The sequence below is a fragment of the Paenibacillus sp. J31R30 genome, assembly GCF_059692115.1.
In genome coordinates, this window is the sequence record NZ_JCAUAV010000007.1 from 57672 (window position 1) to 115342 (window position 57671).

A 57671-nucleotide genomic window follows, 5' to 3' on the forward strand; every position below is an offset into this window, starting at 1 on the left:
CTGCATTTCAGGGATACATTGATAGGGCTTCATTTCTAGAAGCATCTTCCCTTGAAGTTGTAGAACTTGTAACTGCAAATCAACTATCTCTACTTAATGATTTACGTAAATCTTGCTCTGAAACAGAGTGGGAGCATAGCTCCTTAGAAATCAATAGACAACCAATACTAGCAAGGATATCTGATGAAAGAATTGTAGCAGCAGGCTCTTGGAGAGTAGAGGAATCTGGTTTTCTTAGCGTAGGTATTTTAAGTCACCCAGATTATCGAGGTAAAGGGCACGCCAAAGCAGTTGTAAGTGCTTTAACTAGGAAAGGGTTAGAAGATGGTTTCACGATGCATTATCAAACTTTAATGTCCAATAGTTCGTCAGTAGCTATTGCTAAATCGCTGGGATTTGAAAAATTAGCTTGTACTTTGGCTATAAGGATTCTTGAGTAATTCTTGGATTGGTTTTAGTTGGTAATTAGTATTATTAATCAATTTATCTGTTTATCAGTTCGTAGGGTAGATAAACAAGGTAATTGAAAGGAGTTTGATGATGCAAATAACCGAAGTTCGAGAATATATCCCTCAGTTGCGGAAAGCGACAGCTGTTTCAAGGATAAATAAGGGCTTCTCCTATGACGGCAAATACCTGGTTTACGAAAGTAATGACAATCCGACATATGTGCTCCGTACAGCGCCTTTCAACCAAAACGAAAGTAAACGCCGGGAGTTTGAGGCGGTAGAACTTATACATCGGCTTGGTGTCAGAACCTCTGAGCCTGTTGTTTTCGGTTCGCTCGAAGCGCTCGATTTATGTTACATGGTTTTGCGTTTTGTCGAGGGTGAGGACGCTTCCGAAAGGCTGCCATTTATGACGGCAGATGAACAATACAACGTGGGGTTAGAAGCCGGGCGGGAATTATTTATGATGCACAATGTGGAAGCGCCAGGGAACATGGAAGAGTGGTCAATTCGAAGGATTGCGAAGCACAATCGCCATTTGGCGGAATATTTCCGCTGTGGGGTAAAGCTGCCAGAGGAAGATGCCATTATTACTTTTATCAAAAGGCATTTGCCGCTTATTGAAGGCCGCCCGAACCGGTTTCAGCACGACGACTTTCATCCCGGCAATCTACTCGTTCATAGCGGTGCTTATGCAGCGGCAATCGACTTCAATCGTTATGACTGGGGAGACCCGTATCATGATTTTCTTAAAATCGCCTATTTCAGCCGCGAGATTAGCATTCCGTTCTCGATCGGGCAAATTGACGGGTACTTTAATGGGGAAATTCCCGAAGACTTTTGGAACCTGTATGCGCTATATACGGCACTGACTATGTTCGGAACTATCACTTGGACGCTCAAAGTCGTGCCAGAGCAAATTGATTCAATGATGGATCGTATTCGTACGGTATTAGTCGATCACCGGAATTTCGAGACCGCGATTCCGATTTGGTACAAACACTGACAGAGCAAAACACTTAAGAATTGGACAGAGTTGATCGTTCAACTAACGGATAACGTTAGTTCAATAAATACAACATGAAGGCAGCCGTTTAAATATTCGCTTACCTTTTCTCAGCTTTAAAAGAATGTCTTTACCGGGCAGGAAATTTCCGACAGCAGGTACCATAGTCGCAACAATTTAATCACCAGATCGTCTAAATAATGGAAATGATTTTATTCCATCGGAGGAATGGAAATGGGACGATTGGGTTGGTTGCGGACGTTCCTGACTCTTGCCATGCCAGCTTTGATTCTGGCTGCTTGTTTTCAAGAACAATCCACATTACAGAAGGAGAAGCATTTAAATGATCCGTTGGAGGACAGGATAAGCGGCATTATTACCTATGACGATACGACCCGTACCATACCGGTAGACAGCAGCTCATCGAGGACTGATAACCGGAAGGAGATTTCCAATTATAGGAATCTTTATGTCATTCCAGATCCAATCAAAGAGCGTGTTGAGTATGAGATCGAAACTCCCGGTGGGGTGGAGATGTTTTTCTACGATAAAGGCAAAACCTATGTCTTAATGAAAAGTCCAGATGGAAAATCAGAAGTAAACGTCGTAGCCTTACAACAGGAAGGCGATCAAGTTAGGCTCGACTATTTCATCGGCAGTTCCCGTACACAGGGAAGCAGCGAGTTCTACGCACTGGGAGTATTCGAGGATGAAGTGAGGGTTGTTTTCCATCCAACTGACTTTACTGCCCAGGCCGCTTCAAGAACGTTCCTAAGTTCAGATGAAGCCATTCGGTTTGCAAAAAGATATGATCAGAATCCTGAAACGAGCTGGACAGCAAGCTTGATCGAGGATACAAAGGTAGAAATAAACAATAGGGACATAACATACTCACTTTGGGTAATCGAAGCGGTTTACCCTGCAGGCAATAAATTAACTGTTTACCTTGACGCGGTGACCGGAAGAGAAATAGCTATGGCGGAAACGGAATCGCCAAGACTATCTTATGAGAATCAGAAATACCGTTTCAGTCTGGATCTTCCGAGAAGCTGGAAAGGCAAATACTTAATCGAGGAGAATGATCAAGAAGCTGAGTCGGGAAACACTGTTGATTTTTACAATATTGCCAATAAAGAAAAACATGGAGGACTACTCTTCACTATTAATGTCTGGCCAACAAATAAGTGGCAAACAGAGGGGTCACAGTTGCAGGAGCTGATAGGAAACCATGTGTCAAAGATTGGAGATATTGGCGCTAATGTTGTCTTAATAATCACTCCGACGGATGTGCAGTTCAGCCAAGATGATAAAAATCTGGCAGATGATTACCACAATATGTTTCATGATATTGAATATATAAAATCTACTTTTGGGATTGATAAATAGAGTTCGGTTGAATCGAACCAAACAAAGCGAGAGTCGACAATTGGTTGGATCGGTTCTTCCCTGAGAACATACAAGTTTTCAAGGTTTGGGAAGTTTAGTTTGATCAGTGAAGGAACCGCCAATATTTTACTGATTTTTGATCCTGTCCATGTTATTATGAATCCAGTTAATATTTGAAAGGGAAGTGATCCCATGACAGACGACGAATTGAAACAACTTGAAAATTATGAACCTGATCCGTTTGAATATAATCCGATCAATGATCTGTTTGATAAATATGTTAATAATCGTTTTGCAGGAGATATTGAGGAACGGAGCTTTATGGAGGCTTTAATCGCTGTTCAGTCTGAAATGCTGAAAAAGTATGCGAAGGAAGAAGAAAAGGTCAAATGGCTGTTTAAGATGTTGGGCAATAAGAATTTAAAGCCTAATCTCGAAATGGAATATGCTAAACAGTTACCTAAGAAAATACGGAGTATGCACTAGACAAGAGCTTTAAAACACAGGCGCCGCTCCCGGGCGTCCTTTTTGCGTTGTCTTAACAGGGAAAGCAGGAGCATAGCGCTACACGTCGATCTCCATAACGTCTTCATGATTAATCTATATTTGATACGCAAAGCCCGATCATCCCTCAGGAGTTTAACTAGATAAAATGAGTTAACAGCTTCAATAAACCAAAACAGGCTACCCTTTATGTTTGTTCAAAGCAAGAATAACCCCTCCGAACAGATTGGAGGGGATTGTGCTATCTATATTCATCCGTTATTCCAAGCCCTTATTCTGACCAAGCAACCACTTGGGGACAGTTCGGACAAGTTATATAGGAAATTACCATTGGGGATACTGATTTATAAGTTTGAAATAGCCTCCTGTGTCGTCCAAGTAGCACTGGCAAATGCTTTATAATTGGTAACGGCAGCTTGAAAATCCTCTTCACTAATTGTTGCGGTGGCATCGTATACAACAGCTGTTTCAAAACCTGTTTCGATTAGATGCCTCATATGTGACTCTACACAAACGTTGGAAAGCACCCCTGCAATAATTATCTTCTCTTTTCTATGTTGTCGTAACTGATATTCCAAGTCATTTGTTTGTGGGCTGGCAACCTTGTGAGGAGTTGCAATGACGGTTCTTCTATCAAAAATATAAGGTTTGAAAGAATGAACAAAATCAGCTCCAAATGACGGTGGTGTGTACGCATTTGCCACTTGATACATTCTAAGTCCTAAGAGCATTTTTTGTTCATTTCCTGTAAATTGCCAGCCATAATCATGAGGGTATAAATAATGGGGCGATATGAAAAGTTGGTATCCCTTATTTATGGCAGTTCTCATTAATAGTTCTAGGTTTTGTATAGTATTGTTTCGTTCAATAGTTGCTTTAGTCAGATGATAGCCTCTTCCCCCAGGACTCATAAAGTCATTTTGTGGGTCTGTGATTACAATAGCAGTATTATTGGGATGTGGTTTAAAAGGCAAATTACTTACCTCCCTCGCAGCATAAGCTTTCGGAAATGTTGGCATCCTGTTCAGGGAAGATAGATAAGTTGTTTTCTAAAAAAGTTCAGCATTGACACGACAGCTGCACCGAACAAGTACTTAGTCATTAAAAACTCTATAGGCATCTATATGTATTTGTAGTTTGTTTGATTCCCTTTGTTATAGAAAAGTGTGCAACTTTGACGAATTGTTTCCAGAGTGTATGCTAATGGGTAACATGTGCGCAGGAGCTGCTCTAACGCGGCTCTTTATTGCTCATTGAAGTAACGGGCAGCATAGTTAAGTGGTCGTTTTAATGATTTCATTATGGGAGCTCCCTTCACAGGGCATTTTCTAAGGGGTCAGTATATATCTCGCCAAGTATGGCTGGACGTACTGGCCCCAGTGACCTTATGATTTCGTTGCCCTATGTATAATGCCGGATTAACCATTCCACGAGTTTACCTCCTACATAAACACCCATCACACCCATTACAGCTGAAAATACAGGTGGTGCTGGCAACGGAAGGCGAAACAACTTGAAGATAACACCAACTATCGCTCCTGCCAGAAAGGCGAGAAAAACTTCTTTCATTTATTTCTCCTTCTTTTTTTCTTTTTTATAGGATTTGTTAATATTTCCTGTTGTATTCGTACGCAATAAACTGCGAATCTACCGAAAGGCTTGCTGCGTGGTAGCCCTTCTTCGCTCAACAAACTGGCAGTAATGTTTTAAAAGGGATTTTTTGGATTAGCGAATCGAGGCGGAGCTGAAGATCGATCATTGAGTGAAATCAGACAGCTATCTACGTTTTTTTCATTTTTGGCGAGAAATGGATACGTTGTTATTGCCACTCAATACAGAGGCAACGATGGAGGGGAAGGCAAAATCAGTGGGGCGGCGACGATATTCACGATGTGATGATTCTCGTCGAAGTAGCAAAGGAATTGCCTTATGTAGATATGGATCGGAAAGTCATGCTCGGTCTCTTTTGAGGAGGATTAATGACGTATGCGGATCATTCCGCTAACGGGAAACGATAGTTCAATATCAAAAGGGCTGCCGTGTTGCAGCCCTTTTCTCAACTAACAGGCAGTATAATGCAATAAACAAATGAAAGGACTCCTGCGTAGTCGATTATAGAATTTGATCACCGAAGAAGGAACTGATAAGGCTTACCGCTAACTCGGAGGTTTTGTTGCTATTGTCGAGTAACGGATTCACTTCAACAAATTCAGCAGAAGTCACAATACCTGCTTCATGCAGCATTTCGACGGCGAGATGAGCTTCGCGGAATTGAAGTCCACCTTTGACGGCAGTCCCTGTGCCAGGTGCCTCAATAGGATCCACAGAATCAACATCATAGCTGAGATGAACGCCATCCGTTCTTAATTTAATATAATCAATTGCTTCTTGCATCACATGTGCCATGCCCTTTCGGTCAATATCGTACATGGTAAAGCATTTTATACCAAGGGAGCGAATTAGTTTCTTCTCACCCTCATCCAGAGATCGAGCTCCGATAAGCACTATATTTTCTGGTTTCACCTTCGGATTTATACCTTTCATGTTGGTCAATAAGGGATGCCCGATGCCAAGGCTGACCGCAAGCGACATGCCGTGTATGTTTCCAGACGGGCTTGTATCTGCTGAATTTAAGTCGGAGTGTGCATCAATCCAAATGACCCCTAACTGCTTATAATGATTAGATAATCCCGCAATTGTGCCAATGGCAATACTATGATCTCCGCCGATAATGAGTGGGAAATAATCTTGGCTAACGACTTTAGAAATCTGTTCAGCTAGTTGGGTATTGATCTCAATAACCTCAGCGAAATGTTTCAAATTCGATGTTTCCACTTGAGCATCTAAGGGAATTGCTGGTTCATTATCCAGACGCAGATCAGCAACGTGATCAACGGTATAATCCATTTGGTGTAACGATTGAAGTAACCCTGCTTCAAAAATGGCATTAGGTCCATGACTTGCGCCCCGGCGGTCTGCTCCAAGATCAAAGTTAACACTGATAGCAGCTATTTTAGGTTTGATACGCATCGGATCCACTCCTTTTGATTGAATGATTAGATGATAACTCCTTAGGCTCCGCATCTTTGACTAACATTCCCAATCTACATGTAACCATCCTTCTTTACTATGAGCGGACAGAAAATTCCCCATAAATGACATTCAAGCCGCTCAAACTGTTAATGAGATGCATTCCTTAGAGAGCTCGCCAATGTAATCTTGGAACGATTGAAACGGCAGCATTATGGGTGAAATCGCGTAAAAGAAAGAAAGGCGCTGAGACTCGACTAGGAATGGGATAATTGAATAAGAGATTAGTGATATCACAGGTCTCAACATACATTGGGTAGCTAGCCCGAAGCGAGTATCTGAGAGCGATTCTTTAAACACAGATTTATCATTATGCGGTTTGCCTTACTCCAAAAGGCCTCTTTTGACGATGTTTATGGTGATTTTGGGTTCGATGGACATTTCGGGATAGACCTTGTCCCATTGAATTGTTTTCCAATAACGATAATGATGCGCTTTTACTTCCAACCCAATACCTAAGGCATCGCAATTGGCTTGTTGTAGCTCCTTAATGACTTCCTTCGCCCTTTCGTTCAACTTTTGCTCCAATTGCGAGCCGAGCTTCTTCAGCATTTCATCATCGACGTGAATAGTATCGGGCACTTCTACTAGGTCACAAGTGAAGTCGGCACTTATAACCGCCCTGACGGAGCCATTGTCGTTTGTGACGGCAATTTTACGGTCGCCGTCTCGGTTCATGAACAGCGAAACATACATGTTGGAAGAAATGTCCTTCTCGGTTATGGTAAAGTAATCAGGTTTGGATTTCGAGAGCATGATGAAGAGCACGGATGCTTTGCTGTCAAGCTCGCCAGTCATCTGCTTGTTGTGGAATAGCGCGAGTCCTGTTATTTTAGCCCGATCTGCGCCCTTTGGATTGACGATCGGAATCGTAGCGTCGGTACCGTGATTCGTTAACATCGAATAAATTAAATATGGAGAGGATTTCGGAATCAGACCGTTATCTTCGCCGCTCTGTAGCAATTCGTAAAGATACTCACTGACCATCAAACGATCCTCCGCTTTCAACTGCAGCAACTTGCTTGCGGAATCATCCACGATGGCCATTTTGACATTGATCGGACTATGGGCTTCACGGTAATATGACTCCAGCGCGGGATACAAGCTTTTTCGTGCCAATCGTTTGTTGATGAGTATGATGCGCGCTTTCCCGAAATCCAGATTTTGGGAGGTAATTTTCTTAATTTCCATGTAAGCCTCGTTGATCGTCCTCCCTTCAGCGCCGATGATTGGCACAATGACTTCGGATTGGGCTTGTTTCTTTAACTTAATGGTCGGAAGGGATATAGAAAACAGAATCTTATCGTTTTCGAGCAAGTCGAAGGCTTCTGCATCCTCGATCCGCATTTCCTTCAATTCACGTTGGTCCCAGCACCCGGTCAACCCTGGAAGGAGGAGAACCAAGAGCAAGCGTACTACGTACGGCTTCATGTTCGAACTTTCCCCCCTGATAGCCATCTTTTAAGGTAGATCATCATCAACATCATTGCCGGGATCCCGATTGCCGCTGCCGGCCCATAAAGGGAGACGAAGCTTTGGAAGCGGGATAATTGCGAGACATCCAGCTCCCGTTGGCCAAGCACGATCAAGACAAGCGCGCTCACGAGAAGCGCCGGAAGTTTGATTCCCTTTTTGGGACTTGCGATGGCAGTCACCGAGGTCACAAACAGTAACAGATAACTAGATAATGTAGTAATAATAAACAGGATCCAAACAGCCAGCACGATGATATCTGTTCGCTCGATGAGCTTAAACGATATCGTTTTGAACTGAAACAGCAGCGGATGTCGGATGAAACTGATTATTTCGGAATTGAAGATGACCGTCGAAGAGAACACGCAGAGCATATAGATGGCCGTGATTGTGATATTGCAGAGAATTGCAGTACGCAAGACGGATTTAGACGGCATCTGGAAACAAGGCGAAAGAACCATAAGAATTTCTAAGCCTATAAACGACATCATACTTTGCCAAGTGCTGTAGCCGATTTTTACTAAGCCCGAAGAAAATAGAGGCATCACAAAGTGCAAATCAGCATCCTTGAGCGTATAGCAGATCAGCGCGATGAACAATGGAACGATCGCCGTGGCGAACACGGCGAAGCGGGCGAAAACACGTGGCGGATTGGAAACGAGATAGGTGCATCCGCCTATGAGCAGCAGCGCCATCATCCAAGCTGGAGTATTCTCGTAAGCCCATAAATGCGTTATAAAAATCCAACTCGCAAGGGCTTCATAGCATATCGTAAACGAATAGACGGAAAAACCCAGAATGAATAAGCGTCCTAAGTACGGGCCGAGTCGCTGTAATAGCATTTGGAACACGGTTTTGCTCCTGTCTTGCTCGCTAAGCATCCAGACAAGAATCAATAGAATGGTATTCAACAGGCCGCCGAACAGGCAGGCAATCCAGCCGTCAGGCCCGGCCTCGGCGTTAACCGCATGCGGAAGAGATAAGACCCCAAGACCGAATTGCGTTTGGAACAGCAGGCAGAACAACTGAATGGGACCGATGGGCATATTCACAGTCTTCATCGTTTGATGCTCCTGACCGGCAAGCAGTACGGGACGCCGTATGGTTCCAGGGCAAGGAAGTGAATGAGGATGATGACAAACACGAACATCATACCGTAAAAGCCTAAGATTGTTGCCCCGATAATAATCGCGAACTGCATTATCGTCGTTGAGGAGCGCAACTCCGTCGATGGAACCACAAACTTCCCAATCGTCGTAAGCGCGATGATAACAATGAGGATGTTGGACACGAAACCAATTTGGACGAGTGACTCACTGATGGTGATACCGCCGACGATACCCGTCATCTGGGCAAGCGTCGAGGGCAGACGGAGAGTGGCCTCAGCAATGAGTTGGAAAATTATAATCATGAGTAAGACTTCAAATAGCGGGGGGTAGGGTACGTTTTCCAGGGAGCCCTTGATGGTGCTAACCATGGAGAACGGAAGGACTTCATAATTGAAGCCGACAATCGTGATATAAAGACTAGGCAGAATTAGGCCGAACAGCAACCCAACTACTCTGACCATCCTCATCAATAACGAGGGCAAAGTGCCTTGTATAAGGTCGTCCGCCGTCAACATGAACGTATAAAAAGAAACAGGCAGAATAAGGCATGTACTGCTTCGGTCGCAGAGCACGCAGATTCTTCCGCGGGCCAGCAAAGCGGCCGCAAAATCGACGCGTTCCGTGCTGAGGGTTTGCGGAAAGATGGAATACTTGCTTTCACGCAGATTCTTCCGAATTAGGCCGGGGTGCAAGTCGTGTGATGATGACATTGATGATATACGGTTAGTTGCAATATTTACAATCCCCGTATCGGCTGTTCCATCCAACCATACCATAGCGACTAGACGCTTGGCGTTCGTGCCCAGCTTGAAATAACGCACTCTGAGTTCACCAGTGGACAGATGTTTACGAACCAGATTCAGATTTGTCTGCAAATGCTCAACGAAACCGTCTCGATTGCCCGCTAAGGAGCGCTCATTTACTGGCTCCTCTGGAGAGCGGCTGTTTTGCTGACTGACATCGAAGCTGTAGCAGAGACCGACTGCTTCGCTGCAGATTATGGCACTGCCTTCAAGCAGAGCGTCAACAGCATCTTGCTCCGAGAGGCAGGGCTTTACTTTGGTGGCGGTCAGCAGTTCTTCCATGCGCATCGCTACTTGCCCATCATTGGACTCACGCTGTAACTGCTTAAGAAGGCTAAGTTCAATTTTTGCCTTGTCGCACATCGTTTCCAAATACAGAAGCACGGCTTTGTCTTCGCCCATATTCAGTTCTCGAATGATAAAATCGTCGGTATGACAGAGGGCTTCTTGAATCGAAGCGATATCAACGGTTGGCAATATTTCCCCCTCCTTCATGGCTTATAATGACCAGAATTTAGGAATTCATTCACTGGGAAGATATACGCTACAAAAACGGAAAAAATCTAGACCATCATAAGGCAACTGAAGAACGGGCGCATTTAGTTTAAATGGTTGTTATAGACAATGTATTTGACTTGTAAAAAAGGAAACAGTCTAGATTGTACCCCTAACTGCAGCTCATTGCTGCAAAATCTAGCGCAAGGCCATGAATCGTTGAAGTCCGGCGACACAAACATATGCGCATAATGCGCTATGATAGTAAAGGTTAGGTTTGTAATGGATTATTAATTTTGTCATTAAGCTAGAGGGCAGTTATGCAAGCAACAGCACTTAACCCTGCACAACGTATCCTAAGTGTATGTATAGGGCATTATATGAGGCATTATATGAGCATGTTTCGTGTATGGGGTGAATGATGATGATGATTGGAATATATGCAGCCCTTGTTATGTTCATCATATTCGTTACTATCGGGTATTTGATGTATAGGGAGATCAAGTATATTGATCGTGAAAATGTATCAGGCTTAGCCTTCAATCAGATCAAGGCTGCAAAGCAGGTGGAGGAGGTAGCCAAGGACGTAGGTGAAAGCCTAGAAGAACTTAGAAAGATCCATGCTGATATGGTCCAAAGGCAAGATGAAGAGAAAGTAAAGACGAAGGAACCAAACAATCATTAAGCGAACGGATAACATTAGTTCAGACAAACAAGAGAGCAGATCGCCGCTTCAACTACTCTTTTTGTTATTAAGGTATGGGGTAGTTTAGTGTAACATTAATTTATATTTATACGTCTATTTTATCAAGTCATCAATTTTGCCAAAGCGAATGACGAGAATCCTTCGCACAACAAAACCAGCAATGTTGAAATGGTAATAGGAAAAGAGATATGAGGTGCATCATGAACAAGAAAGCGTTAAGCATCATTTTCCTTGTCATTGGCGGCCTTGCGCTGCTGCCCTATCCTTTCTTGATGATTGGGAACATCATGCAGATTGCTGGGGTTCGATCGGGTGGCGAGAGCGCCTTGATATTATTCGTCGTATTCGCTTTCGTGATCGTGTCTAGCTTGTATTTGATTACGTATTTGGTGTGTTTGATTCTCGCTATCGTCAAGCGGAAGCAAGGAATCTTACTGATTTCGGCGATTCCACTTTTTCACCTTCTCTTGGTTTTTGCGTTGCTTTTGGTTTGGTTCTTATTTGGATAGGAAAATCAGAAAGAGTGTAAAAAGGATGGCTACTTCATGGAGTTGCAGAGGTGGGTAGTATGTCCAAATGTGTAGGTAACGGAGCATCAGAAGTTCTCAGAACCCATTAATTTCAGCTTGCGGTACGTGCTGGGGGATTGACCGAATGCTTTCTTAATTAGTTTGGACAAGTACGGAAACGGTGATTGGTCAGTTAAGGAAATATGGATCAAGGAGCTGTATTAATCTCATTTCCGACCATGTTGAGCATAATAGTGAGGCTACCCAATATAGGAATCGACAATGATGTAATATTTACAATGGGTTCAGGGAAACGGCAATTTACAGTTGAAAAATATCTAAAGATATTTATTGACCACCACAATCATCACCTCAAACAAAAAAGTCGCTATTTTGGCGGCTTTTTTGCGTTATTGGGCAGATTCGTGTCATCCCAGTAATTCCCTAATTTTATCATTCGGGGAAACCGGAACCTAAGCACCTGATCTACGAACCGCATACCTTACAATTGTAGTTGATTTCCGATGAGCAGGAAGAGTGGAAGTAAAATTGTGATTGAGAAGGCGCATATTGGCACTAGTATGCATTCTAACTCTCGTTGGACTTTTATTTGGATGTTCAAATTCAAATCAGAATGGAGTTGGGGGTCAAATGGGAACGGGATACGGATCCAAATCGGAGAAAGTTGAACCATTTGTCGTAAAAGGCAGAGCAATCGATTCCTCAGGAAAACCTTTGGCAGGGATCAAAGTGTATGCCGAAAATCAATTTAATTATCTTAGCTATGTAAGTGCTGTGACAAATGTAGATGGTTATTATCGTATTGAGCTTCCGGAAGTAAAGGCTACTTGGAAAACGTATAGCGTATCTTCGCTTAATTTAAATGGCAGTCAATATAGCATCAATTTAACATCACAGATTGTTGATCCGTTCGGAACAAGTGCAGGAGCCATTCGCAACTTTGTTTATGATCTCTCTAAGGGAGTCGTTCAAGTCGGCTTAGAGATTGGGGTAATAAGTAATTTTGACCTGAATAGTGTCGTACTGACGCTTACACCACTTGGCCCATCCCAACTTGGAGGAAGCGGGGGTACTCCCATTAGTTCTCTTGTATCGCCCCTTCAATCAGGGGTAGGGCTAACAGGGGTAGGGCTAGAGCGTCTTCCCCTTGGCAAATATAAGGCGACTGCCCAGTACTTTGTAAATAACAAACTAAGTCCGTTACTTATACGCCAAAGAAACACGGGGCAATACGCGGAGACAGTTAATTTTGATTTCCTGCCTGACGGCCCAAACTTGCTTATTGTTAAGCTCCAAGTTATTCCTCCGAATGGCATTAGAAGGTGAAAATTTGTAATCGATTTCGGTAAGACAGGGTACCTTGCAGAAGATGAAAATGTGGAAAGAACCCGTCCTGTTAATTGTCGGATGACAATAACAATGTTCGAATCATTCAACTAGAAGATCTGTTAGCTCAATCTGGTGTTGGGCTAGAAGGAATGACACTCCTAATCGGGCCGCAGCTGCAATTGTAGACCCTTAGCTCGTTGCTTAGGGTCTCTTTTTGCTACTAAACTATTGGTAGTTTAAGTAATTTTAAGCCATACTTGCCAGAAGCTCCTCAAGACGATCCATGGTCTGTTCGGCACCTGGGACGGCATATGGGATAATCTACGCCATCAGGACCATGCATGATAAACTGCCATGTACCGCCTGGTTTCATTTCAAACTTCTGAAAAGTCGTCGTAAACCCTTGAGGTCCCCACCTTTTTTTACCGATATCTTGAGTATAAAACATTACGTAACGTAAGCTTCAAGCGCTTTATAAAATTACCTGCGCCACTGCGAGGGTGATAGACCCATATACTTTTTGAATACAGTGGCAAAATGTTGGCTGGTTTTATAACCTAGATCCATTGCAACTGTTGTTACGCTGACTTCTTTCTGAAGAAGTATCTGACAAGCAAGTTCTATTCGCAGCCGATCTATATAGTTGGCAGGTGACTGTCCATGCATAAGATGGAACAATCGGTAGAAATGAGATTCACTTACGCCGACCTGATCAGCTAGGTCTTTATTCGTCCATCTCTTTTCTGGCGCTGCGCGAATGGCTTCAGTCAATGTAGTCATGGCCATCTGGAGATCAAATGAGATTGTCCGATTAGAGGACGGGCTCAGCATTTGCAAAATAATATCGAGTACATAATGACGAACTCGGCAGGCGGCGAGTGGCTCGTGATGTTCAATGATGTCCCTTAGCTTGGAGAAAGGTTCACGAACACGACTATCTACGGTTAAGATCCTCGGAAGCCGCTGCAGTTGGTTATGAATCTCCTTACGGTCTTCATCTTGTAAATTTAACCAGCCGGCATGCTTGGAGGGATCCGATAGAATCATCCACCAAATTTTGCAGGGCTCGATGAAGTTAAGACGTGCGCGATGCCATTCTCCAGGCCGGGTATGGAAGACCTGTCCAGTGTGGGAAGTGAATAATTGACTGTCTACCTCCCAAGTGACTTTTCCGCTGTCCACGAATACAAATTCGTAGGAGCGTTCATGCTGGTGGATGATGAGAGGGGAGGCTTCTTGAAAGTGGTCATAGCCCAGCATAATGAATTCGGGTATATGGGATAGCTGAACTGACACAGGAAACTCGTACACCCAACGTGCTGTTTCCGACTTTATTTTCATGAAAGTTACGCTCCTCCGCGTTTCTAATGATCTCATATGTTTCCAATCCTATTTGATAGGTTTTGGAAAGTCAATGCTCATCTTGTGGTCTACAATAAAGGTAGTAAGTCACATTGACCAAGAAAAGATGAGGTGTTCATCATGGGAGTTATTTCTTATAACATCACAGCAGCGGATAAAGAAAGGTTTGATCAAGACGGTTATTGGATCAGCCCGAAATTACTGGATGACGAGACGATCGAGCGTCTTCGCGGCGCGCATGAGCGCATATGGAAGAAAGATTATGATGGAGCTGGCATGCCTCTGCATGTGTTCAAACTATCGGAGAATCCACATGCTCTTCGTAAATTCGATAATGGCTGGTGGATTAACGATGAAGTTCGAAGTGTCGTCACGGATCCGAATTTAGGAGAGATGGCTGCGAAGCTGCTGGGCGAGGATGAGATTCGCCTATGGCATGATCAAGTGATCTACAAGCCGGGTACTTCAGGGCAAGAAACAACAGCTGGGAATGTGGGCTGGCATCAAGATTACGGTTATTGGCGATCAAGCAGCACAACGAATATGGTAACCGTTTGGATTGCTTTGCAGGACACTGATCTGAATAATGGCGGCATGATGACGATCTTGGGTTCACATAAGTGGGGCGCAGTCGAGGGAAGTGATACGTTCTTCGAACAGGATATGACGAAGCTGAAGCAACGTTTTGCAACGCGCGATTGGATTGAGGAACCTTGTATACTAAAAGCTGGTCAAGCGAGCTTCCACCATGCCCTTACATTCCATGGGTCGTCAACGAATTTCACAGACCAGCCTCGGTTGTCTGTTGTCGCTCATCTCATGCCTGGTGATACGCGCTACAAAGAGGGCAGAGCTCGGCATGATAATGTTCGATTGCTCGGGCCTCGTCCGCAATTTGGTCAGAGGTTCGATAATGAATTTTTCCCGTTACTGTATAAATCCAGATAGCGCAACAACAAAAGGCTGCCGAAATCATCGGCAGCCTTTTCGGTTAGCGGGCAATGAAGCCATCGTCTAACACCTTACATGTTTGCGTTTGAAACCAAGATGCCCTCTATCTAGACCCTTTTGAATATTTAAGGAAGCTTGTAGGAAACTGCTTTTTTTCGTATCCTTTTTGACTTCTACTGGGCCAACTGCCATTGCGGTCTCGACGGCTTTAAAATGTAGCGGCTTATAGGATATCCCTACTGTGGAAATAAAATTACTCATCGCGTACTTCGTTCTTTCCGGTGAATCGTGAATGGTATTTCTCACAACTTCGAGCATATTGTCAATTTTACTTTGGGAAAATTCACTGTCCGGACGGTTCCCCAAAAGCCAGCAGTAACAACTCCAACCTGCTGACATTCTCAATTCTTCTCCGCTTGCGATCCATTTATCGGCAACTTCCTGAGCTATATTGGCTTCTGCCAAGGTTACTGCAACTACATAATCGGACAGCATATAAAAATAAGCCGTATCCATCCACCGATCATAATCGGCCACAGTCATTGCATTGGGATCTGCTATAATGCCAGCAAAGTACATGGCGTCGTAGTTCCCAGTGGCGTAAAGCTCTTCAGCCAAAGGTTGATTTATTTTAGTTTTTTTGAAGATGGGCTTCATTTCGCCTGTCGCTACGCCAAAAAGCGGTTCGTGTGCGCCATTGGACATGTAGATCTTCTTGGTTCGTTCCTTGCCGAGCGCTTCAAGCTCTTGCATAACCATGTCTAAGTTCATTATTTAACACAACCTTCTAATTGGAAGTTTTTCCTTAAGGTTTACGCTATCTACTAAGATTATATCAGATTTTGTAAGTATTTCTAATCCTGAAAGGGTTCATAGAAAAACCACCCCTTCAAGTCGAAGAGGTGGTTCTCTGCATAGCTTACTTTTTAATATCTAAACGAACATCGCGGCCGTCATCTTGCACGGATACTTCTTTCCCGGCAGCTTTCAAGGTATTCACATAGCTAACCCATGCATCAAGCATGATTGCTCCATCTTTCCAGTCCTTCACTTCACCGAAAACAGTGAACCCGTCACCTTTTCCAGTTGCCATGAAATCGTTGGTTGTTACTTTGAATGTACGACTAGTATTGAATTTACCATCTACATAAATCGGAGTTCCATCGACTAAGGTAATCTTAGTAAAACGATCGCCATCCTTGCGTGTGTTATCCCATTCTACCTTAACACCAGAGAATTGAAGGGCAGGAAGCTTCGTGTACTTATCCAATACTTCAAAAGCAGACTTAATCTGTTCAGCCGTCATGGTTCCAGTTACATTATAGTTCCCGAATGGAAGGACTTGGAACATTTCGCTGTAGGTCAATTCACCTTTGTCAACATCAGCTCGTACCCCGCCGATATTTGTGAATGCGATATCTGACTTCTCGGAAGTACGCATCGCGTCTGTGATGATGTTGCCGAGAGGTGTAGCGCCATCACGGTCTTGATTCCCGTTCATGTCGAAACGGAATGACTTGCGGCCAAGACTTTCCGTAACTAGCGCTTCAACTTCGCCAGCTTTCGCAGAGATTTTGGATTTATAGCCATCAACAATATTTTTTACATCTGCGTCTGCAGTGGTTAGATTCGTATAAGTTTCCAGAAGACTAGCATTGGAGGAAACAACCTTCTTCGTCGTTTTATCTAAGTAAAGTTGAATGTGACCTACCGCATACAACCAACTTTGTGCTTCAACAACTGGAATTCCGTTAACAATGCCAGCAACGCGCATGTGAGAATGACCACCAACGAGAGCATCTAGTGTGCCGTTCCCCGTGCCATTAGCAAGATCAGCGAGCTCACTAATAATTTGCTTAGATTTGACATCCTGTTCACCTGGCAGGTGGGAGGTAACCATGATGACATCACAGCCCTTTGCACGAAGCTCTTCAGAAAGCTCCTTCGCGATAGGTGCTGGGTTAGCGAAGCTTAAGCCTTCAATATTGGTAGATTTGGTAGTCGTTGTTGTTTGCGGAGTTGCAAACCCGATAATACCGATCTTAAGCCCGCCGCGTTCGATGATAACATAAGGCTCAGCCCAATCTACGCGTTTACCTGTTTGATCATCAATAATGTTAGCGCCCATGATTGGGAACTTGGCTTTCTTGATGTTAGCGATTAAAGTATCTCTTCCAAAATCGAATTCGTGGTTACCGATGGCAGCAGCATCGTATTCGACCTCAGCCATGGAATCTAGCACGGATTGACCATTTGTCGTATTAGAGATCAGCGTTCCTTGCCAAGCATCGCCACCGTCAACTACAACAGTTCCGGAAGGATTAACAGCACGGAAATCGTTCACAATACCAGCAAGAGTTTCGATTCCACCTTGCGCTTGATTGCGCTTTTTATCAAAACCTACTTCAATTTGTCCGTGAATATCATTCGTTGTAAGAATATCAACTAGTTTGAAAAGTACCGGTTTAAGAGCTGTAGCAGTCTCATCACGCGTAACTTCAGCAGTAGGGTTAAAGTTGCCATCAAGAGCAGGGTTGAAAATACCTGAAATAACAGCATAAGCTACGTAGGGGCGTGCCCAGGTTGCAATAGAAGCACTATCTTTAAAGTAATTCAATACTTGTTCATTTACTTTAGGGGCTTGTCCGCCTGTTAGTGTCTTCACGATGAGAACAGCTAACTCTTGACGATTCATTTTCGCGTTGGGATGAAAAGTACCGTCCTCAAATCCATCTACTAGATTAGCAGCAACCGCATTCGCAACGGCTTGCTTTTGCCAAGTAACCAGATCACTAAAGGTCGCTTTTCCAAGATCGGCTTGCGCCAATTTGGCTGCACGGCTAAGCATCGTCACAACTTCAGCGCGAGTAGCTAATTGTTCTCCGCGGTAGTTGGAGTCGCCATAACCTTCAATGGCACCGTTTTCAACAGCAAGCTGCATATCCGTTTTCGCGGTTACGGCACTAATCGGCATAACGCTTACGTTGTCTGCTGCTAAAGCAAAGCTTCCTGTAAGTGAGCTGACCAAGGCTGCTACTACGACAGATGAGGCAAGTCTAGTTTTCAATACTCTTTTCATAATTTCCTCCTAAAATAACTAAATCTATCAAATAATAGTAAACCTATCCTAGTATAAGAAAATAATTTACCATTGGCTAGTAAATTTTTTGTAAGCATAAAAAAAACTCTCACATCAAAGTGAGAGGATCGTTGGAACAAAAAAGAGAACCGGCACAAAAATGCCAGTTCCCCTATATAAAAAAACATATTTACATGTAAAGAAGCTTTATGGTAGAATCGAAAAGATACTATCTCTTCAATAAAAATAGTCATAGTTATAACATTTTATCTATACTTAAATTTTAGCATGTGGATTTGCAGTTTGTCAACTTTTATTTTGCTTTTTTTCACACAAGGCATAAAAGGAGTGTTTCGTGAAGATGGTAAACCATAAGGAATTGCAGCAGGAACAGGAACGGTTGGAGCTGGTAACGGAAAAATTGCAAGCTTCAATTACCGAATTGGAACCAGAGGTAGATGGACTGCGTGATCAGGTAACCGACATTCGGAAGCGGTTTTGGGAGGAAGTGACGATCAGCACAAGCTCCGCAGAAGATTTCGAAGAGGCATTTTACAGTATGAAGCAACAAGAAGCCGTTTTGTCCGAACGAGAGCGTAGTCACAGACAACGAATTCAACGATTAAAGAGCATGAAGCGGCTGCTGCCGTCTCCTTATTTCGGACGCATCGATTTTCAAGAAGATGGCACAAGTTTCAGTGAGCAAATTTATATTGGTGTATCCTCTTTCGTTGACGCAGACGGAGTAAACTTTCTAGTTTATGACTGGCGAACACCAATTGCAAGTATGTACTACGATTATTCACCTGGTGCCTCTGCCTATGAAACACCTGGCGGTCGCGTGGAGGGTAAGATGCTGCTGAAGAGGCAATATCAGATCCGGGATGGTCAGCTGCACAATATATTCGACACAAGCGTTACAATTGGAGATGAATTGCTTCAGCAGGTGCTTGGCAAAGGCGCAGATACACAAATGAAGAGCATTGTGGCGACCATCCAAAAGGAGCAAAATGATATCATTCGCAACGATAATAGCCCTATGCTCATCGTGCAAGGGGCGGCGGGCAGCGGAAAGACGTCTGCGGCACTGCAACGGGCAGCCTATCTGTTGTATAAGCATCGCGACAAGCTTAAAGCGGACCAAATTGTACTTTTTTCACCTAATCCGATGTTTAACAGTTATGTATCCACGGTGCTTCCTGAACTGGGTGAGGAGAATATGCAACAGACGACCATGCAGGAATATCTTGCGTATTGGCTTGGAAGCACAATGCGTCTAGATACCCCGTTTGAACAGATCGAATATGTACTGACGTCGGTCTTATCGATTGGATACGAAGCGCGAATGAGCGGGATTCAATATAAAGCATCTGAAGATTTTCTACATGCGCTCCAGAACTATGCAAGTTGGCTGGGAAAGGAAGGCATGCTATTCTGCAGCATCCACTTCCGGGATCGCGAGTTAATTACCGCGGAGCAAATGGCCATGCAATTTTACAGCTACGACAGCGGTATCCGCCTGGCTAATCGCGTTGCACTCTTGCAGGATTGGATCCTGCAAAAGCTGACTTCACTAGAGCGTAAAGAGCGGAAAGCGGTATGGGTGCAAGATGAACTCGATTATCTTGAGACCGAGCAATATGCCGAAGCCTATAGGGAGATCCTTAAGAAGTACAGGCAAGAAGAGCCTGTGTTTAATTTTAACGAACAGTATATCGAAGCGCATGAACTGTCTCCTGAGAAGCAGCAGGAAGTCAATGACTTTGACTTTGCCGTGCAGGAAGAGGAAGAACTGCTGCGCAGGATGATCGTCAAAGAGCATTTTAAACAACTGAGACAGGACGCGAAACGATTAAAATTTATAGATATCATCGGGCTGTATGATCGGTTATTTACGGATGACGCAGCCTATCGGAGCATGACGAATGAAGTTAATGTGCCCGAGAAGTGGGAGGAACTATGTGCGCAAACGAAGGAGAAGCTGAGTCGATTTGAATTGTTTTATGAGGATGCGGCGCCGTTCTTATACTTAAAGGAACTTATCGAGGGTACGCGGAGGAATACGGAGATACGGCATCTCTTTGTCGACGAGGGTCAAGACTACTCGCCATTTCAATTCTACTTCCTCAAGCAGCTGTTTCCTCGTGCCCGCATGACTGTTCTAGGGGATTTCGGCCAAGCGATCTTCCCTCAGGCAACGAATCTGCATGAAGTGAATTCGCCATTGATCAGGCTTTATGGGGAAGAGGAAACAAGACTGATTCGCCTTGTTCGAAGCTATCGCTCCACACGCGAGATTGTGACGTTTACGAAGTCGCTTCTGCCTCTGGAAGAGATCGTGCCTTTTGAGCGGAGCGGCAGGAAGCCGTGCCTCGTCGAGGCCAGCAGCAGCGACATGAGGGCTGTGCGAATCATAGAGGACCTCGCAGCACTAAGAGCTGAAGGCTTCGACTCCATCGCCGTTATCACCAAGACAGCAGCCGAGAGTCGTGAGGCTTATGAAGTATTGACGTCACAGGGGAGTGAAGCGCTGCGGCTTATTACGAAGGAGACGACCACCTTTGAGAAGGGCGTGATGGTGATTCCTGCCTATCTCGCGAAGGGTGTTGAGTTCGACGCGGTGCTGATCTACGATGCTTCTTCACAGGTATACGAGCGGGAAAGCGAACGCAAGCTCTTCTATACAGCCTGCACGCGCGCGATGCACAGGCTTTTGCTTTACACAACGCGGGGATGGACATCATTCATCCATACCGTGGATCCATCTTTGTATGAGATGGAGGTCTGATAGAAAAAAGCTGAAGCCTGTAAGAAAGGCTTCAGCTTTTTATCATATCGCTTTTTGTGCAAGGCTCATTTCCACACACATGAGAATAAAGGCGCCAGCGCCGTGCAAATCGTTCTCACTGGTAGGCCTTGCAATATAGTGGGCATAGTCTCCGATCCCTGTACCGATGCAGATCTTCCCGATAATAACGTTGCCGTTCTCATCAAACTTCAGCGTATCAATGACACCTTGATAGCCCTTCCAAGCGTAAGTGAGATACTTGGCGTCCAAGTAGCCAAAACGCACGGCTTTGGCAATGGCATGCACATACAAGGCCGTACAAGAATTTTCCAACCAATTATCCGGTTGGTCAGCTTTATCGACAACCTGATACCAGAGGCCAGTATCGGCATCCTGGTAATTCGTCAGGGCGATGAGCAGGTCTTGAAGAATACTTGTCAGTTTATCTTTATCCTTATGGTCCTCGGGAAGGTATTCGAACATTTCCAGCAAGGCGACAGGGTACCAGCCGATTGCACGCCCCCAGAATTCCGGAGCTAAGCCAGTAGCGGGATCAGCCCAAGTTACTGCTTTGGTTTCATCCCAGCCATGGTAGAGCAAGCCTGTAATAGGGTCCTTGGTATGTTTTTCCATCAAAATCGCTTGGAAAGTTATCATGTCAAAATAGTCGCTTTCACCGAATGTCCTACCGAACTGGGTGGCAATCGGCCCAGCCATATATAACCCGTCCAGCCACATTTGATTCGGGTAACGCCCCTTATGCCAGAAACCGCCCGATGGATTGGTTGGCCATGACTTTAAATGGGAGACAAGCGTGTATAAGGCTTTTTTATACCGATCGTCGCCTGTTTGCTTATAAAGGTTAAATAGAAGCACACCTGGCTGAATATCATCAAGCTCATCCGGGTTGTACTTTTTGATACTGCCATCCGCAAGGATCTGGCTGTCCACCCAACGCCTGATATACATATAGTATTCATCCTTCTGTGTTTCCTGCCAGCATTTTTCCATCCCTGATAGAAAGACACCCTGATGATAGTGAAATCGGTCCGGCGGCAGCAGTTCCGGCTCAAATTTGAACATTAACGCCTCACAAGCCTTCTCAGCCCATTGAATGGGAGTTAATTCCTCTTGTGATTGTACCTTGATATTGGTCGTTGGTTCTGAAGAATTCATCTTGTTAACTCCTCCTTCTTGTTCGTTAAGCCTATTTTAGCAGAGGAAAATGTACATTTTTTGCGAGAATCACCTATTTCTTCTTATATCTTGCGGTAAACGAGGATGCGCGTATAATAAATAGCAAATCGCATGAAAGGCGGAGCATTGCATGGGAGATTTTCAATACGATAACGGTGAGGGGACCCTCTCGGTATCTCATCGGAAGGCGTTAAGTCACCATATGCCGACGAGCCATTTTCATAGTACGTACGAAATCTTCTATTTGATGTCGGGCAAACGGGCATTTTTTATTAAAGACAGGACGACGATCATCAACGAGGGAGATATTATCATCATTTCTCCGAATATTCTGCATCGGACGGCCAATACAGAAATGCCTAAGCATGAGCGACTCATTGTTAATATTCATGAGAACTATATGGCCTCGGTGAATGATTCCTATCGGGATATTTTGCAACCGCTCTTTGAGAATGAGTACATCATCGTAAAATGTCCACTACACGACAGGCTCTCCATCGAGGCGCTTGCCCAGAGCATCATGCAGGAGATTCAGGAGAAGAAGCCTGGCTTCGAGATGTACGCGCAGACGTTGGTGCTGCAGCTGCTTATTATTTGCTGCCGACATGTGAAGCAGAACAGCATGGAGCCGATGGAGTCACCAAGCCCGATGCACGAAAGAATCTCGGAGGTTGTTCGTTATATGAATACCCATTACATGCAGGAGCTGGGATTGCATCTATTGGCGGAGAAATTCTATGTGAGTCCGTATTATTTAAGCCGTTTTTTTAAGGAAGCGACGGGGTTTACGTTCGTGGAATATTTGAACAGCGTCAGGATTAAGGAAGCGAAGAAGCTTCTCGAGCAAACGACGATGAAAGTCAGTCTAATTGCCAAAAAGGTCGGCTTCGGCAGTGTGACACATTTTGGCAGAGTATTTAAATTAGTGACGGGACATGCACCTTTATATTATAGAAGGGACAAGTAAATCTTGTTCTTCGTTAGGCGATACTATCTTTGAATCTACGATGTGAAGCATCGGACCCCTCTGCATTTTAAACAAAATTAACGGTATTTTGGATTAACCTTTCCCTCTTCAAGCGAGATAATAGACATGTAAAGTACACGATTGCAAATTGGGGAGGATATACAGATGAAAAAGGTCATGATCACTGTTCTATCAGCTGCACTCTTTCTAACAGCATGCGGAAGCACAGGTACGAAGAGCGGCACGGATAACAGTGCGAGCCCAGCGGCAAGTGCAGCGCCAACGGCTCAAGCGAAGAAAGATCCGGTTACACTTCGTGTTGCTTGGTGGGGCGGACAAGCACGCCACGATTATACGCTGAAAGTCATCGAGCTTTATCAGCAGAAAAATCCGCATGTCAAGATTGAATCGGAATACGCAGCATTTGATGATTATTGGAAGAAGCTTGCACCTCAGGCGGCTGCGAATGGTTTGCCGGATGTATTCCAAATGGATATTTCGTATTTGACGCAATATGGCGGCAGAGGTCAGCTGGAAGACTTCGACACTTACACGAAGAATGGTGTTCTCAATGTGAAAGACATCAGCGAAAACAATCTTTCCGGTGGTAAAGTAGACGGCAAGCTTGTTGCCATTAACGCAGGCTCGAATGCTCTTCAGGCAACTGTAGACCCGCAAATGCTCAAAGATGCTGGCATTACTGTGAAACAAGATTGGACATTAGCAGATTGGGATGCAATGGGCGCACAGTTGAAAGCGAAAGGGAAAATGCTTGCTTCTGAACTTCGTCATGATGTCTACTTCCCGTTCTTCCTAAGAGGTAAAGGTCAGAAAATGTACGCAGCCGATGGCGCTTCTCTTGGCTATACGGATGATAAAATATTTGTTGAATACTATACGATGTACAAAAAATGGTATGACTCCGGTTACCTGCTTCCTTTGGAGAAAGTGGCTCAGAAGAAAGGTACGCCAGAAGACGATGAAGTTGTACTTAACAATGCTGTATCGTCCAATGGCTGGTCCAACCAATTCATTCTTGTGAATGCAGCTGCGAAACGTCCGCTTGACATCCTCCCAGTACCAGGCTGGAACCAGAACAAAGCGTTGTTCTTGAAGCCAAGTATGTATTGGACAGTTGCCAAGTCTTCTAAAGTGAAGGAAGAAGCCGTTCGATTCGTTGACTTCCTCATTAATGATATCGATGCGAACAAAATCATCAAAGGCGAGCGTGGTGTTCCTGTTTCCTCCAAAGTGAAGGAAGCGTTAATGCCGGATCTGACACCTGAACAAAAGAAAGTATTTGAATATGTAGCTTGGGCAGAGAAAAACAGCTCTCAAATGGATCCTCCAAACCCAGTAGGCGCAGTTGAAGTTGATAAATTGCTCAAAGATACAGCAGAACAAATCCTGTACAAAAAGCTGACAGTTGAAGAAGGCGCAGCAAAATTCCGTAAGGATGCAACGGCCATCTTAGCGAAAAATAAGAAATAATTAGAGTGAGCTCCCGCATGATATCTGTCATGTGGGGAGCTTTTTTAAGATAGATGTGAAGTAGTGACAATGAACGTCTTGCCGATTATTTCGGTCAAATTGTCAATTAAACAGGGTTGTCCGCCAAGCAGTATCAACGACTTGGCGGACTGCTCTTCTACTTGTTTCTACCTGTTTTCTGCCTGCGAAAGGCCTGATATCAATACCTGTTTTTTAAACAAACATGTCGCTTTTTTTAGGTCACGTGGCCACAGTTATATTATATACTGGGCACATCGTCTTTTTGAAAGCGCATCCACACCGGCTGGTTGTTATCGTTTTTGAAAAGAGTATTTCACGATGCTGGCACTAACATTCATAACTAGGAGGGACGAAATGTACAAAATGACACATCACAAGATTCGTAGTTTGACATCGAGAATCACTCTGATTTTTCTTGCACTGGCAATCATTCTGCCTATGCTGCCTAAGGCTGTCTTTGCAGCAGATACGGTGCTGGTCAACGATGATTTTGACAGTTATCCGGCAGGTCCATTAACACTTGGATCCGGAAACAAGTGGACAAAGGAAGGGGCCGTTCCTAACTTCAACGTTGTGCAAGATACGGTAGCTAACCGCACTTATGGTGCAATCAGCCATGACCTGACTGGCTCACTGTATGTTGGACAAAGGTTCGCCGCCCAGAACGGCGGGGTCATACTGGAATTTGACGTGAATATCCCGACCAACAAAGGGGGGACCTTATGGGTCTTGGATGGCAAGGTTAACGATACTTCGAAGGCAGCATTGCGTTACTCCTTGGATGCCGGAGTCATTAAGCGACATAACAGTACGAATCAAATCAATTACAATACCAATCATTGGTACCGATTTAACATTGTATTTAATGTCCCGCAAAGCAAGTTCACGACTACGATCGTTGATTTGAATACAGGCGAGACTGTAACTTGGCCCGACGCGTTCTACAGCGCACGGCCACAGATTAGCAGCTTCGGCTTCTTCGTAAATGCCAGTGGCGGCAAATTTAATATCGACAACGTAAAGGTTACTGCACTGGATTTGGCATTGAACAAATTGAATGTCAATACCGGGACATTGTTTCCGGATCTGAATCCTGTCTTTGATCCCAAGGTGGGAAGCTATACAGTAGACGTGCCGTATAGCGTCAACGCATTGAATGTGCAGCCGGAGGCAAGCAATCCGGATGCGGTCAGCATGAAGGTCAACAATACCAATGTAGATCAGGGGAGTTTAGCCTCCGTTCCTCTTACAGGCGATACTACGAGCTTCGGTGTACAAGTCGTGTCAAACGTATATACCGATGTATATAGGACGTATAACGTGACGGTTAACAAGCTGAGTAAGGCGCCAAATCTCAACTATGTGAAGACAGAAGAAGGGGATGGAAAGGTTCGCATCGGATGGGAAGAAACGATGGACAACTCCTATCTGGAGGCAAGAGTTTACCGTAAAAATGCGGATCAAACCGAGACCCTGTTAGACACGGTACCAAAGGGAAGATTCATTTCGACAGTGGATGGACTAACGAATGGAGCCGAGTATACCTTTGTTGTAAAAGGTGTGTATCAATACATGGGTGAAGCGCCAATGGAATCATCTGGTGTAACGGTAAGCGCTACACCCAAGAAGCTTCCGGCCCGCCAGATGGAAACCTTGGACCGAGGGTTAATAGCCATTAAGCAATCGGATGGCGTTTATGTGGGATGGAGAATGTTAGGTACGGATTCTCCGAATATTGCTTTCAACCTGTATCGGAATCAAGAGAAGATCAACACGAATCCAATCACGGGTGCGACGAACTTTAAGGATGCTGCTGGCACGTTGGACTCGATTTATGTTATCCGTCCTGTGCTAGGAGGCGTGGAACAGGAGCCTACGGAGAAGGCTATCGTCAGTGACTTAAATTATTTGACAATTCCGCTCAGAAAGCCAGACGATGGAGTAACACCAGCGGGACAAGCTTATACGTACCGTGCTAATGATGCATCCGTCGGGGATCTAGACGGAGATGGTCAATATGAGATCGTATTGAAGTGGGATCCTACGAATTCCAAGGACAACTCATTATCAGGTTATACAGGCAATACGTATGTTGATGCCTATAAGTTGGACGGTACGTTCATGTGGCGGATAGATTTGGGTAAAAATATTCGTGCTGGTGCCCATTATCTCGATGTAATGGTCTATGACTTGGACGGAGATGGCAAAGCAGAGGTGACGTTCCGAACAGGTGACGGTACCGTTGATGGAATTGGTCAAGTAATTGGTGACGCCAACGCGGATTACCGCAATGCCAGTGGTTATATTCTCACAGGACCTGAGTATCACTCGATCTTCGAGGGAGCTACAGGTAAAGTGCTGGCTACGGATAATTATGAGCCAGAAAGAGGGAATGTCAACGATTGGGGTGACAACTATGGGAATCGGGTAGATCGCTTCGGTGCGGCAATTGCCTACCTTGATGGAGAGAGACCAAGTATCGTGATGCAGCGAGGATACTATACAAGAATGGTATTCGTTGCCTATAACTGGCGTGATGGACAATTGACGAAGGTATGGACATTTGACTCCAATACACCTGGCAATGAGCAATATGCCGGTCAGGGGAATCATAACTTAAGCGTTGCGGATGTGGATGGTGATGGTAAAGATGAAATCATTACCGGCCCAGCAGCCATAGATCATGACGGCAAGCCTTTATGGAATTCATTGCTGGGTCATGGCGATGCACAGCATCTTGGTGATCTGGATCCGACAAGGCTTGGCTTGGAGGAGTGGGCTGTTCAAGAGAATACTGGCGCCAAATACTCCGCCAATATGAAGGATGCGAAGACGGGCAGAGTTCTCTGGGGAGAGCTGCAGGTAGGCATTGATGTGGGACGTGGACTCTCAGCGGATATTGACCCAGCCTATATCGGCGAGGAAGCATGGTCAATCAATGGGGAGTGGAATACTACCCAAGGCGGACTGTACTCTGCGAGAGGCGAGAAAATATCGACCAGCATTCCTTCTTCTAACTTCGCTATCTGGTGGGATGGAGATTTGAGCAGGGAGCTCTTGGACCACAATTGGCTAGGGGACCCCTTGCGTGTAGGGATTCCGAAGATCGATAAGTGGGATACGGTAAATCACCAATTGAGTAATATTGTTACCTTCAATGGTACGTATTCAAATAATGATACGAAGGGGAATCCTACTTTACAGGCGGATTTGCTGGGAGACTGGCGTGAAGAAGTGATTGCGCATACGGAAGACAGCAGCGCGCTTCGCATTTACACGACGACGGATATGACGAACCAACGGATTTATACGCTGATGCACGATCCAGTTTACCGACTAGGCATCGCATGGCAGAACACCGGGTATAACCAGCCGCCTCATACGAGCTTCTATCTTGGCACAGGTATGGAAACGCCGGAGCAGCCGAACATCTGGACGAACCCGATCAAAGCTTCAGGATTAACGGTAACTAGCACCGTCGACAAGTTAGCCGTAGGTCAACAGCTTCAGTTGTCGACAAGCTTCACTCCAGCGGCTGCTACGGATAAGTCCGTTACTTGGGTTGTTTCTGATGAAAATGGCGAGGCAACGAGTCTAGCAACCATCGACGAAAGTGGTAAGCTAACAGGAGTCGCGCCAGGGAAAGTTAAGGTAACTGCTACAGCACAGGATGGATCGGGTGTAACGGGCCATATTATTCTGACTATTGTTAAACCGGATGAAGTTTCAACTACACCGGGAGGCGGTATGATAGTTCCGCAGACTCCACCTGCGGTAGTGTCCACGGGATCCATTTCGCAACAAATAACACCAAATGCTACGGGAACAGCGTCGGCAGAAATTAAAGCCGATGACCTAGTGAAGGCAACACAAGACGCAAAAGCTGGACAAACGTTGAAGATTGACATCACGCCTTCGGTGGAGACCAAATCTGTACAGCTAACGCTTCCGGCACAACAGCTTACTAACGCTGCTGGCAAGGTAGAAGAATTGGAACTGAACCTTGGGTTGGCAAAGGTAACCATTGATCTTGATCTAATTAAAAAAGCTGTAGGCACGACCTCTTCCAAGGTAGAACTCTCCGTGAGCAAAGCGGACACTTCCGCCTTATCGACAGAGACGAAGATGAGAATTGGCGGAAATACAGTCTATGAATTCAACTTCTCTGTAGATGGAAAGAAAGTAAACGGCTTTGGCAATGACCTAAAGGTAGAGGTTGATTACACATTGAAGCCTGGTGAGGATCCAAATAAAGTCGTCATTTACTATTTGGATGATAAAGGCAAGCTCTCAACAGTGAAGAATGGCAAATACAATCCGGCTACGGGTAAGGTAGAGTTTAAACCTGGCCATTTCAGCCAATATGCAGCCGCATACGTAAATGTGAGCTTTAACGATATTGCCCATGTCAGCTGGGCTAAGACGGGTATCGAGGCATTAGCAGCTAGAGCGATAATTGACGGTGTAGGCGAAGGTGCATTCAAGCCGGACCAAAAGGTAACTAGAGCAGAGTTTCTGAAAATGCTAATGCAGGCTTTTGAACTGTCGGACGATACAGCGAAAAGCACGTTAAATGATGTGAAAGAGGGAGCCTGGTATTACAGCTCCATAGCAGCTGCACAGAAGCTTGGCATCGTGCAAGGGAATGCGCAAGGCAATTTTGGTGTTAACGATGAAATCACACGTGAGGATATGGCAGTCATGGCGTATCGTGCCGTGCAGCAACTTTCACTGAAGTTCAAGCAAGAATTGAAGCCGGCAGGCTTCGTCGATCAAGCCGACATTGCTGGCTATGCGCTTCAAGCTGTAGAGGCCATGCAGGCTGGTGGCGTGATCCAAGGAGTCGGTGAAGGGAAGTTTGCACCGAAGGGACAGGCAACAAGAGCCCAAGCGGCGGTCATCATTTATCAGCTTTTTACAAATCAGTAAGGGACTAATTCTACTCGGTGGGGCTGTTTCTACGTCTGAAAATGACGAAGGGGCAGCCCTTCTTTTATGTTGATCAGAAATAAATGTGCTTATGTTTTGTCAGTAAATCTATTAATTTTATTGCAAATGAATTTCTAATATTTTCCTAATAGACTTCAGTTAATATACAAGTAGAGGTAATGAACTTACCTAATACAATGTGAATGGAGAATGATACGATGGAATCAATTCTTCAAGAAAAAATTGAGTCACTGCGCTTTGAAATGATTAACCAAGCATTAATTAATGGTAGCCTTACACATGACAAAGTCGTTTCCGTAAGTCAGCTGTTAGATCGCTATATATTACTGTATCAAAAGCTCATTCTAAAAAAAGCAAAATTGCAATTAATTAGCTAAGATTATGTCCACGTTCCACGTATGCTAGATAAAAGAAAATAAAATAATAGTTAGGGGGTGCGCTTAGATTGTGAGCGTGCTTTTTTGCTTTGAGGGGGAACTAGGGGGCTCTATTTATGCCCAATAAGGCCGACCTGATGCAGAAAACTACTTCAGATCAGCCTACTAAAATCATAGGGCAGTCATAACGATTAGCTATTCTTCGGGCTGTTCCGGAGCGGGCTGCTCTTCAGGTTGTTCTTCAGCTGCGGCGACTTCTTCGTTCGCTTCCTCCTTGACTTCCTCTGAAGTGTTCTCGTTTTCCTCCGCGATTGGAGCTGTATCCTCACCTGCAAGTTGTTGAAGCGCTTCTAGTCTACTGCTTAAGCTCTTAATTCTTTCATCGGCTTGGTTGTTAGCGCCAGCTAGTTGCTGTGCATGGCGAAGAAGAGTTTTGACTCTTTCAATTTCGGCTGTATGTGCCATCGTTAGGTTGCCTCCCCATAGTCTTTATTCGTTTTGTTCAGCACTAAGGAAAACTATTCTATTGAAAACTATCATCCATAGAAAAGTGTATACTTTTCCACGTATGACTACAAGAAGAATTAGCATAGGCTGGCCAGTGGTCAGGAGGATGACGGAGGTCCGTTTATGGTAAAATAGTTTAAAAAGGCAGAATGCCTACATCTATCATTGTCTACATAGGGGAAGGAGATCGACGATTGGCTACCTTAAAGAAAACGTTAAGAATTTGCAATAAAGGACACAAGTATTATAAAAGTACCGACTGCCCGACCTGCCCGACTTGCGAACAAGAGCTGAAGCCTGAATCTGGGTTTCTTTCCATACTCTCAGCACCGGCCAGACGAGCTTTGGAGAACAATGGCATTACGACGTTGCAACAGCTATCCAGCTACAGCGAAGCTGAGATTTTAAAATATCACGGTATGGGACCAGGTTCATTACCCAAACTGCGAGCTGCTTTGGAAGCGAATGGACTGTCATTCAAAAGTTAGGATTGAAGAATGCCTTTTCTGTCAAAAATAAGAGTATAAACTCTTTCCGACAGATGAGTGGTGAATATGAAGGATATTACATTCAAAGCCTTGGCCATAACGAATGAAATCGATTTGAACAAAATTGCCACCTATTGCGGCATTCCCAAAAAATATACATGGGAGCAGCCTCTAATCTTAAGAGGTGAAGTTCTTTCTAAGATTCTCCATAAAGAGATCGTTGGATTACAGCAAGTGCTAGTGTTTTCATTCGGAAGCGTTGTCTTTGTTAATCACTTACACAAGGCTGAAATAACAAATTTCTTGAAGTTTCTTCAGACTTTCGAAGCTGATATTGATCTTCAAAATTCAGAGCAATACATAGAAAATTACAGGCTGCACACCGAGCAAATCGAACACATGGAATTGACTGACAAGTATGTGGTAGTTGCTGAATTTGAACCCTATTACCCAGAATTAGTCTCTACAGTCCTTGCCAAATCAGTTGCACTGGAGAAGATCGAGGAACAGCTTGGGAAAATTCATGATAGTCTCGAATTAATGATTGATAGACTTGAAAAAGGGAAGCTTCGTGTTGGCAACAAAGAATTGGCAAGAACGACAGCACAAATCGTTCGCCATGAATATAACACCCTTGCTTATATCATGATTTTGGATAAACCTGATTTGACTTGGTCAAACAGCTCTGCCAGCCATTTTTACGATGAGATGATCGAATTTTTTGAGTTGAATGATCGGTTCAAAATTCTAAAAAGCAAAACGGACATTTTATATCATATTCTCGAAGGGTTTTCGAACATTAGTCATTCCATCCGAGGTCTGTTTGTTGAATGGATCGTTGTGATACTCATTGTTATTGAAGTGGTTTTAACGATTTTGCAAATCTTAGGTTGGATTCCCTCCCATTAGCACAAGCGGCTCCCTTCATTGGAGGTGGCCGCTTTTGTGCTTAGTTTTGTAACAATTCACTAGGAGAAGTCATGGGATTTGTCGTATAATAAAAAAGACCGTACGGTTCGGTTTTTTGTGTGAATATCTAACTTATGAAAGGGTGAAAAGATGATCCCAAGTAAACAGGCTTACTTTCTCATGGTGACAGTGTCAGTGCTATTCATTGTGTACGTCTTGTACGCCAACTTTATTCATGATCCACACGCAACCAACTTTCTAAGCCATAAAACTGCGCTTAAACGAGCGTTAAATACGGCAGTATGGCTAAAGGTGATGAATGTACATATCCTTTTCGCATGTACAGCTATGATTTCGGGGGCTGTTAATTTCTCCTCCTCGATCATAAAGAGACATCGCAAGTTCCATCGGTTGAATGGTTATTTTTACTTGATTTCGGTACTTTTCGTTGACCTCACTTCCGGTTATATGGCGCCATATGCGACTGGCGGGAAGGCTAGCAGCATGGGGTTTAACTTAATAAATATTGTGTGGTTATTCATGACGATCATTGCCATTGTAAAGATCAGGAAGAAACAGGTGAATCAACATCGCAAGTGGATGACGAGAAGCTATGCTTTTGTTTTTACCAATCTCACGATTCATGCAATAACTTTGCTGCTCCATCAGGGGTTCGGACTTGCCTATATCACCAGTTACACGATTTCGGTGTACGGATCGATCCTATGTCTCATGCTGGCGGCAGAGCTTGTCATTCGAACTGTGTTTAGAAAACCTAGTACGATCATCTGAAGGAGGTATTATGATGCATGTTCAAGTCGTATTATTCGATGGTTTCGATCTCATGGACGCCTTGGCCCCTTATGAAGTCTTCGCTGCTGCGGCGATGTATGCTGGCGGCGCCATAACAGTGGAACTAGTCTCTGCGGAGGGGAAACGATCGGTACCGAGTGGTATGAAGGGTCCAGCGATCGACGCACAAGCAGCCTTAGACCCGAGTCGATCAGGTATCATCCTTGTACCTGGAGGTTCAGGAAAGCCAGAGGGCGATGCCGAAGATGCCGTTCCGAACATTCTGAGGTTAGCGATGGAGACGGATTTGACGGCCTTGATGAAGCGAGCTTTGGAGAATGAGGATATTACGGTGGCGACGGTATGCGGAGGTTCGTTGGTGCTTGCCATGGGAGGTCTTTTGGAAGATCGACATGTGGTTACGAATCATTTGGGGATGGCGGCGTTAGGAGCCACAGGTGCCATTCCGATTGCGGCAAGAGTTGTTGAAGATGGGCCGCGTTTGGTAACGGGAGGTGGTGTGACGTCAGGACTTGATGTAGCTCTGTACTTGGTTGAACGTGAAGTAGGCCCTCAAATTGCTTCTGCCGTTGAGAAGTTATTCGAATATGAACGAAGAGGTACGGTGTGGCGCGCGCAAGGTATTGTGCCAATCAACTTCGAAGCAAGTTCGGATACAGCTGTCGACGATATGCCGCTAGCTAGCTCAGTAGCGGTTACTGATAAGGATTCCGCCATCGCAGGCACATGGCAAACGGTGATCTCGACACCTATTGGCAAAATGTCCGTCTTGCTGCACATCATCATGAATGACGGAGTCATTCGGGGAACGGCTGAACAGGGGGATGAGGTTGTCGAATTCCTTAACCCAACATGGGATGGTGTGCGCTTGTCATGGACGCAGCGCGTTAAGAAGCCAATGAGATTGAATCTGAAGTTCGAGGTCACTGTACAAGATGACGTCATGAGCGGAAGCGCCAAAGCAGGGATGCTGCCTGCCTCGAAGGTAGCGGGAAGACGCGTGCAGTGAAATCGCGCAGAGAAAAACGGCTGCTACTGAGCTTTGTAGGTCATGAGCAGCCGTTCAATATGTTGCATGGCATAAGCGACATGGCGGTTGTCCCGCGTTAGTCTGCTGGACATAATGCCGCCTTCAATGGTTGAAAAGATAAAAGAAGCAATCGACTCCAAATCCATTTCCGTTTGCAATTCTCCGCTGCTCACCCCTTGAGCCAGCAAGGATTGAATGAATCCCAACATTTGCGTGTAAGCACCCTGTGCATGATTCCGCAGAACGGGGAAAGAGTGATCGCTTTCCACCGCAGTATTTAAGAAAGGGCATCCACCTTGGATGGGAGGGTTATGGACGGTATCACGGTACACATCGCACATGGCTAAAATTTTGCCGATTGCAGTGTCCTGTAGTTCGATTGCCGCTGAGAAATGCTGCCATAACACTTGCCCGGCGTATTGGAACGCTTCGATCGCAATATCATCTTTACTGGCAAAGTTGCGGTAAATGGCACCTTTGGTTAAGCCAGTCGCGTCCATAATATCCTGCATCGTCGTGCCTGTGTACCCTTTATCGTTAAAAAGAACAGCCGATTTCTCGATGATACGAAGCTTCGTTTGTTCACCTTTGCGCATGATAACGATTCCTCTCTAGCTAAATTGACAATTTTCCCTCCATTATATCACATCGGAACGCGCCTGCTTACTCTATTGACTTTGTCGAGAAGCTCAATGCACAATTACTATAAACAACTTTGTTTGAGGTGAAGGTCATGAAGCCATATCCATTGTTAACGGCACATACAGGGTGTATGGGTACACCTGATAATAGTTTGCTTTCCATCGAAACAGCGATTCAATGCGGTGCTGATATTGTGGAAGAAGATATTTTAATTACCTCTGACGGGGTACTTGTGCTTTCACACGATGATCAAGTTCATTTGGTCAATGGAACCGAAGTTCGGATTTCCGAAACGAGTTATGCAGAGCTATGTAAACTGGAAATCCAAGCACATCATGGGGCGCCAGACGAAACCATTCGGATTTTGTCCTTGGAGTCGGTGCTTCCAATTCTACAGGCGTCTGGTAAACGAATGAATCTGGATATGAAATCAGATGCATGCGTTGAACCTGTTTCCCGTTTAATCGAGCAAAAAGGGCTAGTTGCGCAGGTTATTCTTAGTGGATGTCAGACCATGCGTGCCCATCAAGTGAACAGCACCAATCCAAAATTGCGCAAGCTGCTGAACGTGGATACTTCCTTATTTGAAACGAATAGTGAAACGATAGCCGCACAAATCAGCTGCGAGGACGCCAAAAGCGCGAATTGCTTTGGTCTCAACGTGAATTATCGTTATGTTCGGACCGAACTCCTACAGCTGGCGACACGCTATGGGCTTGAGGTCTACGTATGGACGGTAAATGAAGAAGATGAGATGAGACATTTTATGGAGATGGGCGTTCAGTCCATTACTTCTCGCAATATTTCGGCTTTAGTGAAAGTAAAGCAGGAGTTCTTAACAGAGATTTAAATATACAAACATGTTAAACGAAAGGCATACACGCATTGGCGTGTATGCCTTTTATCTCACTATGGTGTCACATTAATAGGTCGTTACGTTCCCCGAATACATATTACCTACAGGACTACGCGTATTATTATGTGCTTTCGCTGTGGCATTACTATCCGTATACACGACGTTTGGAGTCGCATTATCCAGATAAACGGTATTGTCGTGGAAGTCCGCGTTCAAGCCCCAACCTGCAGAGCGTTGATGAACTTCAAACGCATTCACGATGATGCTGTTGTTATTGCGATACCCCGTGTTGTAGCGAATAATATCATTGTTGCCTTTTACATCCATGAAGCTGTCAGCAGAATTAGCACCACTAATCCCCGTACCGTTGAACGTATTGTACTCTACGATCGTTCCGGTGGAGCCTTCTTTAATATCGATGCTTTCAGCCGTTACATTCGGGCCGATCGTATTGTTTTTAATTGTGTTGTAGTTGGTGGCTGCATTATAAGTGCCCCACTTGCCTACATCGGATCCGACATAAACGCCTTCACCATAATCGGGTGTGAGAACGCCGCAATCATGAATGTTCGAGTTTTGGATCGTGTTATAGGAGCTGCCATCGCGATAATGCACGCCTTCTTCTCCAATATTATAGACCTCCACATTATCGATTAATGTGTTGTTCGCATTGTCCAGCATGATTCCTTTTTTGCCGTTCGTTACTTTCACATCTTTGACAATCCAATAGTCACCCGTCATGGTTATGCCGTAGCCAGTAGACGTAGAACCTGCGTTAACAATTGCGCGGTTTGTGGCGCTGGCGCTTTTGAAGGTGATCGGATTCGCTGCAGTTCCGTTCGCCGCCAAAGTAAACTTACCATTAAAGGTTACCCCAGCCGCTAGAATAATGGTATCTCCAGGCGCTGCATTAGCAACGGCCGTTGTGACGCATGACACTGTGCTGCAGGTTGTAGTTGCTGCGTTGGAGCTTGGGGGAGCGATCCCCATTGATACCAGTACTAAAGGCATTGAAACGAACACAGGAAGCCACTTTCTTGCAAATTCACTTGAGATACCACGATGATGTAACATGATTAAACCTCCTTTAAAAGGTAGTCGCTGCAAGAATTTATTATTTTTGACAGCGCTTTCATAAAGAGTTTAACAAAGATCTTCTCCGACAACTTGTGTTTTTTCTATCTGTTGTGTGCTTTTTATTAGATACGCATTGCACTCTTCTCTTCATACATCTAGCTGGATACGTACAACCCTGAGTGGGAAAATGGATGCTCGAATGAGAGATGTACCCTATCAATTGCGGCAATTGTACGTGGGATACCGCAATTGTACCTATCTATGTCGGGGAAATATCCCCTACAATTAACATAATGAAAGCGTGATCATTACGGGGGGATTACCTATATGAATGAAATGAAGCTATGGTTTAATCGTCCTGCATCGGGGTGGTCGCAAGGCTTGCCTATCGGAAATGGGAGACTGGGGGTCATGATCCATGGCGGCGTGGAACATGAAACCTGGAGCCTAACTGAACTGACCTATTGGTCAGGGAAGTCGGAATCGATTCCAGGTCAATCCAACGGTAGAGCGGATTTGGATCAAATGCGGGAGCATTTTTTTGCCGGGGATTATAAGCGGGGAGACGAGCTGGCGAAGCAGTCCCTGCAGCCTAAGAAAGGGAACTTCGGCACGAATTTATCGATGTGCGATGTTCAACTAGCTCTTGATCATGAAGGAGATCAGTTTGTTCGTGAACTTAATCTGGATAATGCCTGCACGTGGACTACATATCAATCGAACGGAAATACACTGACTAGAGAAGTATGGGCCTCCCATGCAGATGGTATTGTGGGTTCGCGATTATCCAGCGAACAGTCTGGTGGTATTTCACTCAAGCTGAGTATTCTCGGAAGAACAGATCGGTTCACTGCAACATTAATCGGTAACGATACGTTTATTTTTGTAGGCCAAGCGACGGAAAGTATGCATAGTAACGGGGAGTGCGGTGTATGCTGCCATGGCATGCTGAAAGTCATCGCCAATGGTGGCAGCGTGTCCGCAGACGCTGGCCAAATTAGGGTAGACAACGCAGATGACGTCGTGATCTATTTGGCAGCGAACACCGATTACGGCAGCAGCGATGATGCGTGGATGTCAAAGTCGGTGCACCAAATCGAGAACGCAATTGCCAAAGGGTATGAGCAATTGAAAGATGACCACATGGCAGATTATCGCCGTTTATACGATAGAGTCAACGTAGACCTAGGCGTATCCAGTCATTCGAGTTTACCAACAGACGAAAGAATACAGCTGTTCCTCAAGGGGCAGGATGATGATCCGCAATTGTTCACCTTATTTTATCAATATGGCCGATATCTGACGATTGCCGGGTCAAGGGCAGATTCTCCGCTGCCGCTCAATTTGCAAGGCATTTGGAACGATGGCGAGGCCAATCGGATGCAATGGAGCTGCGATTATCATCTGGACATCAACACGGAAATGAATTATTTCCCCACAGAAGTGAGCAACTTGGCGGAATGCCATCTTCCCTTAATGCGATTCATTGAGCAATTAGCGGGGAGTGGAAAAGCGGCAGCGCAGCATTTCTATGGCTGTGAGGGATGGGTTGCGCATGTATTTACCAACGCATGGGGTTTCGCGTCACCCGGATGGGAAACGTCGTGGGGGCTGAATGTAACAGGAGGCTTGTGGATTGCAACGCATCTTCGTGAGCACTATGAGTTCGGCCTCGATCAGGCGTTTCTGGCAGAGACAGCGTATCCTGTGCTGAAAGAAGCTGCTGCTTTTTTCCTCGATTATATGACGGTTCACCCGAAGTATGGCTGGCTGGTAACAGGCCCGTCGAATTCGCCCGAGAACAGCTTCTATGTGGATGATCCGCAGAGAAGCGAGTATCAATTATCCATGGGATCCACGCTGGACCAGGTCCTGGTGCGCGATTTGTTTGTATTTTGCCTAGAAGCTGCGGAGCTTCTACAGATGGATGGGGAGCTGCAGCAGAAGCTGAAGCGAGCTATCGCTATGTTGCCGCCGCTGATTATTGGGCAAAGAGGACAGTTGCAGGAGTGGCTGGAAGATTACGAAGAGGCACAGCCTGACCATCGCCACTTATCCCACCTCTTCAGCTTATACCCCGGCAATCAGGTGACGCCTGACGCCACACCGGAACTCAGCGCTGCGGTAAGGGTAACGCTGGAGAATCGCATGGATCGTGAAACGTTAGAGGATGTTGAGTTTACGTTAGCCGCTCTTGCAGCGAATTTCGCAAGATTGCATGACGGCGAGAATGCCTACAAGCATCTCACACATTTAATCGGTCATTTGTGTTTTGATAATTTATTAACATTCTCCAAAGCAGGGATCGCTGGAGCGGAAACGAATATATTTGTGGTGGATGGTAACTTTGGCGGTACAGCGGCTATCGCGGAAATGCTGCTGCAAAGCCACGCCGGAGGCATTCATCTACTGCCAGCACTTCCTGCCAAGTGGCATACAGGTAAGGTTACTGGATTGCGTGCCAAAGGGAACGCAGAGGTGGATGTAATTTGGGCGGACGGCGAATTGGTTGAGGCGACCATACGGGCCTTTTCGGCAGGCCGATTGTTCCTTCGTTATCGAGATCGTAAGGTTGAGCTCGTTCTGGAGCCTAACTGTACGTACCAAATCGATGGTAGTTTGTTCATTCAACTTATCTGAATATCGAGTAGACCAAGGCAGCTACAGTCAGTATAAGCGTAGTTGCCTTTCCTTTATTTATTTGCGACGTAGAATGATAGAATAAAATCCAATTTAGATAACGCTTTCATAAATGGGGGGATAGGGTTCATGCCGAAATTCTCACGAATATTCCGTAAATTTCTGATCTCCTATATCGTGATCCTGGTTATTCCGAGTATAGCTGGATATATGTCGTATCGTACGGCGATTGCGGTAACACAATCCATATCCATTGAGAATAACGTGACACAACTTCGGAAGAGTCAAGATATTTTGGAGCGGAGGATGGCTGAGGTAGAGGGTTTCACGAGGCAGTTGGCTCTGAATCAAGAGTTGAGCGTTCTAATGAATGAAAGAGGAACGGACGAGAAGGTCAACCTGTATGGCATTTGGAAAGTAAATAATGATATTAAAGCATTTAGCCAAACGAATGATTTCTTACAGCAATTTTTTATCTATTTAAATAATTACAACGTTCTCTTAACCCCGGCTTCTTCCTATTTCCAGCCTGAACGTTATTATCAGTCTTCACACTACAAGGATCTATCCGCGGATGAATGGAAACGAACAATACTAGAGCAAACGCACAATAGGGAAATTATCCCGCTGAAACCCTTTATCACGAATGGTGCGCAAACCTCTGTGATTACGTATATACAATCTCTGCCGTTAGACAGTTTTAATGGTTCCGCGCGTGCTACGGTCGTTGTTCTTATTGACGAGAAAGTCATTTCCAGCCTCCTATCGGACCTCAAGGATCAATACGGCGGGTGGTCTCACATTAGTGATGCCCAAGGACATACGATTAGCCTGCTTGGCATCAATGAATCGGAAGCGGGGAAATTATCTGCAGACACCAGCTTTGATCAAATGAAAGCCAGTCAATTCTATAACGATGACTTGGTCATTACGATTCGTTCCAAAACCACAGGTTGGGTGTACCGAGCGGGAATCCCTAAACATGTATTAATGGAAAATGCGAACAAAATCAAATATATTACTTGGTCTGTGACAAGCGCAGCTCTTGTGGTGGGATTGCTAGTGGGGCTGTGGCAAGCTTACCGAAATAGTTCCCCGATGAATAGACTGCTGAATGTGATGAAAGAGCAGTTCGGCAAAGATGCGGCTGTAGGGCGCAATGAGTATGACTTTCTGCAGGGCAATATATCGAATATGATTTCTAACAATAAGCGTCTCGAAAATGAATTGAATCGGCAGCTCCCTTTAATTCGGGATGCGTTCTTGAAAAGGCTCATTGCAGGCGAATTCCGGTCACTGGAAGAGATCGCCGCAGCTGCTGAACAAGCTAATACAGGGTTACAGATAGATACTGGTTACACTGGTATTCTGCAAATCAAAGGGTACTCCGGTATGGACAGCGTCGAAATTCTCAACGAGTTAAGTGCGGCACGTCTTATTATGAAACAGGCACTGCATGATCTTGGGGGGCCTGTTCATATGACGGATCTGGGTGCCGATCGGGTTGTAGTGATCTTTGAAGGCAGGACGGCAACAGATGACAGGGAAGCAGCGAATAAGGAGATTGAGCGAATTCTGAATGAGCTTGCTGAATTTGTATTTAACGAGTATAAAATTACGATATCCGCAGCATTGGGTAATCCTTTCTCAACAGCGATGGAGGTCAGCCACACGTACGAGCAAGCTACACAGGCCTTAGAGTATGCCCAGCATATGAATCGCAAAGGGGTCTTATGGTTCTCCGATGCCAAGTTGGAAAGCGGCACCTATTATTATCCACTGGATATTGAACTGCGCTTAATCAGTACGATCCGAGTAGGGGACATTGATGAAGCCAAACGGATTCTGGATGCGATTATTGCGCAAAACATTGAAAATCGTGAGCTGTCCATTGAGATGAAGCATCAGCTTGTCGGGGAATTGAAGGGCACCTTCCTGAAATTGCTTTACCAGAAAACCTTCCAGGAGTCCGATATTTTCGAGTCCGTGAAGAATCGCGTAACGGGCATTCAGGCGAACGAAGAGATCGAGCTAATTCGGCAAGACATTGATGGGATCATGGAAGCACTCTGCGGTCTCATTGCCAGTAAAAAGCATGATCATCACAATAAAACCGTGGAGCAAGTCATGGCCTATATTGCTGAGATGTACAGTGATCCAGATCTCAATTTATACCGCGTGGCAGAAAAGATGGAGCGCCCAGAGAAGTACATCTCCAACTTGTTCAAAGAGGTAACGGGTGTGAATTTGTCGGATCATTTGGAAAAGGTGAGAATGGATCAAGCCGCCAATTTGTTAAAAGGGGATACGTACACGGTAGATGAAATTGCTGCGCGTGTCGGATACAACAGCTCTCATTCTTTCCGAAGAGCGTTTAAGCGAGTGCTCGGTGTTTCGCCTAGTTCATTCAGGCAGTCTACGACGGAATAAAGAACGTTAAAGGAGCTAAGCGGCTTAATGCGCTTAGCTCCTTCTTTGCGTTTGGCTGTAGGAGGGAGTTAGCCGGCACGACTTACTCCCCCGGTACCCATTAGTCCGAAATAATCGAACTAATCCCACTGTTCGCGTCAATAAATCGTAGTTAGTCCGAAATAACCCAATTAAATCGCCCCAAACATCTCGCACGCAAGGAAAATGGGCAGATAATTCGGCAGAATCGGACTATTGGCCATCTATAGAAAGGAATCCTCATTTTAATTCGGCGATATCGGACTAACGCTACTTCCGGCGGCGAAGTGCGAAAGGTATCTACTATGATGCAGTTTTTGCTAAGAAACTAGTGTTTATTCCCAGTGAGTAACGATGAAATCCCGCCCACTATCTTTCCATTGTTCATAAGCGAAGTTGGATGCTCGGAAGACAGATGTACCCTCGATTTTACGGTAATTGTACGTGAAATATCGCAATTGTACCTATCTAATACGGGCAATTATCCCCTAGAATAAGGCTCAAGAAAGCGCAATCATTTACTAGACAGTGATCTTAGGGGGTTTTGTTTTGGATAAAGGACTAGTCACCAGTCAGAGATCGCTGATCAAAAGCAGTCGATTTGGTTTCATGGAGGCAGCGGCCAAAAGCTTCAAGAAACATTGGCAGCTGTATCTACTCATCATTCCACCCGCCTTGTATTTCCTGATTTTCAAGTATTACCCGATATTGAACGCGGTGCTGGCCTTTAAGGACTACAATGTCACGAAAGGCATCTGGGGAAGTCCTTGGGTAGGGTTTAAGAACTTTCAGTTATTTTTTGAAAATCCATTGTTCTGGACTTTAGTGAAGAACACGATTTTTATTAGTGGATACCTGCTGATCGTTGGTTTCCCGATCCCCATTTTATTGGCGCTCGCGATCAATGAAGTACGCAATCAGCGCTTCAAGAAGCTTGTCCAACTCGTTTCCTTTGCACCCTATTTCATATCTACCGTTGTGATGGTGTCCATCATTATGCTCTTTTTGGCACCTCGACTCGGCTTTGTGAATGTGGTGATGAATCATTTCGGCATGGATTCGATTAATTTTCTCGGAGAGCCCAGCATGTTTCGCTCGATCTACGTATGGTCGGACATTTGGCAGACGGCTGGTTATTATTCGGTCATTTTCTTAGCCGCTTTAGCAGGCGTGGATCCCTCCCTCTACGAGGCGGCCAAGGTAGACGGTGCTTCACGTTTACAGAAAATTATACACGTTGATTTACCTGGCATTTTGCCCACCATTGTCATCGTTCTCATCTTAAATGTAGGTAATGTGATGGCGATTGGCTTCGAAAAGGTCTACTTATTGCAAAATCCACTGAATACGGTGAATTCCGAGATTATCGCAACCTATGTGTATAAAGTGGGACTACTGAATGCGAATTACAGCTTCGCCACGGCTGTCGGATTGTTCAACTCAGTGATCAATTTGATCCTGCTCATTGTGGTTAATGGCATGGCTAAGAAATTCTCGAATCATAGTATTTGGTAAAAAGGAGTGCAGCGATGTCTACGATGAAAGCAAGGGTGAAAGATTCGGTAGGGGATAAAGTTTTCTTATTTGCCATCTATGTACTTCTAAGCATTCTACTCATTATTGTGTTGTATCCGCTTATTTATGTGATCAGCAGTTCGTTCAGCAGTCCTTCCGCTGTCACTTCCGGCAGGGTTTGGCTGTGGCCGGTTGAGCTGTCGCTCAAAGGGTACAATACCTTAATTCATAACCAGAAGGTGACCATTGGGTATGCGAATTCCTTATTTTATACCGGTGTAGGAACCATCATTAGTGTTGTCCTTACCATTATGATTGCGTATCCGCTTTCTCGTAGAACCTTCTTCGGCAAGAATGTGTTCATGATGTTAATCACTTTTACGATGTTGTTCAGCGGTGGGTTAATTCCGACGTACTTAGTCGTCAAGCAGATGGGACTCATTGATACGAGATGGGCGCTGCTCATCCCCAACGCGATTTGGGTGTGGCAGGTCATTATCACGCGTTCCTTCTTTCAATCCTCTATTCCAGATGAATTGTTTGATGCGAGCGAAATTGATGGCTGTAGTGATTTCAGATTTCTAAGAAGCGTTGTCATGCCGTTATCGAAACCGATCATCGCCGTTCTTGTCTTAATTTATGCGGTAGGCCAATGGAACGCGTACTTCGATGCTTTGATTTATCTCAAATCGGCCAGTTTATTCCCACTTCAGTTGATTTTGCGCAGCATCATCATACTTAACAACAGTTCCAATGCAACGGACGCTTTGAAGCAAGTCGAAAGACAGCAGCTGGCGGAAGCGCTGAAATATTCCCTCATTGTGGTAACAACACTTCCAGTGTTAATTATTTATCCGTTCGTCCAGCGATTCTTCGTGCAAGGCATGTTGGTGGGCTCTGTAAAAGGTTGAGACGCGGCCATGCTCTATGGATTCCATTGAAAGGGGTGATTCGTTTTAAGGTAATGCTGGTAGTCAGTCTAAGATCGGGGTTATACTAAATGCATGAAAAAAGGGAGCGATACATGTGAAAAAGGGTCTTGTAAGCGCACTAGCGGTAATCATGATGTCTAGTTTATTTCTTGCCGCATGTTCTAAGGATGATGCAGCATCCGTGTCTCCAGCTGCAACTGGAGGGGCAACGAGCGGCCCTGTCGCGATCAGCATGTTTGCTCAACAAGATACGGCGATCGACTTGAAGACGAATAAATTTACGAAATTCATGGAAGAGAAGTTCAATGCGAAGTTTAATTTTGAAATCATCCCGTTTGATGGTGCCAAAGAGAAGAGACAGATTTCACTGGCAAGCGGCGATTATCCCGATTCCTACATGTTGACGGCATGGATTGATCAGTTTTCACAAGCCGATATTCTCAAATACGGGAAGCAAGGCATTCTAGTTCCTTTAAATGATTTAATTGATCAGTATGCTCCGAATATTAAGGCAGCCATGACTAAGGATGCTACACTGAAGAGCTTTAGTACGGCGCCGGATGGCAAAATTTACGGCCTAGGTTCTTATACGCAATGTTTCCACTGTTCGTATCCGAACAAAATGTGGATCAATACCAAATGGCTGTCCAAAATGAATCTTGAGATGCCGAAAACGATGGAGGATTTCAAGAAAGTTCTTCAAGCCTTCAAAAAGGGTGATCCGAACGGGAACGGTAAAGCCGACGAAGTTCCGTTGAGTGGATCGACTGAGGATTTTGGCGTGCATATCATTCCGTTTCTTATGAATGGCTTCATTTATGATGATGACCGCAATTACCTGACGATGGCGAATGGCAAAGTCGATTCAGCAGCGAATAAGCCACAATGGAAAGAAGGCCTCGCGTATATTAAATCGTTGTATGACGAAGGGCTCATTGATCCAGGGGCATTTACGCAAAATGCGGAAGCGTTTAAGAAAATTGGTGAGAACGCCGGGACGCAAATTCTTGGTGTAGGCGCTGGCATGCATCCCGCTATTTTCGTAAACATTGATAAAGGAAACAAGAACTCGGCCGACTACAATCCAGTACCTCCACTTACAGGGCCGAATGGATCCCTTGCAACGCATGATGGTGGCGGATTGACGCCTGGCGCGAAATTCGTCATTACGAACAAAGCTACGAAAGAAGAACAGATCACGTTAATCAAAATGGTTGATTACATGTTTACATTTGAAGGTCAGACGAATGCAGCGTCAGGTATGGAAGGGATCGACTGGAGAAAGCCGAAAGAAGGCGAGGTCGCGCTAGGTAAAGGTGTGAAACCGCTCATGGCGTCCATTCCAGCTGTGGAAGGAGAAGCCCCTCATAATGCAGGCTGGAGCGGAATGGGCCATTTCTACCAACCGAGTGAATATAGAGACAGCATAGTTCAAGGAACTGATGTGTATGATTCAGCTAACTACGAACGCAGATTGTACAATGCAACGCTGTTATACCAAGGTCACGAACCTAAGGAGATCTACCCTGTCTGGGCTGTATGGGTTGATCCTGCACAAACCGATGAAGCAAGTATTCTTCAAACGAATCTCAAAAATTATATCGATCAGAATGCGTTGCAATTCATTACGGGAAATAAGGATCTGAATAAGGATTGGGATGCTTATGTGAAAGGACTGGATAATTTGAAGGTTGGACGTTATCTGGAAATTTTACAGAAAGCGTATGACAGTTCTTCGTATAAAAAATAAGAATGGCGAGAATCAGGTGCTTTATGTGCAGACATAAAGCACTTGATTTTTTTGCAAGTAAAGGAGACGTATACTATGACTTGGACATGGGACAACCATCCGGTGAATCATCGTGCAGGGCTGCCTCACATCAAGGAAAAATTACTTCGAGATGAGCCGATTGTCGTAGCTTTTATTGGCGGTTCTATTACCGAAGGTGCAGGGGCATCAGACATGAATACCACCAGTTGGCGAGCCTTAACGGAGAGCTACTTGAAACAACGTTTTTCGTCAGAAAAGGTGACGTGTATCAATGCTGGCGTTGGTGGAACGACGTCTTCGTTCGGTGCTCACCGGTTGCATGAACATGTTTTGTCTCAAGGTGAGATCGATTTGCTGTTCGTGGAGTTCAGTGTGAACGATGGTGAGGATCGCGAAGAATCCATTCGAGGCATGGAAGGCCTTGTCCGGCAATGCAGACGGCAATCGCCTTGTACGGATATCTGCTTTCTCTATACGGCAGCGGATAAAAATTTGACCGAAAGATCGCCATTCAACATAGCTGTACATGAAGAAGTCGCTTCCTATTATGCGATTCCTTCTGTTAACTTCGCTGCTAGTGTATACACCTTGATACAGACAGACGGAGTACGATGGGACGATCTGGCTTCCGATCGGGTCCATCCGAATGATGAGGGACATGCCCTGTATGCAGCGTTCCTGCGGGCGTATCTGGATGTAGCATTAGATAGGATGGCGGATACGGACATAGCAGGTGCTCATGCACAGGAAACGGCTTCGGTACCGCCAGCCCTTGAGCCAAACAATTACGAATATGCAGCCATGTTAGGGGCGGAGTTCGCTGATCGTTTGGAAGGTTTTGAATGGAGGGAGCTGTCATCCGAGCCGCTTATGAACTGGAGATATGACACAAGACATCTGTATACGGATACCCTGGATGCTTCGTTTTCTTTCACTGTTCATGGACAGGGTGGAGGGATTTTACTGCTGTGCGGGCCTGACTCGGGGATTTTCGAGTACGCTATAGACGATGAGCCGTTTCATTCCATGCATTTGTTTGATGATTGGTGTTTAAAGGCTCATCGCCCCATGATGGCTATGTTTCCTATTCATGCGGAGCGGCAAAGCAGGCGAATGACAATTCGTCAGACGGGGAAGAAAGATGAACGCAGCACAGGCATTAGTCTCCGTGTTTTGAAATTGTTAAGTAATTAGAGCTCGAAGCTCATAAGCTGCAAAGCAGCCAGCAAACCCAAGCGTTTGCTGGTTTTTGCTGCTTCAATGGAACTAATGGAAGCGCCATTACGTCTGAATTGAAAGGGGGAATGTACGTGAAAATGTGGACGATGCTCATTGTTGCTTGTATGTTACTAAGCGGATGCTCGAATCCTCTTACGAAAGCAACTTCCATTCATGGAAATGCCATCATCGATTGGGTAGATTTTGTGAAACTGAATGGGAACTCATACACAGGCATGTTTCAAGGTGTGATCAAAGATCCTAGCGATATCACCAGCCAGGTTGTTGGTGAAGTAAAGTTTAAAGTAGGGGATGTCGTTTCCAATCCGGATTACAAGACAAAACCAGGGGATGCTGCATTTCTAGAAATCGGAACCCCATTATATCAGGTTAAGGGATTTGAGCCCTATGAACTGATAGCTGCAAAGGATAAAACGCGGATTGGCGGATACCGATTGTATGTGGCAGATGACTTTGCAAAGACGATACGTGTGAACTACACCGATTTGCCAAAAGACAAAATTGAGCGCATCGAGCTTTACCATACGAATGAAACGAAACCCTACCAGACGCTCAATACTTCTGACAAAGAGCAATTCATAAAGCTTTTGGAGAATGGAAAAGATATGGAAAATTATGTTCCGCAAAGTCAGGGCGGGGATCCGACTTACTATCAGATGGTCTTTTATGTGGAGGGGCCTATTGCCTATGCCTTCAGTATTGTTGATGACAGTGTGAATGTCTATTTCTCTCCATGGACTACAAGAATTGTAGAGGGGACTATTCGCAAATGGATTCATCCTTCTTGAAAATAAGATTGAACTAGGGTGCCGCCACCATGTAAGATAGAGCACATACTAACAAGAAGAAAGGTGCATCTATGTGGACGTATATCGTACATTTATTTCGTGACTTATCGCCTAACGTGAGGCGGTTCATCGCGACTGAGAGCTTGTTTGGTATTGGAGTAGGCATATCTAGCCTTATCCTGAACTTACATCTCTTGGACCTCGGATTTTCCAAAGGTGACATCGGCAAAATTACGTCGCTCGGAGCTCTGACGATAGGCTTGGCCAGCCTGCCCGCTGGCTTCATCGTTAAGCATATCGGGCGCAAAACGATGCTCGTCGCCGGCATGCTTCTCGCCTTCTTATCCCTCATTCTCTTCGGGATCGGAACTAGCCTAGGCGCAGTTACCGTCGCGCAGCTTATTTATTCGCTTGGTGTTACAGCAATCGTAAATTCCGAAATTCAATTGATTTTCCAATATTGTCGTACGAAAAAAGAAGAAACTAGCGCTTATTCACTGTTGTTCGCCATATTTACGTTATTTACCGGCCTTGGCACATGGCTCGGCGGATACCTGCCGGACTGGCTGCCCGGACATACAACGCCGTATCAGTACGCCTTCTTCGTGGCCGGCGGATGCTTAGGGCTCTCGGGCATCTTACGGGGCTTGCTGCTGCCCTCTTCTTCCCATGCTAAGGCGCAAAACGGCGCTGAAGATGAGGCCAGCGGCGGTGTACAAGCAGCGAAGCCTGCGGATGGGCCGAAGAAAAAGCATGCCATATATTTTCTGCTGCTGCTTTCTCTGCTTATTTTCAACTCGGGCTTCACGTTCGGACTGCTCAGCCCGTTCTTGAATGTCATTCTGAAATTTCGATTTCAGATGGATGACGGTAACATCTCTGGCTTGCTCGCGTTGTCTGGATTTTTCTTCTTTATCGGCTCGATTGTGATGCCGTACGTCGTAGAGAGATGGGGCAGCCGAAGGACGTTCGTGTTCCTGTTTCTGTATAACATCGTCATCGTAGCGCTGATGGCGATCGCGATGCCAGCCGCCGTATTCGCGATGCTGCTGCTCATTCGCGGGACGGGCTTCACGATGCTGAACAACTTGATGGACAGCCAATGCATGTCAGCTGTCGCCGAAGAAGACCGCAACCTGTTCGCAGGGATGCGGACGGTCTCGCGCAGCATCGGTAATACGATCGCTTCCTACTGGGCGGGGTATATTTTGGCCGGAAATCATTATGCGTTGCCTTTCGTACTTACTGCGATTGCCCTGCTAGTCGGGTATGTCGTATATGCGTGGTTCGTTCAAGGAAAGCTAGATCGGAGACTGCAAGGCCAGACCTGATAGGGCTGTGAATGGGACATCAGCATTAAAAAGCTTAGTCAGAGAACCGCGATGCGGCTTGACTAAGCTTTTTTTAATCCATTTATTGCACAACTTGCACATTATCAAAGCTGGCTGTTTGATTGAAAGGTCGTAGTCCGATCGTGCCGCTGGCCTGATTCGTATCCGTCTTGCTCACGACTTGCACGCCGCCCACATATCCCTTGATGCTGCTTCCGATCATCTCCAGGCGGAGATTGTAGCTTTGGTTCAATTGGACGGTCATCGTCGTTTCGTCTAGAAGGGTGAATGTGCCGTTCTTTTTGACATACAATTGTGCTTTGTTCAATCCGCTCAAAATACGGAACATATAATAGTTATTACTGTCCGCATATCTGCCGAGGATGCCGGTTCCCGCATTGCTTGCCGTATCATATAGTTTGACAGTAGCACTGACGGAATAGTCGGTGTTGCTTCCGGTCCAAGTGCTAGTCAGTGCGGTCAGGCTTTCGCCGCTGAGTGCCGTTTGTTTATACACTTTCGTGCCGTCGGTGACGACAGACCATGTGCCATTGACCGGCGTCCAGCCGTTCGGGGTACCGTCTTCAAAGTCATCGCTGAGCAGGACAGTTGGAACAAGTTCGAATTTGACCGCATCTGCACGGTAATTCCCGCCTTGGTTGACCGTCAATTTAATGTTGCCTCCCGCCACGGCGAAGTTAAACGTTCCTAAGTCAACCCATTGTCCGCCGTCCAGCATCTGATTTATGAAAACATCCGCGCTTCCCCCGTTGTAAGTTACTGTATATTTGACATTCGTGGAGGCAGAAGTGCTGGCTGGATACCAGACAGATACTTTGTAATTCCCGGCTTGCGGCAGACTTGGTGTCCATGTGGCGGTGCTGCTCAGCGTGCTGCTCCAACGGGAGGTAGTGTCGTTATACCCAAGCAAGGTGCTTAGGTTCCATGTACCGGTTTCCGCATAGCCCGTATCTCCATTGTCGACAATGACGGAGGGGCTTGGTGGAGTTGGTGGAGTTGGCGGGATGGAAGCAGTTATCACATTGGACTCTTTGCCGTAACCGTAAATTTTGTTTGTGGTTTTATTGTAGGCTTTAATCAAAAACTGCGTATTGTCTTTCACTGGAACCGTAACGGTGTAAGTAGTAACCCCCGTCCCGACATCGCCGATTCGTTCGAAAATCGTACCGACTTCTGTCGCCTCAATAGGTTCCCTTTTCCAAATGGTATATCCGGCGAGATTAGCGGATACGGCATCCCAGGTTAGAATGACTTGATTGCTGCCATTCAGGGTATATTGCAAGTTGGTCACTTGGCCAGGAACAGGCATGATCGTGACGGTCGTCTGATCCCATACACTAGAATTCGCGTTGCTAACCGCTTTTAACGTGACGGTAGTCTCGGTAGATACAGAGGGAGCCATATATTTTCCGCCCGTAATCGTGCCTACGCTGCTGTTTCCACCAGCAATGTTATTGACATACCAAGTCACGCTGTTTGTCGGATCGTCCCTGGTGATCGCCATCAAATTATAGGTAAACCCGCCCTTGAACCGAACCGGGAATGTAAACAGGGAATGACTCGGATTCGAAGTATGTGGGGCTTCTGTCAATTGTTTTGGCCAAATCTCGATGGGGTTTGTAAATTGGGTGGCGCCGGCTTCTGTTGAAAACCACATCACGTTTACATTCGCATAGGTGTAATACTCGAAATAATCGAAATTGGGATTGTCGTTGGTTCCGGCAATAATCTGATTGGAGGCGCCTAAACCACTTAAATTATAACCGTTCGGCATACCGCCGGGATAAGCTTTACCGTTCGTCGTCTGGCGATACTGCTGGGAAGGAATGTTATTTGACAATCCATAGATGCCGCCAAGCCCCTGTTGATTGAGTCCTGTAAAATATTGCGCTTGCGCCCAAGCGGCATTCTTCAGCGTAGAATCGTTCAACAGATTGCCGGCTTTCATTAGAAAAGCTGCATTTCCCATTTGATGAAACATGCGGCCGATGTTTGTGTAATATTGATAGCTGAGTGTGCCTTTTTGCCGCAAAAGTCCGCTTGTGCCTGCCTTCATCGGCGTGTATCCGTACGCGTTAAGTTTCGAAATTTCGAGCAAATAGTCGGAGGCATAGCTATCAATTGCGTTTCGCCATAAGGTGGCCTTCGCATCGGCTGGGAAGAAGTCCAGCATACGGAACAGGCCTTGATAAATCCAAGGTGTGATCATGACTTCCTGCTCCGGTTTATCTCCCCAAGGGTTGGCCGTCGTGCTCATGTCGTATTTGAACCATCCCTTGGCCGCAACAGTTCCATCACCGTAAGCCGTTGTCGTCTGTAACTGCATGAGTCTATCCGCTTCGCTGATCGCACGAGTTTTATAAGTCGTATCGCCTGTTAATTCATACATAAGCGCATTCAGCCAGACCCAAGCGCCTAAGGAATATTTGTGCGGATAGGGATTGTACTGGGCATAAATTTGATCGTAGCCCGCTTTTACGAGCAGCTTTACCCGGTCAAAGAAAGCCGGATCCTTATCGTAAAACGTAAGTGCGGCTTCAGCTGGTCCGAGCAATAGTTCCGTATAAATCACTTCTGGATTTTTCGAGTTGTATTCATTGCCGTTTCCGCCCGTATCGAAAGGGCTGATAATGGCCGGTTCATCCCCGCTCTGGAATATGCCGTCGGTACCTGTATCTGAATCGGGTCCCCATAGATATAAAAAGTTTTTTAACTTGCCGTTTTTTCCAAGAAATGAGAGAACGCCGTCGAGCCCCCAACGTACTTGATCATAGATCCAATCGTTCGTATCCCAAAATGGATTCGTTTGTTTCAGTAGACTGTACTGTGCAACGACAAGGGAAGTATTCGGGTAAATGCGTAAATCGTCACCGTCTCCGAAAGCTTTGCCGATATAGACGGGCTTGCCGTCGCTGGCTCGAGCGCCATCCCATTTGGCTGAAACGAAGCTGCCTTGATCCCCCATCATGTTATCTTCCCCGATACGTCTTAAGCCGAAATAATCAATAGCACTAAGCAGCTGTAGATTATCCCAAAGGTGGGCTAGAATCAGAAAGGATTGGGATTTCTCTGATCCGATTTGGACGTAATATTGGCCTTCTGTTTGAAAGGAGGTGAAAGATCCGACTTTCACGGTGCCAAAATCGTCTGTCACGGTCGTTAAATTATTGGTATAAACGACAGCATTATCGCTTACACGTTTGACGCTGAATGTGGAGGTCGTGTCGGCACCCTTGTAGATGACCTTTTTCTCATGGGTTGGATGATAGCCGTATTGTGATGTCAAAACCGTCAGATTATTGTTGGCGTCGGAAACTCTGGTTGCCGCTTGTGCCTTAGGTATGCTGAGTAGAGGAATGAGAGTTACTACAATCGCTAAAAATGAAATGAAAAATCGGAGCATGGTTCGTGTTTTCATGACCGTTCCTCCTTTTAAAATGAAAGCGCATACCAAAATCATCTTGATTGGTCCGTTGCAGCTGCATGTGGACAATTTCCTCTCACACCTATCATATAACGGATGCTTAACGAAATATGCCAAGCAAAAATAGGATTGAACCCGTCGTACTTTTCGAGAGAAACGAACAGGAAAACCTGCTATTATGAAGTTAATATCGAGCTTAGAATGAGAGATGTGTGAGGGGAAGTAAAGCCATGCTGGCGGATAAAGTGTTTCAAAAACTAGGCTTACAGATGAGCCCGACAACTAAGCATAACTTGTATAGTGATTTTGGTGCAGCCTGTTTATTTAGTCTCTTTAATGTAGTGTTTAATCAGTTTTATATCGCACTTGCGATTAGACAAGGGGCTACGAATCTGGAAGTCGGGATTTTGGCAGCTGCTCCGGCGATTGGACTGCTGTTCTCGCCGATTTGGGCGGGGAGAATCGAACAATCGAATCCCAAACCTTTTGTCATTATCCCGAATGTAATTGGAAGAGCTCTGTTGTTGCTTCCAGCATTTTTTGGTGCTCCCAGCGTCTATGTTGTGACTGCACTTGTCTTTTATTTGTTAATGGGGGTGCAAGCACCGGCCTATCCTGCGCTAGTTACACGTATGTATCAGCCTGAATTGCGCGGCAGACTAATGGGCTACGTTCGGGTTGCCATGGGAGCTCTTATGATTCCACTTGCTTACTTGGTCGGCTCATGGACGGATAAGTCAGGACCGAGTGGACCGCTGATCGTTGCGGCTATAACGGGTGTAATATCGATTCTTTTCCTAGCCCGGGTTAAGGAGATTGCTTCACCAATCACGGTATCGGCACGCAAATCTTCATTTAAGGAACAGCTCAAGCTTGTGAGAGATCACAGGGAGCTGGTAATATTTTTTGCAGCAACTACTTTGACGGGCTTTGGCAACATATTAGCTAGTCCGCTATATCAGATCATCCAGGTCAGAGAGTTGCAGTTGAACAACATCGAAATTGGGGTTGCGCGTATTTCCTATTATGTGTGTTTATTGGTGGCGTATTTCGTTGTTGGTTGGGTGATCGATCGATTTTCTGCTAAACAAACGTTGGTCTATGGCTTGGTGGCGTTCGCTATTGTTCCGTTACTTTACGGGATTTTTGGAAATTATCCTGCTGTTATTATTGGCAGCGGAATACAAGGAATTGGGGATGCAATCTGGGATATTGGCATTCTTGCGTATATTTTTCGTGTTGTACCTGGACGAGAGGCAGTTGTGTTCGGCTTGCATTTAATGCTGTTTGGTATTCGCGGTTCCATCGCCCCATTAGTAAGCACTGGTCTATCCAATTACGTACCGATTTCGGGTTTGTTATTCACGGCTGCGATTTGCGGGTGCATTGGAATACTTATTTTTTTGCTGCAAAATGGGAACAAGGAAATGGCGGAAGCGGGAGTTCCCCGTTAGGGATGTTTCATTAAAACATCGTTACGCAGGCGTTAGGCTGTCCACCGTAACAATTCATGCATAAGCTTAGGTTTGCCAATGTGGAAGAACAGCTCCTTTTACGGAACGAAGCATTGGGGACTACGAGCCAAAAAGGAGGTCATAGAACTGTGATATCCTATTTGAAACGGGTATATGAAGCATGGATCGACTATCCTCGAAGAAGGGGCGAGGTCATCAGGAATCAATATCAGATTGAACGTTTCCTGGGGATGGGAAGCTATGGTTTAACTTACTTATGTCAAGACAGGAGTTCCGGCAAGGAGGTTGTCGCGAAGCAGGCAAAACCGAGTAAAGGGCAGCTGGGCCAGGAACTATTGCGCCGCGAGGCGGCGATCATGAGCGAATTGGCACATCCCGCCATTCCAAAGTGCTACGCATCCTTCGAAGAATCGAAGCGATTGTATATGATAACCGAATATATCCAGGGGCAGACCGTGGAAGATTTAATTTTTGAACGGGGAGCTCGATTTACGGAAAAGGATGCCATAAGTTTCATACGCCGTTTACTGGACATCGTACACTTCATTCACGAGCATGGCATCGTTCACTTGGATATTCGCATTCCGAATGTCATTCTAGATGGGGAGCGAATGTGTTTGATTGATTTTGGATTAGCTGCTCGTCTAGGAGAGCCTGCTCGGTTAACGAGCGAATCCGATGAAGAGCAAATCCTGAGAAGAACCGTATCCGTCTCTTCCGATCTGTATGCCATTGGTCATTTTCTACTGTATATGCTGTATTCGAGCTTCGAGTCGACCGGTGATCAGGAGGACGTCATACGGGGATGGGAAGAGGAACTGTCGATTTCCGCGCAGACGAAGCATATGCTTCGGAAATTATTGCAAATCGATCCGCCTTACTCGAGTGCACAAGCCTGTATGGAGGAGCTAGATGCAGTACTCGCCATATAAAAAGAAAAAAGCCACTTCCGCGGCTTTGGGTTAGCTGGAGCTTCCACCTCTATTTTTATAATAACCATGCCCTTGATATCGGTGTCCGTACCCTCCACGGTGACTCGAAGAGTAATGTCGAGTAACATGTACTCTGTGATTAGAGCTGCTATGTCGGTAATGTCGACCTCTTCTGGAGTGGAGAAGAGATCCGAGCAATTTACGCAGTAAATATTTGATCATCTTGCAGGCCTCCTTTTGCTGTTTCTCTTCTATACGAAAAGGGGGGCAGGTGGTTTCAGCTAGCCATCCACTTGTGCGTGCAATCGTTCCAGAATGCGCCGCTTGCGATACAGCATTTTCGCTGCTTCGCCGACATCCTTCAGCGTGCCGCGATTGATCCAAGCGCCGAAGAGAATTCCCGCAATTGGGATCAGCTGGAACAGCTTCTTCCACCCCCAATTATCGCGGTATGTGGCGAATACCTCGCGCCAGCCTTGAAGCTGTGAGATCATTTGGACCTTCTCTTTATCCGTAGCGGCGTAGTTCACCAGCTCTTCGAGAATGGCTTTTTTGCCGACGATGTCGGAGGATGAGAATTGCAGGACTTTGATCGTGAAGATCCGCTCCTGCTTATCTTTGGGATCATAGCCATAGCAGATGGCGACTTCTTGAATGGTTTTCAAGGACAGGCCAAGGATGGCCGGAATATCGATAGCCAGTGTCAGAATGCCGCCAATGCCTGTGGTTGCACCTTGCAGGGTAGCCAGCTTCGAACGATTAAGGACAATTTCATTGACTGTCTGATCTAGTACCCGAAGAGGCAGGCGTGCCACCTTTTCGATCGTAAGTCCCTCCGTAAGATCCATTAAGTCTGCCTTGCTCCTCGTGCGTAGATGCACTTCTTCAATATGCCGCAAGGTTCCCTTCTCCGAAATGAGATAGCGCCCTCCGGCTTGCAGATAATTCCCGAGCTCGTCCAAGGCCTCACCAATTTTTTTATTCAAAAACTTCGGTGTTAAGCGATCCAGCACTTGGAAGGGCAGTCGTCCAAGCTTTTCCCAAAACCACAGATCTTTCTGTTCAGCTTCCCAGGCTGCTATCTCATGTAGGGCTTGCTGCAGCTCATTTTGCGTATCCGGATGGTTATTGTGTTCAAAATCATTCATGCTGTGCACAACTCCTTTCTACATCGTATACGTAATTTTTTGAATTTGGATGCAAGGGATCTTCCTAAGCAACCAAATCATTTAACCGGTTGGAAATATCTTGACGTGATATGGCGGGGAGGTGAAAGTAGCTTTCCTGCTATTTTTAACATATCGGCTTCACATCATAAGTCAGCTATAACAACAAGGCAGCTTGCTAGCGCACAAAATTGTGCGCAAGAGCGACATCCTCGGCGCAGGCAGCTTGCTGTGCGCCAGAGCGATAACCATGGCGGAGGCAGCTTGCTAGCGCACAAAAATTGTGCGCAAGAGCGACATCCTCGGCGCAGGCAGTTTGCTAGCGCACAAAAATTGTGCGCAAGAGCGACATCCTCGGCGCAGGCAGCTTGCTAGCGCACAAAAACTGAGCGCAAGAGCGACATTCTCGGCGGAGGCAGCTTGCTAGCGCACAAAAATTGTGCGCAAGAGCGACATCCTCGGCGGAGGCAGCTTGCTAGCGCACAAAAACTGTGCTCAAGAGCGGAATCCTCGGCGGAGGCAGCTTGCTAGCGCACAAAAACTGTGCGCAAGAGCGACAACCTTTGCGCAGGCAGTTTGCTAGCGCACAAAAACCGTGCGCAAGAGCGACATCCTCGGCGGAGGCAGCTTGCTAGCGCACAAAAACTGAGCGCAAGAGCGACATCCATGACAGCCGTAGCTTGCGCACAAGTCTTTTTGCAATAGAATTCGTTCGCAGCAAATCGCCCTAAGGACTGAAACGATGTATTTTTAGCCTCACTCAAGTTAATTCACAATTTAATCAACAGTCTCAAGAATCGAGTTACGTGTGGCGAGAATGGCAAATGGAGTAATGTAAGTCGAAATAATCGACTAACGCATGATCCCAAAAAACCAGCCCCCCGACAAAAGGGGCTGGCTGGTTTCTTGTATTTCCTATTAACTAAATAATTTCTCAATAGCCTCACGCTGCGCTGGTTTAATATTGACCTTAGCACGAATGCTTTTAGCCAGAGCTTCAGCTTCTTCAATGGTCTGACTCTTGCCTAAAGTTATCAAAGTACCCACCGCGACAGCACCCGTTCTGCCGCCGCCACCCGCACAGTGAAACCCGACTTTTTTACCGCTTTGGTAAGCTTCGATCACGTGATTAATGGCTTGCTGAAACAATTGGTCTTGCGGTCCCGCCGCATTATCTCCTAGAGGGACTTGAATCCATTTGGCGTCGCCAGTCGGGTAAGCACACTCCGTTGCTTCGCCACGCAAATCTACAATGATTTCAACGCCCTCATTTTTAACCATATCCTCAACGTCCGAAGCTCCGCCAAAATAAATCCGATCCTCGACCAAGGCTTGATAGTTTTTATGTCTTTTGTCTTCATTAGTGTGCGCGCTTTCCACCAAGAATTGCTCAATCCGCAGCTTAATAGCATCTCTTACTTCACGGAATTTAGCCGTAATTTCTTCTTCCGTTCCGGTTGCTTTAGCAGGGTCATCGAAGCCCCAATGCCATCTTTCCGCCTTATCGTTACGCACAACGGGGCAGTTATCGTTGGCATGACCGCATAATGTAATGATGTAATCGGCTTGGCTTAAAAGATCAGAATCGATCACGTCAGATGTGT

45 protein-coding genes and 1 pseudogene (2 of these 46 cut by a window edge) are annotated in these 57671 nt (G+C 45.5%); 28 read left to right on the forward strand and 18 right to left on the reverse strand.

Going from position 1 to position 57671, the window contains the following annotated elements:
* From AC58QO_RS22110 to AC58QO_RS22125, 4 genes are all read left to right on the forward strand, one after another.
* Positions 1 to 440: the 3' portion of a GNAT family N-acetyltransferase gene (locus tag AC58QO_RS22110; RefSeq protein ID WP_497269286.1), read on the forward strand. The gene continues 289 nt to the left of window position 1, outside the view; the window shows 440 of its 729 coding nt (coding positions 290–729); its start codon lies off the left edge, out of view; the stop codon is at positions 438 to 440.
* Positions 441 to 537: 97 nt separating this feature from the next.
* The gene (locus tag AC58QO_RS22115; RefSeq protein ID WP_497269287.1) at positions 538 to 1455 is read left to right on the forward strand and encodes a phosphotransferase family protein; all 918 of its coding nucleotides are present in this window, start codon (positions 538 to 540) and stop codon (positions 1453 to 1455) included.
* Positions 1456 to 1689: 234 nt separating this feature from the next.
* Entirely contained in the window at positions 1690 to 2841 is a 1152-nt protein-coding gene (locus tag AC58QO_RS22120) for a hypothetical protein (protein WP_497269289.1), read from the forward strand.
* A 192-nt stretch (positions 2842 to 3033) separates the two neighbouring features.
* A complete protein-coding gene (locus AC58QO_RS22125; RefSeq protein WP_497269290.1) occupies positions 3034 to 3327 on the forward strand; it encodes a hypothetical protein in 294 nt (97 codons plus the stop codon).
* 362 nt (positions 3328 to 3689) lie between these two features.
* Here AC58QO_RS22125 and AC58QO_RS22130 read toward each other — a convergent pair whose 3' ends face one another.
* The 6 genes from AC58QO_RS22130 to AC58QO_RS22155 all read right to left on the reverse strand — a co-directional run bounded on the left by AC58QO_RS22130 (position 3690) and on the right by AC58QO_RS22155 (position 10297).
* Complete coding sequence (locus AC58QO_RS22130; RefSeq protein ID WP_497269292.1) at positions 3690 to 4319, reverse strand: cysteine hydrolase family protein; 630 nt, start codon at positions 4317 to 4319, stop codon at positions 3690 to 3692.
* Positions 4320 to 4746: 427 nt separating this feature from the next.
* Entirely contained in the window at positions 4747 to 4914 is a 168-nt protein-coding gene (locus AC58QO_RS22135; protein ID WP_497269293.1) for a XapX domain-containing protein, read from the reverse strand.
* A 543-nt stretch (positions 4915 to 5457) separates the two neighbouring features.
* A complete protein-coding gene (rocF, locus tag AC58QO_RS22140; protein ID WP_497269617.1) occupies positions 5458 to 6369 on the reverse strand; it encodes an arginase in 912 nt (303 codons plus the stop codon).
* A 390-nt stretch (positions 6370 to 6759) separates the two neighbouring features.
* The gene (locus AC58QO_RS22145) at positions 6760 to 7866 is read right to left on the reverse strand and encodes a Ger(x)C family spore germination protein (protein ID WP_497269295.1); all 1107 of its coding nucleotides are present in this window, start codon (positions 7864 to 7866) and stop codon (positions 6760 to 6762) included.
* Positions 7863 to 8969, reverse strand: coding sequence for a GerAB/ArcD/ProY family transporter (locus tag AC58QO_RS22150; RefSeq protein WP_497269297.1), 1107 nt, complete (start codon positions 8967 to 8969; stop codon positions 7863 to 7865). The genes AC58QO_RS22145 and AC58QO_RS22150 overlap by 4 nt, the downstream gene beginning before the upstream one ends.
* Entirely contained in the window at positions 8966 to 10297 is a 1332-nt protein-coding gene (locus AC58QO_RS22155; protein WP_497269299.1) for a spore germination protein, read from the reverse strand. The genes AC58QO_RS22150 and AC58QO_RS22155 overlap by 4 nt, the downstream gene beginning before the upstream one ends.
* 442 nt (positions 10298 to 10739) lie before the next feature.
* Here AC58QO_RS22155 and AC58QO_RS22160 point away from each other — a divergent pair, with 442 nt between their 5' ends.
* The 3 genes from AC58QO_RS22160 to AC58QO_RS22170 all read left to right on the forward strand — a co-directional run bounded on the left by AC58QO_RS22160 (position 10740) and on the right by AC58QO_RS22170 (position 12877).
* Positions 10740 to 11000, forward strand: coding sequence for a hypothetical protein (locus tag AC58QO_RS22160; protein WP_497269301.1), 261 nt, complete (start codon positions 10740 to 10742; stop codon positions 10998 to 11000).
* A 221-nt stretch (positions 11001 to 11221) separates the two neighbouring features.
* A complete protein-coding gene (locus AC58QO_RS22165) occupies positions 11222 to 11530 on the forward strand; it encodes a hypothetical protein (RefSeq protein ID WP_497269303.1) in 309 nt (102 codons plus the stop codon).
* Between the two features lie 651 nt (positions 11531 to 12181).
* Complete coding sequence (locus AC58QO_RS22170) at positions 12182 to 12877, forward strand: carboxypeptidase-like regulatory domain-containing protein (RefSeq protein ID WP_497269305.1); 696 nt, start codon at positions 12182 to 12184, stop codon at positions 12875 to 12877.
* Positions 12878 to 13151: 274 nt separating this feature from the next.
* Here the strand turns inward: AC58QO_RS22170 and AC58QO_RS22175 are convergent, their stop codons facing one another.
* Entirely contained in the window at positions 13152 to 13328 is a 177-nt protein-coding gene (locus AC58QO_RS22175) for an SRPBCC domain-containing protein (protein ID WP_497269307.1), read from the reverse strand.
* Positions 13329 to 13360: 32 nt separating this feature from the next.
* Positions 13361 to 14221, reverse strand: a complete 861-nt coding sequence (locus AC58QO_RS22180; RefSeq protein ID WP_497269309.1) for a helix-turn-helix transcriptional regulator — start codon at positions 14219 to 14221, stop codon at positions 13361 to 13363.
* A gap of 141 nt (positions 14222 to 14362) precedes the next feature.
* Here AC58QO_RS22180 and AC58QO_RS22185 point away from each other — a divergent pair, with 141 nt between their 5' ends.
* Positions 14363 to 15190 (forward strand): phytanoyl-CoA dioxygenase family protein, encoded by an 828-nt coding sequence (locus tag AC58QO_RS22185; protein ID WP_497269311.1) that lies wholly within the window; start codon positions 14363 to 14365, stop codon positions 15188 to 15190.
* 66 nt (positions 15191 to 15256) lie between these two features.
* Here the strand turns inward: AC58QO_RS22185 and AC58QO_RS22190 are convergent, their stop codons facing one another.
* Positions 15257 to 15964 carry a DNA alkylation repair protein gene (locus AC58QO_RS22190; protein ID WP_497269313.1) on the reverse strand — a complete coding sequence of 236 codons (708 nt, stop codon included), beginning with the start codon at positions 15962 to 15964 and terminating at the stop codon, positions 15257 to 15259.
* A 148-nt stretch (positions 15965 to 16112) separates the two neighbouring features.
* A complete protein-coding gene (locus AC58QO_RS22195; protein ID WP_497269315.1) occupies positions 16113 to 18272 on the reverse strand; it encodes a 5'-nucleotidase C-terminal domain-containing protein in 2160 nt (719 codons plus the stop codon).
* Between the two features lie 361 nt (positions 18273 to 18633).
* Here AC58QO_RS22195 and helD point away from each other — a divergent pair, with 361 nt between their 5' ends.
* Positions 18634 to 21060, forward strand: a complete 2427-nt coding sequence (helD, locus tag AC58QO_RS22200; protein ID WP_497269317.1) for an RNA polymerase recycling motor HelD — start codon at positions 18634 to 18636, stop codon at positions 21058 to 21060.
* Positions 21061 to 21102: 42 nt separating this feature from the next.
* Here helD and AC58QO_RS22205 read toward each other — a convergent pair whose 3' ends face one another.
* Entirely contained in the window at positions 21103 to 22236 is a 1134-nt protein-coding gene (locus AC58QO_RS22205) for a glycoside hydrolase family 88/105 protein (protein WP_497269319.1), read from the reverse strand.
* A 151-nt stretch (positions 22237 to 22387) separates the two neighbouring features.
* Between AC58QO_RS22205 and AC58QO_RS22210 the strand changes: the two genes are divergently transcribed.
* From AC58QO_RS22210 to AC58QO_RS22225, 4 genes are all read left to right on the forward strand, one after another.
* A complete protein-coding gene (locus AC58QO_RS22210; RefSeq protein WP_497269321.1) occupies positions 22388 to 23224 on the forward strand; it encodes a helix-turn-helix domain-containing protein in 837 nt (278 codons plus the stop codon).
* 165 nt (positions 23225 to 23389) lie between these two features.
* On the forward strand, positions 23390 to 24715 hold the full coding sequence (locus AC58QO_RS22215) for an ABC transporter substrate-binding protein (protein WP_497269323.1): 1326 nt from the start codon (positions 23390 to 23392) through the stop codon (positions 24713 to 24715).
* Positions 24716 to 25090: 375 nt separating this feature from the next.
* Complete coding sequence (locus tag AC58QO_RS22220) at positions 25091 to 29665, forward strand: rhamnogalacturonan lyase family protein (RefSeq protein WP_497269325.1); 4575 nt, start codon at positions 25091 to 25093, stop codon at positions 29663 to 29665.
* Positions 29666 to 29883: 218 nt separating this feature from the next.
* Positions 29884 to 30063, forward strand: a complete 180-nt coding sequence (locus AC58QO_RS22225) for a Spo0E family sporulation regulatory protein-aspartic acid phosphatase (protein WP_497269327.1) — start codon at positions 29884 to 29886, stop codon at positions 30061 to 30063.
* A 195-nt stretch (positions 30064 to 30258) separates the two neighbouring features.
* Here AC58QO_RS22225 and AC58QO_RS22230 read toward each other — a convergent pair whose 3' ends face one another.
* Entirely contained in the window at positions 30259 to 30528 is a 270-nt protein-coding gene (locus tag AC58QO_RS22230; protein WP_497269329.1) for a hypothetical protein, read from the reverse strand.
* A gap of 191 nt (positions 30529 to 30719) precedes the next feature.
* On the opposite strand from AC58QO_RS22230, the gene AC58QO_RS22235 reads away from it, so the two are divergent.
* From AC58QO_RS22235 to AC58QO_RS22250, 4 genes are all read left to right on the forward strand, one after another.
* Positions 30720 to 31058 (forward strand): RNA polymerase alpha subunit C-terminal domain-containing protein, encoded by a 339-nt coding sequence (locus AC58QO_RS22235; RefSeq protein ID WP_497269330.1) that lies wholly within the window; start codon positions 30720 to 30722, stop codon positions 31056 to 31058.
* A gap of 66 nt (positions 31059 to 31124) precedes the next feature.
* On the forward strand, positions 31125 to 31967 hold the full coding sequence (locus AC58QO_RS22240; RefSeq protein WP_497269332.1) for an RMD1 family protein: 843 nt from the start codon (positions 31125 to 31127) through the stop codon (positions 31965 to 31967).
* 150 nt (positions 31968 to 32117) lie between these two features.
* On the forward strand, positions 32118 to 32759 hold the full coding sequence (locus AC58QO_RS22245) for a DUF2306 domain-containing protein (protein WP_497269334.1): 642 nt from the start codon (positions 32118 to 32120) through the stop codon (positions 32757 to 32759).
* Positions 32760 to 32769: 10 nt separating this feature from the next.
* Positions 32770 to 33789: a DJ-1/PfpI family protein gene (locus tag AC58QO_RS22250; RefSeq protein ID WP_497269336.1), complete on the forward strand. Its 1020-nt coding sequence runs from the start codon at positions 32770 to 32772 to the stop codon at positions 33787 to 33789.
* A gap of 23 nt (positions 33790 to 33812) precedes the next feature.
* Here AC58QO_RS22250 and AC58QO_RS22255 read toward each other — a convergent pair whose 3' ends face one another.
* Positions 33813 to 34406 carry a TetR/AcrR family transcriptional regulator gene (locus AC58QO_RS22255; protein ID WP_497269338.1) on the reverse strand — a complete coding sequence of 198 codons (594 nt, stop codon included), beginning with the start codon at positions 34404 to 34406 and terminating at the stop codon, positions 33813 to 33815.
* Positions 34407 to 34543: 137 nt separating this feature from the next.
* Here AC58QO_RS22255 and AC58QO_RS22260 point away from each other — a divergent pair, with 137 nt between their 5' ends.
* Positions 34544 to 35302: a glycerophosphodiester phosphodiesterase gene (locus tag AC58QO_RS22260; protein WP_497269339.1), complete on the forward strand. Its 759-nt coding sequence runs from the start codon at positions 34544 to 34546 to the stop codon at positions 35300 to 35302.
* A 72-nt stretch (positions 35303 to 35374) separates the two neighbouring features.
* Here AC58QO_RS22260 and AC58QO_RS22265 read toward each other — a convergent pair whose 3' ends face one another.
* Positions 35375 to 36382, reverse strand: coding sequence for a right-handed parallel beta-helix repeat-containing protein (locus tag AC58QO_RS22265; protein WP_497269341.1), 1008 nt, complete (start codon positions 36380 to 36382; stop codon positions 35375 to 35377).
* Between the two features lie 330 nt (positions 36383 to 36712).
* On the opposite strand from AC58QO_RS22265, the gene AC58QO_RS22270 reads away from it, so the two are divergent.
* The 8 genes from AC58QO_RS22270 to AC58QO_RS22305 all read left to right on the forward strand — a co-directional run bounded on the left by AC58QO_RS22270 (position 36713) and on the right by AC58QO_RS22305 (position 49049).
* Positions 36713 to 39025 carry a glycoside hydrolase family 95 protein gene (locus tag AC58QO_RS22270; protein WP_497269343.1) on the forward strand — a complete coding sequence of 771 codons (2313 nt, stop codon included), beginning with the start codon at positions 36713 to 36715 and terminating at the stop codon, positions 39023 to 39025.
* Between the two features lie 129 nt (positions 39026 to 39154).
* Complete coding sequence (locus AC58QO_RS22275) at positions 39155 to 41455, forward strand: helix-turn-helix domain-containing protein (protein WP_497269345.1); 2301 nt, start codon at positions 39155 to 39157, stop codon at positions 41453 to 41455.
* Positions 41456 to 42082: 627 nt separating this feature from the next.
* A complete protein-coding gene (locus AC58QO_RS22280; protein ID WP_497269619.1) occupies positions 42083 to 42988 on the forward strand; it encodes an ABC transporter permease in 906 nt (301 codons plus the stop codon).
* Positions 42989 to 43002: 14 nt separating this feature from the next.
* Positions 43003 to 43899 carry a carbohydrate ABC transporter permease gene (locus AC58QO_RS22285; RefSeq protein ID WP_497269347.1) on the forward strand — a complete coding sequence of 299 codons (897 nt, stop codon included), beginning with the start codon at positions 43003 to 43005 and terminating at the stop codon, positions 43897 to 43899.
* 115 nt (positions 43900 to 44014) lie between these two features.
* Positions 44015 to 45670, forward strand: a complete 1656-nt coding sequence (locus tag AC58QO_RS22290) for an extracellular solute-binding protein (RefSeq protein ID WP_497269349.1) — start codon at positions 44015 to 44017, stop codon at positions 45668 to 45670.
* A gap of 75 nt (positions 45671 to 45745) precedes the next feature.
* A complete protein-coding gene (locus AC58QO_RS22295; RefSeq protein WP_497269351.1) occupies positions 45746 to 46885 on the forward strand; it encodes an SGNH/GDSL hydrolase family protein in 1140 nt (379 codons plus the stop codon).
* 116 nt (positions 46886 to 47001) lie between these two features.
* Positions 47002 to 47718 (forward strand): hypothetical protein, encoded by a 717-nt coding sequence (locus AC58QO_RS22300; RefSeq protein ID WP_497269353.1) that lies wholly within the window; start codon positions 47002 to 47004, stop codon positions 47716 to 47718.
* Positions 47719 to 47789: 71 nt separating this feature from the next.
* On the forward strand, positions 47790 to 49049 hold the full coding sequence (locus tag AC58QO_RS22305) for an MFS transporter (protein WP_497269354.1): 1260 nt from the start codon (positions 47790 to 47792) through the stop codon (positions 49047 to 49049).
* An 82-nt stretch (positions 49050 to 49131) separates the two neighbouring features.
* Here the strand turns inward: AC58QO_RS22305 and AC58QO_RS22310 are convergent, their stop codons facing one another.
* The gene (locus tag AC58QO_RS22310) at positions 49132 to 52488 is read right to left on the reverse strand and encodes a golvesin C-terminal-like domain-containing protein (protein ID WP_497269355.1); all 3357 of its coding nucleotides are present in this window, start codon (positions 52486 to 52488) and stop codon (positions 49132 to 49134) included.
* Between the two features lie 236 nt (positions 52489 to 52724).
* On the opposite strand from AC58QO_RS22310, the gene AC58QO_RS22315 reads away from it, so the two are divergent.
* Both AC58QO_RS22315 and AC58QO_RS22320 read left to right on the forward strand, forming a co-directional pair.
* Complete coding sequence (locus AC58QO_RS22315) at positions 52725 to 53948, forward strand: MFS transporter (protein WP_497269357.1); 1224 nt, start codon at positions 52725 to 52727, stop codon at positions 53946 to 53948.
* A 149-nt stretch (positions 53949 to 54097) separates the two neighbouring features.
* Positions 54098 to 54901, forward strand: a complete 804-nt coding sequence (locus AC58QO_RS22320; RefSeq protein WP_497269359.1) for a serine/threonine protein kinase — start codon at positions 54098 to 54100, stop codon at positions 54899 to 54901.
* 281 nt (positions 54902 to 55182) lie between these two features.
* Here AC58QO_RS22320 and AC58QO_RS22325 read toward each other — a convergent pair whose 3' ends face one another.
* From AC58QO_RS22325 to arsC, 3 genes and pseudogenes are all read right to left on the reverse strand, one after another.
* On the reverse strand, positions 55183 to 56049 hold the full coding sequence (locus AC58QO_RS22325) for an EcsC family protein (RefSeq protein ID WP_497269361.1): 867 nt from the start codon (positions 56047 to 56049) through the stop codon (positions 55183 to 55185).
* Between the two features lie 936 nt (positions 56050 to 56985).
* The gene (locus AC58QO_RS22330) at positions 56986 to 57447 is read right to left on the reverse strand and encodes a protein-tyrosine phosphatase family protein (protein WP_497269621.1); all 462 of its coding nucleotides are present in this window, start codon (positions 57445 to 57447) and stop codon (positions 56986 to 56988) included.
* A pseudogene (gene arsC, locus AC58QO_RS22335) lies at positions 57442 to 57671 on the reverse strand (arsenate reductase (thioredoxin)) (its annotated part continues 184 nt past the right edge of the window); the annotation flags it as partial. The pseudogene arsC and the gene AC58QO_RS22330, both read right to left, overlap by 6 nt.

Coding starts and splice junctions, on each gene's coding strand:
- AC58QO_RS22285 (WP_497269347.1), top strand. CDS start 43,003: ATGTCTACGATGAAAGCAAGGGTGAAAGATTCGGTAGGGGATAAAGTT.
- AC58QO_RS22205 (WP_497269319.1), bottom strand. CDS start 22,236: ATGAATTCTTCAGAACCAACGACCAATATCAAGGTACAATCACAAGAG.
- AC58QO_RS22185 (WP_497269311.1), top strand. CDS start 14,363: ATGGGAGTTATTTCTTATAACATCACAGCAGCGGATAAAGAAAGGTTT.
- AC58QO_RS22310 (WP_497269355.1), bottom strand. CDS start 52,488: ATGAAAACACGAACCATGCTCCGATTTTTCATTTCATTTTTAGCGATT.
- AC58QO_RS22240 (WP_497269332.1), top strand. CDS start 31,125: ATGAAGGATATTACATTCAAAGCCTTGGCCATAACGAATGAAATCGAT.
- AC58QO_RS22135 (WP_497269293.1), bottom strand. CDS start 4,914: ATGAAAGAAGTTTTTCTCGCCTTTCTGGCAGGAGCGATAGTTGGTGTT.
- AC58QO_RS22260 (WP_497269339.1), top strand. CDS start 34,544: ATGAAGCCATATCCATTGTTAACGGCACATACAGGGTGTATGGGTACA.
- AC58QO_RS22170 (WP_497269305.1), top strand. CDS start 12,182: ATGGGAACGGGATACGGATCCAAATCGGAGAAAGTTGAACCATTTGTC.
- AC58QO_RS22275 (WP_497269345.1), top strand. CDS start 39,155: ATGCCGAAATTCTCACGAATATTCCGTAAATTTCTGATCTCCTATATC.
- AC58QO_RS22150 (WP_497269297.1), bottom strand. CDS start 8,969: ATGAAGACTGTGAATATGCCCATCGGTCCCATTCAGTTGTTCTGCCTG.
- AC58QO_RS22270 (WP_497269343.1), top strand. CDS start 36,713: ATGAATGAAATGAAGCTATGGTTTAATCGTCCTGCATCGGGGTGGTCG.
- AC58QO_RS22125 (WP_497269290.1), top strand. CDS start 3,034: ATGACAGACGACGAATTGAAACAACTTGAAAATTATGAACCTGATCCG.
- AC58QO_RS22325 (WP_497269361.1), bottom strand. CDS start 56,049: ATGAATGATTTTGAACACAATAACCATCCGGATACGCAAAATGAGCTG.
- AC58QO_RS22120 (WP_497269289.1), top strand. CDS start 1,690: ATGGGACGATTGGGTTGGTTGCGGACGTTCCTGACTCTTGCCATGCCA.
- AC58QO_RS22255 (WP_497269338.1), bottom strand. CDS start 34,406: ATGCGCAAAGGTGAACAAACGAAGCTTCGTATCATCGAGAAATCGGCT.
- AC58QO_RS22305 (WP_497269354.1), top strand. CDS start 47,790: ATGTGGACGTATATCGTACATTTATTTCGTGACTTATCGCCTAACGTG.
- AC58QO_RS22160 (WP_497269301.1), top strand. CDS start 10,740: ATGATGATTGGAATATATGCAGCCCTTGTTATGTTCATCATATTCGTT.
- helD (WP_497269317.1), top strand. CDS start 18,634: ATGGTAAACCATAAGGAATTGCAGCAGGAACAGGAACGGTTGGAGCTG.
- AC58QO_RS22245 (WP_497269334.1), top strand. CDS start 32,118: ATGATCCCAAGTAAACAGGCTTACTTTCTCATGGTGACAGTGTCAGTG.
- AC58QO_RS22190 (WP_497269313.1), bottom strand. CDS start 15,964: ATGAACTTAGACATGGTTATGCAAGAGCTTGAAGCGCTCGGCAAGGAA.
- AC58QO_RS22280 (WP_497269619.1), top strand. CDS start 42,083: ATGGAGGCAGCGGCCAAAAGCTTCAAGAAACATTGGCAGCTGTATCTA.
- AC58QO_RS22210 (WP_497269321.1), top strand. CDS start 22,388: ATGGGAGATTTTCAATACGATAACGGTGAGGGGACCCTCTCGGTATCT.
- AC58QO_RS22165 (WP_497269303.1), top strand. CDS start 11,222: ATGAACAAGAAAGCGTTAAGCATCATTTTCCTTGTCATTGGCGGCCTT.
- AC58QO_RS22215 (WP_497269323.1), top strand. CDS start 23,390: ATGAAAAAGGTCATGATCACTGTTCTATCAGCTGCACTCTTTCTAACA.
- AC58QO_RS22225 (WP_497269327.1), top strand. CDS start 29,884: ATGGAATCAATTCTTCAAGAAAAAATTGAGTCACTGCGCTTTGAAATG.
- AC58QO_RS22235 (WP_497269330.1), top strand. CDS start 30,720: ATGCCTACATCTATCATTGTCTACATAGGGGAAGGAGATCGACGATTG.
- AC58QO_RS22315 (WP_497269357.1), top strand. CDS start 52,725: ATGCTGGCGGATAAAGTGTTTCAAAAACTAGGCTTACAGATGAGCCCG.
- AC58QO_RS22175 (WP_497269307.1), bottom strand. CDS start 13,328: ATGTTTTATACTCAAGATATCGGTAAAAAAAGGTGGGGACCTCAAGGG.
- AC58QO_RS22145 (WP_497269295.1), bottom strand. CDS start 7,866: ATGAAGCCGTACGTAGTACGCTTGCTCTTGGTTCTCCTCCTTCCAGGG.
- AC58QO_RS22265 (WP_497269341.1), bottom strand. CDS start 36,382: ATGTTACATCATCGTGGTATCTCAAGTGAATTTGCAAGAAAGTGGCTT.
- AC58QO_RS22250 (WP_497269336.1), top strand. CDS start 32,770: ATGATGCATGTTCAAGTCGTATTATTCGATGGTTTCGATCTCATGGAC.
- AC58QO_RS22230 (WP_497269329.1), bottom strand. CDS start 30,528: ATGGCACATACAGCCGAAATTGAAAGAGTCAAAACTCTTCTTCGCCAT.
- AC58QO_RS22180 (WP_497269309.1), bottom strand. CDS start 14,221: ATGAAAATAAAGTCGGAAACAGCACGTTGGGTGTACGAGTTTCCTGTG.
- AC58QO_RS22195 (WP_497269315.1), bottom strand. CDS start 18,272: ATGAAAAGAGTATTGAAAACTAGACTTGCCTCATCTGTCGTAGTAGCA.
- AC58QO_RS22115 (WP_497269287.1), top strand. CDS start 538: ATGATGCAAATAACCGAAGTTCGAGAATATATCCCTCAGTTGCGGAAA.
- AC58QO_RS22220 (WP_497269325.1), top strand. CDS start 25,091: ATGTACAAAATGACACATCACAAGATTCGTAGTTTGACATCGAGAATC.
- AC58QO_RS22295 (WP_497269351.1), top strand. CDS start 45,746: ATGACTTGGACATGGGACAACCATCCGGTGAATCATCGTGCAGGGCTG.